Consider the following 56,853-nt stretch of genomic DNA (forward strand, 5'->3'; position numbering starts at 1 on the left):
CTTGCCGGCGAGCTGAACCAGCTCGTGCTTCATGTTGATGATCTGGTCCAGCCTGGCCCGGAACAGATCGCCCGATCCCGTCGCTTTGGGCTTCTTCGGTCGCATCGCCACCTCCGATGCGAGGACGGAATCATGACTGGCGATTCGATGGAATCCTCAAAACGAAATTGCAGGGTTCCGATGCCCGAAGCATCAAAACCCTGCAATCCCAAAACAGGCCACAACGAACAATGCGATCCCAGCTCAATCGCTTAGCCGCTCTTCACGGACGACTATGGAGAAGCTGCGGCGTACTGGATGCCCCGGTCAAGCCGGGGCATGACAGCGGAGATTTGCGGCGCGGGGTGTGCTCTCCTGACGTCTCAAATCTTCTGATTGTACTCGCCGACTTCGGGATGCGTGCGCAGCACGCTGTTCACCATCTCGAACATGTCGTGCATGCGCTGCTCGGAGACCGGGCTCTCGACCACGACGACGAGCTCGGGCTTGTTGGAGGAGGCGCGCACCAGGCCCCAGCTGCCGTCCTCGACGGTGACACGCACGCCATTGACGGTGACGAGATCGCGGATCGCCTGGCCGCCGATCTTCGCATCCTTCGCCTGCAAGCCCTCGAAGTGCTTCACCACCTTGTCGATGACGCCGTATTTGACCTCGTCGGCGCAGTGCGGCGACATCGTCGGCGACGACCAGGTTTTTGGCAGCGCGTTCTTCAGGTCGGCCATCGACTTGCCCGGCGCGCGGTCGAGCATGTCGCAGATCGCGATCGCCGACACCAGCCCGTCGTCATAGCCGCGGCCGAACGGCTTGTTGAAGAAGAAGTGGCCGGACTTTTCGAACCCCGCGAGAGCGGCCATCTCGTTGGTGCGGCGCTTCATGTAGGAGTGGCCGGTCTTCCAATAGGCTACCTTGGCGCCCTGCTTCTGCAGCACAGGATCGGTGACGAACAGGCCGGTGGACTTCACGTCAACGACGAACTGCGCGTCCTTGTGGATCGCCGACATGTCACGCGCCAGCATCACGCCGACCTTGTCGGCGAAGATCTCCTCGCCGGTGTTGTCGACGACGCCGCAGCGGTCGCCGTCACCGTCGAAGCCGAGGCCGACATCGGCCTCGTGATGCAGCACGGCGTCGCGGATCGCGTGCAGCATCTCCATGTCTTCCGGGTTCGGATTGTATTTCGGGAAGGTGTGGTCGAGCTCGGTGTCGAGCGGGATCACCTCGCAGCCGATCGCCTCCAGCACCTGCGGCGCGAAGGCGCCGGCTGTGCCGTTGCCGCAGGCCGCGACGACCTTGAGCTTGCGCTTAAGCTTCGGACGGGAGGTGAGATCGGCGATGTAGCGCGCCGGGTAATTTTCGTGGAATTGGTAGGAGCCACCCGCCTTGTTCTTGAACTCGGCATTGAGCACGATCTGCTTCAGCCGCGTCATCTCGTCGGGGCCGAAGGTCAACGGACGGTTGGCGCCCATCTTCACGCCGGTCCAGCCATTGTCGTTGTGCGAGGCCGTGACCATGGCGACGCAGGGCACATCTAAATCGAACTGCGCGAAATAGGCCATCGGCGTCACCGCAAGGCCGATGTCGTGCACCTTGCAACCCGCCGCCATCAGACCGGAGATCAGCGCATATTTGATCGAGGCCGAATAGCCGCGAAAATCATGACCGGTGACGATCTCTTGGCGGACACCGAGCTCGGCGATCAGCGCGCCCAACCCCATGCCGAGCGCCTGCACACCCATCAGGTTGATTTCCTTCTGGAACAACCAGCGCGCGTCGTATTCGCGAAAGCCCGTCGGCTTCACCATCGGCTCGGATTCGAAGGCGTAGGTGTTGGGCAACAATACGGATTTCGGCTTCGGGAACATTGAGACGGTCTCGTGAAAAGGGGGCAGGATTGCTGCAGCCTTAGCGAATGCCGGGCCGCAACGAAAGGCGGGAATGAAGGCTTATGGCCGATAATTGCGGCAGTTTGGTAACGAAGAAACGTTACCGCGAGGGCGGCAGAGCAAACATATCTTTTTGAAACTGACCGCGCGATCGCGCGGGGCGCCTCTACTCCTCAAGCACCAGCTGACCGTTGGAATATTCGAACCGCTTCAGGCGCGACAGGAAGGAAAGGCCGAGCAGGTTCTCGGACAGCGCCTCGTCCGGCAGCACCATGGCATCGACATCGCGCACGATAAGACCGCCGACCTCGAGCATGGCGATGCGCGTGCGCGCGGCCTTGATGGTGCCGTTGGCGGTGGAGACGGTGGCGTTGTACTCGCCGCGCGACGGACGCAGGCCGAAGCGTGCGGCCGAGGTCTCGTTCAACGCCACGACGGAGGCGCCGGTATCGATCATGAAGGCGACGCGCTGACCGTCGATCCGGCCCTCGGTCTGGAAATGACCACGGCCGTCGCGGGAGATGGCGAAGCTGCGGCCGCCGGCCGAAGCTGTGGCCGCAATCGCGACTGTCGTGCGCGGCGCCGATGTAGCGGAGGCCGAGCTCATCTTGTCCGCCATCTGCGCCATGAAGGTGCCGAGGCCGATCATGACGACCGCGATGATCATAATGTTACGCATCACACCATTTCCGAGCCGAAAGCTCGATTTCATCACGCGGCACGCCCGCCCGCGAGCAACGCCGCGGTCAGCACGATGCTATTTTGACGAAAAGGATGAGCGGACGGTTAATACGCCAGTTTAAACCTCTCCCCGCTTGCGGGGAGACGTCGGATTGCGAAGCAATCCGGGTGAGGGGGTACAGGTCTATCGATGGAGAAGCGCCTGAAGAGAGAGCCCCTCACCCCGACCCTCTCCCCGCAAGAGCGGGGCGACGGAGAGGACGTCTCATGTCCCGCGCGGCTTCGCCCGCCTTGTCGGCACTGCGCTCGCGGGATCATCGGGCCAGGGATGGCGCGGGTAGCGGCCGCGCAGGTCGGAGCGCACGGCCGCGTAGCTGCCGCGCCAGAAGCCGGGCAGATCGCGCGTCACCTGCACCGGACGCTGCGCCGGCGACAGCAATTCCAGCACCAAGGGGACCTTGCCGGCCGCGATCGAGGGATGGGTGTTGAGGCCGAACAATTCCTGCAGCCGCACCGCGATCGTCGGCCCCTGCTCGGCCTCGTAGTCGATCGCAAGCGCGCTTCCGGTCGGCGCCTCGAAATGCGTCGGCGCCTCGCGGTCGAGCCGTGCGCGCATCTCCCACGGCAGCAGCGCCATCAGCGCGTCGGAGAGATCGCCCGCGGAGATATCCTTGAGCGCGACCTTGTCGTAGAGCGCCGGCACCAGCCAATCGTCACGTCGTGCGACCAACCCGTCGTCGGACAGATCGGGCCAGCTGTCGCCCTCGGCCTTGCGCAGGAACATCACACGGTCACGCCACTGCTTGGCGGCCTTCGACCAGGGCAGCCGGTCGAGGCCGGCGGCGATCAATCCATCGGCGAGAATGCGCGCGGTTTCCTCGGAAGGCGACAGTGCGAGGGTGGCTTCGGACAGCGTGATCGCGTGCAGCACGCGCTTGCGCCGCGCGCGTAGCGCCATCGCGCCGCGGTCGAAGGAGATCTCGTCGGCGGTCTCGATGTGCTCGGCGAAATGCCGTTCGATCTCGTCCTGGGTGATTTGCGCCGCGAGCAGGATGCGTCCGCTCGCCGCCGTCCCCGTCATCTCGCCGATCGCGATGTAGGGCGCGCGGGCGAGCGAGGCGGTCTGCTCGACGGCAGCGCCACGGCCGTTGGCCAGTACGAAGCTGCCATTGCCGCGGTTGCGCGCGACGCGATCCGGAAACGCATAGGCGAGCATCAGGCCGGTCGAAATATCCTCCTGCTGCCCTGCTTTCTCCGACGCCGCGACTTGCGAGGCCCAGCGGCGCGCCAGATCGCGCGCGCTCGCTGCGCGCGGCGAGCGGTCTCGGCGGAACTGGTCGCGCCGGTGCTCGAGATCGACGCTGTCGCCCCCTAACCCGCGCTCGGTGATGATGGCGGCGATCTCGGCGGCGGCCTCGCCGCTGCCTGCACGGTGCGAATCCACGATCATGCGCGCCAGCCGCGGTGGCAGTGCCAGCGCACGCAGGCTCTTGCCCTCTGCGGTAATGCGGCCGTCGCCATCGAGCGCGTTCAGCTCGGTCAGCAAGCTCTTCGCTTCCTTCCAGGCCGGCTGCGGCGGCGGGTCGAGGAACGACAGCGTGGCGGGATCGCTGACACCCCATTGCGCGAGATCGAGCACCAGCGAAGACAGATCGGCGCTGAGGATTTCCGGCTGGGTGTAGGGCGCGAGCGAGGCGGTCTGCGGCTCGTCCCAGAGCCGGTAGCAGACACCGGGCTCGGTGCGGCCGGCGCGGCCGCGGCGCTGGTCCACCGCCGCGCGCGAGGCGCGCACCGTTTCGAGCCGGGTCAGGCCGATGTCGGGCTCATAGCGCGGCACGCGGGCAAGACCGCAATCGACGACGATGCGCACGCCTTCGATGGTGAGCGAGGTCTCGGCGATCGATGTCGCCAGCACGACCTTGCGCATGCCCTTCGGCGCCGGCGCGATGGCGCGGTCCTGCACGGCGGCATCGAGCGCGCCGAACAGCGGCACGATCTCGATGGAGGCGTCCTGCACGCGCTCTGAGAGAAAATTCTGGGTGCGGCGGATTTCGGCGGCGCCCGGCAGGAACGCCAGCACCGAGCCGCTGTCGGCGCGCAGCGCGGACGCAATCGCATCCGCCATCTGCCGCTCGATCGGCGCATCCGCCTTGCGGCCGAGATAGCGCGTCTCGACCGGAAAGGCGCGGCCCTCGCTTTCGACGACCGGGGCATCGCCGAGCAGTTTTGCCACGCGCGCACCGTCGAGCGTGGCCGACATCACCAGGATGCGCAGATCCTCGCGCAGGCCGGTTTGCGCATCACGCGCCAGAGCGAGGCCGAGATCGGCGTCGAGCGAGCGCTCGTGGAATTCGTCGAACAGGATGGCGGCGACACCGGAGAGTTCGGGATCGTCGAGGATCTGGCGGGTGAAGATTCCCTCCGTCACCACCTCGATGCGCGTCGCGCGCGAGATCTTCGAGCCAAAGCGGACGCGGTAGCCGACAGTTTCGCCAGTGCGCTCGCCAAGCGATTTGGCCATGCGGTCAGCGCTGGCGCGCGCGGCGATGCGGCGCGGCTCCAATACGATGATCTTCTTATCCTTCGCCCAGGGTGCGTCGAGCAGCGCCAGCGGCACCCGCGTGGTCTTGCCGGCGCCCGGCGGCGCCACCAGCACGGCGGCGTTGTTGGCCTCCAGCGTGCGCGACAAATCGTCGAGCACGGCATCGATCGGGAGGGGCGTGTCGAAGCTGCGGGGCAAGGAAGCATCCGGTCGTCATGCCCGGCCTTGTCCCGCCTGCGCGACCGAAGCCGCTTCGGCGGGGCGAAGGCCCGGGCATCCACGTTCTTTCAGGCGAGAGTGAACAAGACGTGGATGGCCGGGACAAGCCCGGCCGTGACGGTTTCGTTCAACAAGGATGTGCGATCAGCCCTGCACAGCGGGCCGGCCGACGCTCTCATAGGTGAAGCCGGCGGCCTCCATCTCCTCGGGCCGGTAGATGTTGCGGAGGTCGACGACGACCGGCTGCGCCATGGTCGCCCTCAACCGGTCGAGATCGAGCGCGCGGAACTGCACCCATTCGGTGACGATGACGAGCGCATCGGCGCCTTGCGCGCAGGAATAAGCGTCCTCGCAATAGGTGATATCGGGCAATTCGCCCTTGGCCTGCTCCATGCCGACGGGATCGAACGCCTTGACCTTCGCGCCCATGTCGATCAGGCCGGTGACCAGCGGGATCGACGGAGCATCGCGCATGTCGTCGGTGTCGGGCTTGAAGGTGAGGCCGAGCACGGCGATGGTCTTGCCGCGCAAGGAGCCGCCGAGCGCCTGGCTCACTTTCCGCGCCATCGCGCGCTTGCGGTTCTCGTTGACCGCCAGCACGGATTCGACGATGCGCAGGTTCACGTCGTAGTCCTGCGCGATCTTGATCAAGGCTTTGGTGTCCTTCGGGAAGCACGAGCCGCCGAAGCCGGGACCGGCATGGAGGAACTTGGTGCCGATGCGGTTGTCGAGGCCAATGCCGCGCGCGACCTCCTGGACATTGGCGCCGGCCTTTTCGGACAGATCGGCGATCTCGTTGATGAAGGTGATCTTGGTCGCCAGGAACGCGTTGGCGGCGTATTTGATCATCTCCGCGGTGCGGCGCTCCGTGAACATCAGCGGCGCCTGGTTCAACGACAGCGGGCGGTAGATGTCGCCCATCACCTTGCGGCCGCGCTCGTCGGAGGTGCCGACCACGATGCGGTCGGGGAATTTGAAATCGCGGATCGCCGCGCCCTCGCGCAGGAATTCGGGATTGGAGGCGACCACCACATCGGCCGCAGGGTTGGCTTCGCGGATGATGCGCTCGACCTCGTCGCCGGTGCCGACCGGCACGGTCGATTTCGTCACCACCACGGTGAAGCCTTGAAGCGACTGCGCGATCTCGCGGGCGGCGGCGTAGACATAGGAGAGGTCAGCGTGCCCATCGCCGCGGCGGGAAGGGGTGCCGACCGCGATGAACACGGCATCGGCATCGGCAACCGGCTTGGTCAGGTCGGTGGTAAAATCGAGCCGCTTGGCTTTCACGTTGTTCGCGACCAGCTCGTCGAGCCCAGGCTCGTAGATCGGGATCTCGCCGCGATGGAGTGCCGCGATCTTCTTCTCGTCCTTGTCGACGCAGGTGACGTCGTGGCCGAAATCCGCAAAGCAGGCGCCGGACACCAATCCCACATAGCCCGTGCCGATCATCGCAATTCGCATGAAAAATCCTGTTCCAGCTTGGTTAACGGAAGCCCAATTCGGGGCGGTTTAGCATTTTCCAGAGGTCATGGAACAGTCCGCATGCAAAAACCGGCCCGCGATTTGAACCGGTAAAGAAGTCGGAAACCACTGCGCTCCAAACTGCCCCACACCCGCACAGGGGCGGGCGGAAGCGCCTCGAAAAGGGACATCATGGCACGATCGGGCACAATCGCGGCGGCCGGGCTTTCCAAGGTCCCTTCGGCCGCGCGCATCGACTGGGTCGACTACGCCAAGGGCATCTGCATCATCATGGTCGTGATGATGCATTCGGTGCTGGGGGTCGAGCTCGCCGCCGGCCAGACCGGTTTCATGCATGTCGCCGTGGCCTTCGCAAAGCCGTTCCGGATGCCGGATTTCTTCCTGATCTCGGGCTTGTTCCTGTCTCTGGTGATTGATCGGGACTGGCGAACCTATCTCGACCGCAAGGTGGTGCATTTCGCCTATTTTTATGTCGTCTGGGTGACAATCCAGTTCGGCTTCAAGGCGCCGGCCTTTGCCGCAGAGACCGGCTGGCGCGCGGTCGGCCTGCTGTACCTCGAGTCCTTCATCGAGCCGTTCGGCACGCTGTGGTTCATCTATCTGTTGCCGATCTTCTTCGTCGTCACGAAACTGACACGCAAAGTCCCGCCGCTCGCGATCTGGCTCGTCGCCGCCGCGCTGGAGACGGCACGGATCACGACCGGCTGGACCGTCATCGACGAGTTCTGCGCGCGCTTCGTCTATTTCTATTCGGGCTACCTGTTCGCGCCTTACGTGTTCGCCCTGTCGGATCGCGCGCGGACACGTCCCGTGCTTGCGCTCGCGGCGCTCGCGACCTGGGCGCTGGTCAATGCCGGCCTGGTCGCATGGGGCGCCAGTGAATGGGCGCTCGTCTCGCTCGTGCTCGGCTTTGCCGGCGCCTGCGCCATCATTACGACGGGCACGCTGCTCGCGCGCGCGCAGTGGCTCAATTTCCTTCGCTTCTGCGGCGAGCATTCGATCGTGATCTACCTCGCCTTCTTCCTGCCGATGGCGGCGACGCGGACGCTGCTGCTCCGCACGGGCATCATAGCCGACATCGGCACGGTATCGCTGCTCGTCACCATCGCCGGCGTGCTCGGAGCGCTGGCGATCTGGCAGGTGGCGCTGCGCCTCAATGCGCGCTTCCTGTTCGAGCGGCCCGATGCGTTCTGGATCGCGCCGAGGAAGGCGGGAGCGGTGTTGCAGGCGGCGGAGTAGCTGTATTCTCGCTGTCGTCGCCCGGCTTGCCGTCTTCGCTAAAGCTTCGCCGGCCCAACACCGAAGAGCCCGACGAAGCCTTCGCGTAGCCGGGACCGGGCGACCCAGTATTCCAGAGACAGCGATTGTTGATCGATAAGCCGCGGCGTACTGGATTCCCCGGTCAAGCCGGGGAATGACAGTGGGGATAGCGGCGGCAGCAAGCCAAAAATCCGCCTCCCAAGGCTGTCAAAGCCCGCAAAAATTCATACATTGCAGCCATGCCCAAGACATCGCCGAAGACCACCGCCAAAGCTGACACCAAGGCCGCGCCAAAAGCTGCCGAGACCAAGCCCGCTGCTGCGACAGCTGCTGCCAAACCGGTCGCGGCAAAGGCGGCCGGCAAGGGCGACCACATCTTCCTGGTCGACGGTTCCTCCTACATCTTCCGCGCCTATCACGCGCTGCCGCCGCTGAACCGCAAGTCCGATGGGCTCCAGGTCAATGCCGTGCTCGGCTTCTGCAACATGCTGTGGAAGCTCTTGCGCGAGATGCCGGAAGACAACCGGCCGACGCATCTGGCCATCGTCTTCGACAAGTCGGAGATCACCTTCCGCAACAAGATCTATCCGGACTACAAGGCGCACCGGCCGCCGGCCCCTGACGATCTGATTCCGCAATTCGCGCTGATCCGCGAGGCCGTCCGCGCTTTCGACCTGCCCTGCCTGGAACAGACCGGCTTCGAGGCCGACGATCTCATCGCGACCTATGTGCGGCAGGCTTGCGAGCGCGGCGCCAGCGCCACCATCGTGTCGTCCGACAAGGACCTGATGCAGCTCGTCACCGATTGCGTCACCATGTACGACACCATGAAGGACCGCCGCATCGGCATCCCCGAGGTGATCGAGAAGTTCGGCGTGCCGCCGCACAAGGTGGTCGAGGTGCAGGCTTTGGCCGGCGATTCCACCGACAACGTGCCCGGCGTCCCCGGCATCGGCGTCAAGACCGCGGCGCAGCTGATCACCGAATATGGCGATCTCGACCAGTTGTTGTTCCGCGCCGGCGAGATCAAGCAGCCCAAGCGGCGCGAGGCGCTGCTCGAGAACGCGGAGAAGGCGCGGATCTCGCGGCAGCTCGTGCTGCTCGACGACAAGGTCGATCTCGAGGTGCCGCTGGACGACCTCGCCGTCCACGAGCCCGACGCGCGCAAGCTGATCGCCTTCCTGAAGGCGATGGAGTTCACGACGCTGACGCGACGTGTCGCCGAATATTCGCAGATCGATCCTGCCAACGTCGATGCCGATCCCGGCTACGCAAAGGGTGCGAGCGTATTCTCGCCGCTGCCGCCCTCGGACGTCGTGCCCGCACCAGGGACCGGCACACCGGCGCAGACCGCGCCGATCGAGCGCAACAAGTCGGCGGGCAAGGAGGACAAGGCTGCGAGCCCGAAGGGTGCGCCGATCTCGCTCGCCGCCGCGCGCGAAGAGGCGCTGCGCAAGCTTCCGGTCGATCGCAGCAAATACCAGACCATCAAGACGCTCAACGAGCTCGAGGCCTTCATCGCGCGCATCCATGATGCCGGCCATGTCGCGATCGAGATGAGAGCCAACTCGATCGATCCGATGCAGGCCGATCTTTGCGGCATCGCGCTGGCACTGGCGCCGAACGAGGCCTGCTACGTGCCGCTGGCGCACAAGCAGTCCGGCGGCGGCGCCGGCCTGTTCGATGCCGGCCTCGCGCCGGACCAGGTCAAGCATGACGACGCGCTGCAAGCGCTGCGGGCGGTGCTGGAATCAGCCGGCATTCTCAAGATCGGCTTCGACGTCAAGTTCACCGCTGTGATGCTGGCGCAGCACGGCATCACGCTGCGCAACATCGACGATGCGCTCCTGATCTCCTACGTGCTCGATGCCGGCCGCGGCTCGCATGCGCTGGAATCGCTGTCCGAGCGCTGGTTCGGCCATGCCATGCTGAAGGAAAACGAGCTGCTCGGCAGCGGCAAGGGCAAGATCACCTTCGACCAGGTGCCGATCGACAAGGCCGCACCGCTGTCGGCGGAAGCCGCCGACGTCGCCCTGCGCGTCTGGCGCGTGCTGAAGCCGCGCCTCGTCGCCGAGCACATGAGCGCGGTCTATGAGACCCTGGAACGGCCGCTGGTGTCGGTGCTCGCCCGCATGGAGCGGCGCGGCATTTCGATCGACCGCCAGGTGCTGTCGCGCCTCTCCGGCGACTTTGCCCAGACCGCAGCGCGGGTCGAGGCCGAGATCCAGGAGATCGCGGGCGAGCCGGTCAATGTCGGCAGCCCCAAGCAGATCGGCGACATCCTGTTCGGCAAGATGGGACTATCAGGCGGCACCAAGACCAAGACCGGCGCATGGTCGACCACCGCCCAGGTACTGGACGAGCTCGCCGAGCAAGGCCACGCCTTCCCGAAGAAGATTTTGGAGTGGCGCCAGGTCTCCAAGCTGAAATCGACCTACACCGACGCGTTGCCGACCTATGTCAATCCGCAGACCCATCGCGTGCACACCACCTACGCGCTGGCCGCGACCACGACGGGCCGGCTGTCGTCCAACGAGCCGAACCTTCAGAACATTCCGGTGCGCACCGAGGATGGCCGCAAGATCCGCCGCGCCTTCGTCGCGACACCCGGGCACAAGCTGGTGTCAGCCGATTATTCACAGATCGAGCTGCGGCTGCTCGCCGAGATCGCCGACATCCCCGTGCTGAAGCAGGCGTTCCGCGACGGGCTCGACATTCACGCCATGACCGCGTCGGAAATGTTCGGCGTGCCGATCAAGGGCATGCCGAGCGAGATCCGCCGCCGCGCCAAAGCGATCAATTTCGGCATCATCTACGGCATCTCGGCGTTCGGCCTCGCCAATCAGCTCGGCATCGCGCGCGAGGAGGCCTCCGCTTACATCAAGAAATATTTCGAGCGCTTCCCCGGCATCCGCGCCTACATGGACGAGACGCGCGACTTCTGCCGCAACCACGGCTACGTCACCACGCTGTTCGGCCGCAAGTGCCACTACCCCGACATCAAGGCCTCCAACGCCTCGGTGCGCGCCTTCAACGAGCGCGCCGCGATCAACGCCCGGCTGCAGGGCACCGCCGCCGATATCATCCGCCGCGCCATGACGCGCGTGGAGGATGCGCTGGCCGCGAAGAAGCTGTCGGCGCAGATGCTGCTCCAGGTGCATGACGAACTGATCTTCGAGGTGCCGGACGACGAGGTCGAGGCGACGCTCCCCGTCGTGCAGCACGTGATGCAGGACGCGCCGTTCCCGGCCGTGCTGCTGTCAGTGCCGCTGCATGTCGATGCGCGCGCCGCGACCAATTGGGACGAGGCGCATTGAGGCTGCTTTCCCCGGATGCTGCGCAACGCGCCGCCCTTCGCGGCGTGGTGCGCTGCTGATCCGGGCTCCACGCCGCACCAGCTGGGTCCCGGCTCTGCGGCGCACCGTTTCACGCTGCGCCGCGTCCGGGACACAGGATCTGAATTGTCCTCCGAGCAATTGCGCAATGGCTCGGTGAGGCAGCGCATATTAGAACCGTGCCGTCTCCCGCACCGGTTCACCTATGCCCCACACCTCCGCCCTGCTCGGCTTTGCCCTCGTCTGCCTCGGTCTCGTGCTCACGCCGGGACCGAACATGATCTATCTGATCTCGCGCTCGATCACGCAGGGCGCTGCGGCCGGCATCGTCTCGCTCGGGGGCGTCGCGCTCGGTTTCGTGTTCTACATGCTGTGTGCAGCGTTCGGCATCACGGCGCTGCTGCTCGCCATTCCCTTCGCTTATGACGCGCTGCGCTTTGCCGGCGCCGGATACTTGCTGTGGCTCGCCTGGCAGGCGGTGAAGCCGGGCGGGCGTTCGCCGTTCCAGGTGAGAAAGCTCGCGATCGACAGCCCGCGCAAATTGTTCGCGATGGGCTTCGTCACCAACCTGCTCAACCCGAAGATCGCGATGCTGTATCTGGCATTGCTGCCGCAGTTCATCGATCCCGCCGCCGGCAGCGTGCTGGCGCAGTCGGTGGTGCTCGGGTCGATCCAGATCGCGATCAGCGTCAGCGTCAATGCGATGATCGCGCTCGCGGCCGGCTCGATCGCGCTGTTTCTGGCGAACCGGCCGAGTTGGATGCTGGTGCAGCGCTGGCTGATGGGGACGGTGCTGGCCGGGCTCGCGGTGCGGATGGCGGTGGAAGCGAAGAAGGTGTGAGGCACACTGTCATGCCCCGGCTTGACCGGGGCATCCAGTACGCCGCGGCCTCTCGGCTCAATCACTGCCGTCTCTGGAATACTGGGTCGCCCGGTCGAGCCGGGCGACGACAGCGTCTAGCTAATCCAGCTTCGCCTCCATCCCGCGCTTCACCGCCGGACGGGCCATCAGGGTCTCGTACCAGCGCTTGACGTTGGGAAAGTCGGCCAGATCAACCTTGTGGCGAGGATGACGCCAGGCCCAGCCCAGGATGGCAAAATCGGCAACCGAGAGCTCGCCGGCGACGAAGTCGCGCCCCTCCAGGCGGCGATCCAGCACGCCGTAAAGCCGGCGCGTCTCAGCCATGAAGCGCTTCAGGCCGTAGGCCCGGTCCTGCTCGTTCTCGAGTGCGATGAAATGGTGCACCTGGCCGGGCATCGGCCCGAAGCCGCCCATCTGCCACATCAGCCATTCGTAGACCGGGATGCGCTGGCTAAGCGATTTCGGCAGGAATTTGCCGGTCTTTTCGCCGAGATAGAGCAGGATCGCACCGGATTCGAAGATGCTGACCGGCTTGCCGTCGGGCCCCTCGGGGTCGACGATCGCGGGGATCTTGTTATTCGGAGAGAGCTTGAGGAACTCGGGCGCCATCTGCTCGCCCTTGGTGATGTTCACCGGGATCACCTTGTAGCGCAGCCCCATCTCCTCCAGCGCGACCGAGATCTTGCGTCCGTTCGGCGTGTTCCAGGTGTAGAGCTCGATCGTCATTCCGGTTTCCTTCCCAAGGGGCTTGCCCCCTCAACTACTCCAGAAGGTTGCGCCCTCACAACCGGCGGACCGGGATGGCCGATCCCTGTTGACGGGAGACGCCCCCTCTGGAATGTCGCGGCCGTCGCGGATAAATTCCGCCTCCACCAAAAACGCTGTTCGAGGGACCGCCGTGTCGAAATCTGCCTCCCGCGCCCGCCTGTTCGAAATCATCCGCCGGCGCTCATTCGGCCGCGGCGAGGTGACGCTCGCGTCGGGCCGCAAGAGCGATTTCTACTTCAACCTCAAGCCGACCATGCTCGACCCCGAGGGCGCGACGCTGCTCGCCGAGCTGACTTACGAGGCGCTCAAGGACGACCAGCTCGATTTCATCGGCGGGCTCGAGATGGGCGCGGTGCCGCTCGCCGGCGCGCTGGCGCAGATCTCCTGGATCAAGGGCCATCCGATTGCAGCGTTCTTCGTGCGCAAGAAGCCGAAGGAGCACGGCGCCAAGCTCGCGATCGAAGGCCTGCCCAAGGGCGAGACGCTGGCGGGCAAGCGCGTCGTGATCGTCGAGGACGTCACCACCACGGGCGGCTCGGCGATGAAGGCGGTGGAATCGGTGCGCGAGACCGGCGCCAATGTGGTGCTGGTGCTGACCATGGTCGACCGCGAGGAAGGCGCCACCGACACGTTCGGTGCGGCCGGCCTGCCGTTCCGCTCGCTGTACAAAGCGTCGGAGTTTTTGAAGGCCTAACGGCTTTGGTGTCCCGGGCGCGGCGCAACGCGTAGCGATGCGACGCTGAACCGGGACCCACCTTTTTCGCTATCGACATGGGCCCCGGCTCTGCAGCGCATCACGCCGCGAAGGGCGGCGCGCAGCGCTGCGTCCGGGGCATGAGAAGCCGCGGAAATCGCCTCCGTTCAACCGCTCATTTACCATCCGGTCTTATGGTGAATCATGTGCTGAGACCCGAAGGGTTCCAGCCGGTTCAGTAGCGTCGGGTGGAGTAGGCGTTTGCGTACAATCTCGTCCCATGCGCGCCGGCGGCGTCGCGCGATGCTTGTGGCCGCCATGCTTGCAGCCCCGTTGCTTGCGGCCCCGGCCCCGGTTTCGGCCGAAGGCCTGTTCGATTTTCTCTTCGGCGGCATGCAGCAGCAGCGGCCGCAGCGGGAGGTGCCGCAGCAGGCGAGCTCCTACGCCGATCCCTTCACCGGGCAGCAGAATGCGGCAACCCCGCAATATGTGCCGCCGACCCGCTCGGCGGCAGCCGGCGGTTCGGGCCCGGCCTTCTGCGTGCGCAGTTGCGACGGGAAGTACTTTCCGCTGATGCGCGGCGTCGCCTCGCCCGCACAGATGTGTCAGGCGTTCTGTCCTGCCAGCGCGACCAAGGTCTATTTCGGCTCGTCGATCGACGGCGCCTATTCGCAGACCGGCGAGCGCTACGCCGACAGCGAGAACGCGTTCGCCTATCGCAAGGCGCTGCGCGCCGACTGCACCTGCAATGGCCGTGAGCCGGCTGGTCTTGCTCCGGTCGATCTCGCGCTGGATTCCTCGCTGAAAGCCGGCGACGTGATCGCCACCACCGACGGCCTTGTCGCCTATACCGGCATCCGCGTCGGCAACGACCAGGCTGCGGAATTCACCCCGGTTGCCTCCTATCCCGGCCTCACCGCCCAGGTCCGCGCGCGGCTTGGCGAGATGAAGGTGGCGCCGGTGCGGGCCGAGACGGTGTCGGCAGATGCCCCGGCGTCAACAGAGATCGTGCGTGAGGCGCTGCCGGATGTTTCAGTGCCGAAGGCGACGGCGCAGAAGCCGGCGAAGCGGGCGGGATTGGATTAGGAGAATGAGGCGTCATTCCGGGGCGATGCGTCAGCATCGAACCCGGAATTTCGAGATTCCGGGTTCATCGCTCCGCGATGCCCCGGAATGACCGCGTGTAAGGCGTTACCTCCCGATGATCACCCCGATCACGTTCGGCGCTGCCAGATATTTCTCCTCGATCGCTGCGCGTGCAGCGGCGCGGTTTTCCGGCGTCAGGAGGCCGCGCTTCTCGGCCAAGATCATCCAGCAAAAGCCCCACCAGTCGGTGAGCATGCCCTGATCGCCAACGAGGTCATAACCCTGCTCGGCCGCGAAGATGCGCGCATGCGCCTCGTCCAGCGTGTCGAGAAACAGATGGTCCTCGGTCGAGAACAGATCGTCGCTGACGTCGTCGATGGTGTAGCCCCAGATCGACTGGCACACCGCGTTGAACTCGCGATCGAACTGGTCGTCATCGACGGCATAGCGCCGTGCCGCCTGATGCAGTCGTGACAGCGAGCGCGCGAAATCGGCGATCCGGGTGAGGGCAAACTGGTCGAAGGCAATGGTGGACATGTAGTCCTCGCAAAGTCGGACAGACGCTAGATATTGTGTCGGCGATGCGCCGAATCACAATGATATATCAAAGACTTGCTAAAGTGTTCTTAATTTGTTCCAAGCCGCAGCCCATGCCTCAATAGCAGCGCGAGGCCGCAATGGCGTGGACGCGGCGGTCGCCGAGGAGATGGGCGACAAAGCCGTTCTTCGGAAAGATCTTGGCGAAGGCAGCGTCACGGATGCTGAGGCCGCCGGCATAGGCGCCGAAGGCCGGCATCACGGCACGCATCCCGTCACTGGCGAAGCAGCGGCGCTCCATCGAGCGGCCGCGCGCGGAGACGCGCGCCTTGGGATGCAGATGGCCGGCGATCTCGCCGCGCGCGCCGGTCGGCTCGTGGCGGAAGGTGATCGGGCCAATCGCGACTTCGTCCGCGATGGTGCCGCCGAGATCGCGCGGCAGCATGGGATCATGATTGCCGGAGATCCAGATCCAGTCGCGGCCGGTCTGGAGCGCGGCCACAGCGTCGCGGTCCTCGGCCGACAGGCGCTCATGCGCGGTGCGATCGTGAAAGCTATCGCCGAGGGCGATGACAATTCGCGGATCATGGCGGGAGATAACAGCAGCGAGCCGGCCGAGCGTCGCGATGGTATCGTAAGGCGGCAACAGCACGCCGCGCGTGGCGAAGCTGGACCCCTTTTCCAGATGCAGGTCCGAGACGACCAGCAGGCGCTGCTCTTCCCAGAACAGCGCGCCGGAGAGATCAGCCGCGAAGGTCACGTCGCTGATGGTGACTGTGGAAACGCGCATGTCCTCGCCATCCCCTGAAACCAGCGCGCCTGCCGTCACGTCCTACCCGCTTCTATCCATCGCCTCTTTGACCAGCTCGTCGGCGGCTTCCGCCAACAGCTCGTCTGCAGCTTCGCCATAAACTGACTCGCGGCCGATTTCCAGCATCACGGGCACCGCGAGCGGGGAGACGCGGTCGAGTTCCCGGTGGGTGATGCGGCCTTTGATACGAATCAGCATGTCGCCGAGGCGGCGCAGGTCGAGCAGGCCGGTGGCGGCATCGGCGCGCGCGGCGCGGAGCAGGATGTGATCGGCCTGGTGCTTGCGCAGGACGTCGTAGACGAGGTCGGTCGAGAACAGCACCTGGCGGCGGCTCTTCTCCTCCCCGGTGTGGCGGCGCGCGATCAGGCCGGAGATGATCGCGCAGTTGCGGAAGGTGCGCTTCATCAGCGCGGATTCGGCGAGCCAGGCTTCGAGATCATCGCCGAGCATGTCTGGATCGAACAGCGCATTGAGGTCGATCCGACCGTCGCGGATCATGAAGGAGAGGTCGCCGAGCCCCCAGATTGCCACCGCATATTCATTGGCGACGAAGCCGAGCGGCCGCGCGCGGGCGCGCTCGAGGCGGCGCGTCAGCAGCATGCCGAGGGTCTGATGTGCGAGACGTCCCTCGAAGGGATAGCAGACGAGATAATGCTTATTGGCACGCGGAAAGCTCTCAACGAGAAGCTCGCGGACCGCCGGCACGCGCGAGACGTCCTTTTGCAACGACAGCCAGTCGCGCACCTGCTCCGGCAAGCCGCCCCAGGCGCGCCCGTCGTCGAGCAGCCGGCGCACGCGCTCGGCGAGATAGGTCGAGAGCGGAAACTTGCCGCCCATATAGGACGGCACCTTCGGGTCCCTGTCATGCGCGCGCGAGACATAGACCTGATCCTCGACCAGGGTTTCGTAGCGCACCACCTCACCTGAGAACACGAACGTGTCGCCTGGGCTGAGGCCTTCGATGAAGGCTTCCTCGATCTCGCCGAGCAAGCGGCCGCCCCGCGCGATCACTCCGGTCGAGCCCGTACCGCCGCCGCGCGATCGCACCAGGCGCACCTTGAGCATGTCGTCCTCGACGATGGTGCCGACATTCAGCCGATAGCTCTGCCGCACCTTGGGATTGGCGACGCGCCAGCGGCCTTCCTTGTCCTGCTTGATGCGGGCGAAGCGCTCATAGGTTTTCAGCGCGTAGCCGCCGGAGGCGACGAAATCGACGACGTCGTCGAAATCCTGCCGCGACAGGTTTGCATAGGGCGCGGCGGTGCGGACTTCGCCATAGAGCTCGTCCGAGAAGAAGGGTTCGGCGCAGGCGCAGCCGAGCATGTGCTGGGCCAGCACGTCGAGCGCACCGAGGCGCAAGGGCGGCGTGTCCTGCGCATTCTCGGCGATCGCATCGATGGCGACGCGGCACTCCAGCACCTCGAAGCGGTTGGCCGGCACCAGCACCGCGCGCGAGGCCTCGTCGAGACGGTGGTTGGCGCGGCCGATGCGCTGCATCAGGCGCGAGGAGCCCTTGGGCGCGCCGATATTGACGACGAGATCGACGTCGCCCCAGTCGACGCCGAGGTCGAGCGAGGAGGTGCAGACCACGCCGCGCAGTCTGCCCGCCGACATCGCGTCCTCGACCTTGCGGCGCTGGGCGACGTCGAGCGAACCGTGATGCAGCGCGATGGCAAGGCCGTCGTCGTTCATGCTCCACAGATTCTGGAACAGCATCTCGGCCTGGCTGCGGGTGTTGACGAAGACCAGCGTGGTCTTGTTGGCCTTGATTAGCTCGTAGATCTCGGGGAGCGCGTGGCGCGCGCTGTGGCCGGCCCAGGGCAGCTGCTCGCGCGTATCGAGCATCTCGACCACGGGCGGCGCGGCACCGCCGGCGACGACGATGTCGGCAGCCGCTTCCCTGCCGTCGGGCTGCGGCACCAGGAAGCGCGCGAGCTGATCCGGCTCGGCTACGGTCGCCGACAGGCCGATCGCACGCATCTGCGGCGCGAGGCGCCAGAGCCGCGCCAGCCCGAGCGAGAGCAGATCGCCGCGCTTGGACGTCACCAGCGCATGCAGCTCGTCGAGCACGATGCGCTTCAGGGAGGAAAACAGGAACGGTGCGTCGTCGGAGGAGAGCAGCAGCGCGAGCTGCTCGGGCGTCGTCAGCAACACGTCGGGCGGATAGCGCCGCTGCCGCTGGCGCCGCGACACCGGCGTGTCACCGGTGCGGGTCTCGACCTTGATCGGCAGCGCCATCTCCGCGATCGGCCGCTCCAGATTGCGCGCGATGTCGACGGCGAGCGCCTTGAGCGGCGAGATGTAGAGGGTGTGCAGGCCGCCGCTGCGTTGCACGCTGCGGCCGGTGGAGACGAGGTTCTTCTTCGCGCGCGCGTCTCGTATGAGCGACGGCGCCGAAAGCTCCACCAGCGTCGGCAGAAATCCCGCGAGCGTCTTGCCGGCGCCGGTCGGCGCGATCAAGAGCGCGCTAGCGTCCTCGCGGGCCTTCTCCAGCAGCGCCAATTGATGCGCGCGCGGCGACCAGCCGCGGGCTGCGAACCAGGCCTGGAAGCGATCCGGCAGCAGCGCGGCAGGCTCGGCCGATGTTTGGAGGATACGGGGCGGCACGGCATGACAGGTAAGCCGTGAGGGCGGCTTCGTCGAGGGGTGGCCCTCCCCGCCTGCGGCGAGAAGGGCTATCACTTAGGCATTTTGCACGACCTGAGCGCGCGCCTCGTGCTTCGAGACGACCGCTTCGCGGTCTCCTCAGGATGAGGCTAAGCAGCATCGCGCTCGCTGAAACTGCTGCCACGCATTCCGCCCTCATCCTGAGGGCCCGCCAATGGCGGGCGTCTCGAAGGATGGCCACAGCGGAGGTCCCTCCCACAGACGACGGCCAGCGCTCTCACGCCCCGGCCGGCACCTGATCGAGAAACCCGGTCACGCTTCTGATCCGGCCGTCCTTTAGCACGGCGAAATCCGTGCCCTTGATCGGGCTGTCGGCGCCGTCAGGACCAAGTCCCCACGAAAAGCGGATGTGATCGCCGTAGCCATTGGGCTCGCCGATCAGCTTGAATTTGAAATCGGGAAAGCGCTGCTGCACGCCGGCGATCAGCGCCTCGATGCCGTCCTGCCCGTCGCCCTTCATCACGGGATCGACATAGCTCGCATCCGTCGTCCAGCTTTCGCTGAGCAGCTCGCGGCGCCGCTCGGCCGTGCGCTCGTTCCAGAGCTCGATGTAGCGGCGGGCGATGGTGACGGGATCGGTCATGATGTTCTCCTTCGATGGCGCCGTGTGGTCCGGCTGACCTGACTATCGAAGGTTCACGCGCGTTGATCGATTACCTCGAAGGTCATCAACGCGCGTGAAGTTCTCGCGAAATTACTTCGCCGCCGTCACCATGATCTCGACGGTATATTGCGGGGCCGCCAGCTTGGCTTCGACGGTGGCGCGCGCCGGGGTGTTGCCGGGCGAGACCCAGGCGTCCCACACTGCATTCATCTCGCCGAAAGTCTTCATGTCGGTGATGTAGATCGTGGCCGAGAGCAGCTTCGACTTGTCGGTGCCGGCCTTGGCGAGGTGGCCGTCGATGGTCGCCAGGATGTCCTGGGTCTGCTTCGTCACGCTTTCGCCGGCAGCCTTGTTCGCAACGACGCCGGCGAGATAGACGGTGTTGCCGTGCACGACGACCTGGCTCATGCGCGGGCCGGTTTCAAAACGCTGGATGCTCATCTGGGATCTCCTGGTGGAATGGCGGCCCTGTCTAGCCCAGCGATTTGCGGTGTGCCACCCCTGGCACGCATGCGTTGCCTGGCACGCATGCGTTGCCCAGCAATGCATGCGTTGTTCACTCAAACTGACTGAAAAACGTCCAGATCGTTTCGGCGCCGTCGATGTCGCCGTTTTGCGATCCAAGCATGCTCCTGGCAACCTTCGGGAAGCGGGCATCCGGAGCGAAGCCGGGCATGCGGTGGCCGCCATGGTTGATGCGATAGAGCACGACGTCGTGCCCAGTCGGACAGCGCGAGCTGATCCGTGTCACTGTGGACTGGTCTGCGGGCGCCCTGTCGGGCATGTCGGTCACCCCGGCGTCATCGGTCTCGCAGCCATTGAGCCTGCGCCAGAACGCCAGCGTCTCGTCGGTCGACCAGAATCCGTCTGCGGCGAAATAGCTCGATCCGCGCCCGCCCTCGTAGGGGACCAGCGGGTCGGCGGTACCGTTCATGAGCAGCATCGGCACCGGCCGCGATGGATGACAGGTGACGGCGGCCTCGTCGGTGAGATTCATGATCACGCTCGCACCGGCGGCAAACAGATCGGCGCGGGCGCAGAGGAGTGTCATCGCCATGGCGCCGCCATTGGAGATCCCGGCGACATAGACGCGGCGAGGGTCGGCCGTGCCGTTCGCCACCAGTTTCTCGACCAGCTTGCCGATGAAGGCGACGTCGTCGGTGCCCGGCGGCGGGCCTCGCAGCGCGGGTCCCGCCTTGGTCCTCGCATCGGCCCAGGCGTGGTTGAGGCCATCAGGAAAGACAACGGCCAGACCCTCGCGCCTGGCAAGCTGCGGCCACGCCGTCCGCGCGACCATGTCGGCGCCACGTTGCGTCTTGCCATGCAGCACGATCACCAGCGGTGCGGGCTTTTTCGCCGGCAATTGCGCGATGTAGGAGCGCTTCACGCCGTTAACATCGACAGTGTCGGCCCATGCAGGAGAGAAGCAGCAGATCACCGCCAACCAGAACAGGGCAACGTGCAAGGCGGGTCGCATCATCCAGGCCATGATCGGTATCATCGATGGCGTTTAGCCGGGTTCGACGCACGTAACCAAGTTCAAGATCTCGGCGCGACCTTCGACCGCATGTATATACCGTCTGATGGCACAAATATTCTGCAGCAATCGAGCGAAGTGAGATAGACTGCAATTAATAGTTGAGACCTAATTTTCACGACGGGGGGCTGAATTGCGCCACCTGGAAAACTACCTCGACCCTTCGGAGATACTTCGTCTTTTTGAAGAAAAATTTGGGGCGGGCGTCTGGCGCTGCGATGCTGAAGGCCGGATGCAGTGGTCGCGTGGCTTCTACGGCCTGCTGGGCCTCGATCCCAATGCCGTCGCGCCCAGCTATGCGGAAATCGAGAGACGAATTCATCCGGAGGATCGCCGCCCGCAGCGCGATCCACGCGGATTCGCGTTCGACCGGTCTTTGCTCGACGGCGAGTTTCGCATCATCCGGCCGAACCGTGCACTGCGCTGGCTCCGTATCCAGTCCGAGACTTTTCTGAACTCCGCCGGCGAGCCGGAATGCGTGGTCGGCGTCGTCGTCGACATCACCGAACAACGCAGATCGCTGCAGCCTCTCAAGACAGATGCGGGTCGCTACGCGGCGCTCACGCAAGTCGCAGGCGGACTGCTGTGGGTCGGCAGCCAGGACGGCCGGATTACCTCGCTCTTGAACGCGGAGAACAAGCCGGACGCGCACCGGTTCTTCGGCAAAGGCTGGCTCGATCTGCTTCCCGAAGAGGAGCGCGAAACGGCCTTGCGGATCTGGGCGGCTGCCGCCGAAACGGGACAGCCCTACGATGTCGAGCATCGACTGCGCCAGTCCGACGGCTCCTACCGCTGGTACCATTGCAGGGCTGTGCCGGTCCCGGACGCGGATGGCAGTATTCGGGAGTGGTTGGGAATCTCCACGGACGTGCACGAGGAGCGGCTCTCGACCGAACAGGTCTCGACGTCGAGGTTGACGGGCGCGCAATTGCGCGCGGCCCGCGGCATGCTGAACTGGTCGGTGAAACAGCTCGCCGCACGCACCGGGATTTCTGCTGCCGTGATTCGCCGGCTTGAGGAGCAGAATGGTCTCCTGCGCCTGCCCGACGAGACATTGAGGACTCTTTGCGCCACACTCTCGTCTGCGGGCATCGAGTTCATCTTCGGAGCCGGAAAACCCGGCGTGAGGCCAAGATAATCGTCAAGCAGCAAATCGCGACCGCCATCGATTTTTGCGGAGATCGAGGTGAGATCGAGCCCGCTTTTCACCAGTTTTGGTGTTGGCGCAGCGCTCTGCCGATTGAGAGACAAAAAATCGTGACAGGCGTCGCCTCTGATTCCGGCAGCACCAAGCAGCGCTCAATTTTTGCGCGTTGAGCGACCCTCGCGAACAAATTTTTCTTAATGTCGCGATAAGCAATTTTGGTCACCTTGACCGCACACGTCAAAGTCAGGGTCGGAGGGACGTAAAACTGGCGGTAGTAGCAGGGTACGGGCGCTGCATCGTCCTCGGGATTGCTCAAACGGCTCACGCCTCGATCTGTCTGGGATCATTTGCCAGCCGGGTGCGCCAATGCTGCCGCGATCGGAATAGTGGGGTATCGCCCGATCTGGTCATGTCAAACGATCGTATCGGTCTGCGGCATCGTCCACGCGGGGATTTTCATGCGACGTCTTAGGCCAAAGCGGCCATAGCTGCGGAGTATTTGCCAATGTCTTCCTATTTCAATTTTCGTATCGGTGGCCGGTTGATCGCAGGATTTGCTGCAGTTTGCGCCATCATCGCGCTTTCCGTCGGGTACACGATGCTCGAGGTCGGGCGCATTTCAACGACGGTCAATCGCATGACGAACCTGCGCACGCCAGTCGCGCTGGCGAGCACCGAGCTGATCGGTAATCTCTATTCCACGCTCGCCACCTTACGCGGCTATTTGCTGAGTGGGAATCCGCAAGGCAAGCTCGATCGCGCGTCGATGTGGAAGGAGATGGATAGGACAGTAGCCGCATTCGACGAGCAAGCGGCGCAGTTCACCAATCCCGAGAACAGGCAGAAGTGGGAGCAAGCCAAGCTGTTGCTCGCCGAATTTCGCGCGGCGCAGGACAAGGCCGAAGCGATCGCTTTCACTCCTGATGCCTACCCCGCGACCAAGCTCATGGTCAGCGAGGCCGGCCCGCGCGCAGACGTGATCTTCTCCGAGATCACGAAGATGATCGATCAGGAGGAGGCACAGGAAGCGACGCCGGAACGGAAGAAATTGCTCAAGGCTATGGCCGATACGCGGGGCAATTTTGCCGCTGCCACGGCCCAGCTCCGGATGTATCTGCTCTCGGGCGAAAAGACCGACAAGGAAAAATTCGTGAGGCCATGGGAGGCCTTTGAGAAAGGCTATGCCGGAGTCAATGCACGAAAGGACCTGCTCATTGCCTCGCAACAGGCGTCCTTCGATAAGATCGCGAAGGCAAAAAGCGAGTTCGCGCCCCTCTATGAAAGGATCTTCGCGCTTCGCGAGTCCCCGGACTGGAACGCGCCGGTTCATCTGCTGGTGACCGAAGCCGCCCCGCGCGCCGCAAGGATTCTCGACCTGCTCGACGGACCCAAGGGCGTCGACGGCACCCGCTCGGGAGGCATCAAGTCCAATCAGAAGCGGATGCTCGCCATGGAGACGCTGGGCGTGCAGGAGAGCATCTCGCTGCTGAAGCTCATCTTGTGGACGCTGTTGGCAGCGGGAGTCGGCCTTGGCGGGACAATCGCATTGTTCACGTCCCGCTCGATCGCCGCGCCGATCCGGGGGATGACCCTTGCCATGGGCAAGCTCGCCGGCGGCGACACCTCCACGAACGTTCCCTGCGTGGGCCGCACCGACGAGGTCGGCGAGATGGCCAATGCGGTCCAGGTGTTCAAGGACAACATGATCGAGGCCGACCGTCTGCGTGCCGAGCAGGCACAAATGGAGGCTCGCGCGGCCGCTCAGCGCAAGGCCGACATGCACAGGCTCGCGGGTCAGTTCGAGGACGCGGTCGGCGACATCGTGAAGACGCTGTCGTCCTCGGCGACGGAGCTCGAAGCGGCGGCCCGGACCCTGAGCAAGACAGCGGAAAACACCCAGGAGCTGTCGAGCGTCGTCTCTGCCGCTTCCGAGGAAGCCTCGACCAACGTTCAATCGGTTGCCTCCGCCACCGAAGAGATGAGCTCGTCAGTGACCGAAATCAGCCGCCAGGTGCAGGACGCCGCCAGAATTGCCGGCGCCGCGGTGGAGCAGGCGCAGAGGACCAATGATCGGGTCAACAAGCTGTCGCAGGCGGCCACCCGCATCGGCGACGTCGTCGAACTCATCAACACGATCGCGGGGCAGACCAATCTGCTCGCTCTGAACGCCACGATCGAAGCGGCGCGAGCCGGCGAAGCGGGGCGCGGCTTTGCTGTGGTTGCATCGGAGGTCAAGGCGCTGGCCGAACAGACAGCGAAGGCGACCGGAGAGATCGGCCATCAGATCGCCGACATTCAAGCCGCCACCCAGGAGTCGGTGGTCGCGATCAAGGAGATCAGCGGAACAATCGGCAGGATCTCCGAGATTTCTTCGGCCATCGCATCGGCAGTCGAAGAGCAGGGAGCGGCGACGCAGGAGATTGCCCGCAATATCCAGCAGGCGGCGCAAGGCACCGACCAGGTCGCAGCCAACATCAGCGATGTGAAGCACGGGGCAGCGGAGACTGGTTCGGCTTCGACCCAGGTGCTTGCCTCTGCGCAAATGCTGTCGAGGGACAGCGCGCGATTGCACTCCGAGGTCGAGCAGTTCCTGACCACGGTTCGCGCCGCCTGACCCGAAGAGACGAGTACCCTGCCATGATGCATGAGGGAACGCGATGGCCGATCGAAACACGCAAGAAGCGCTAGCGGGCGCGCTCGATAACGTCATCGCGTTGCCGCTTCGCCAAACCAGCCTGGTCGCCAGCACCATGAGAGACTGCGACTCGCTGCGGCAAGGCATCGTGACGATGCAGCAATGTCTCAGGGCGCTCGGCGACCTTTTCCGAAATCTCGATGACAGACCGGTCGAGGCCGAGCGACTTCGAGCCCACATGGCCGAGCTGAACGAGCTCTTGTCTCTGCGGCTCGATCAGCTCTCGCTGACCGAACGCCTGTTGCAGGAGATGCTTCGCCGCGGCTGAGGCCGGTGCGCGCCGTGCACCGACCAGCCTCGTCGGTCACCCCACCGCCTTCGCTGCGGAGCGGCCGGCATTGCGCCCGGAGAACAGGCAGCCGCCAAGAAAGGTGCCCTCCAGCGAGCGATAGCCATGCACGCCGCCGCCACCAAAGCCGGCCGCTTCGCCGACGGCGTAGAGACCAGGAATGACGCTGCCCTCTTCCCCAAACACGCGGGAGTCGAGATCGGTCTCGAAGCCGCCCAGCGTCTTGCGGGTGAGGATGTTGAGCTTCACCGCGATCAGCGGCCCATGCGCGGGATCCAGGATGCGGTGCGGAGAGGCAGTGCGGATCAGTCTGTCGCCGATGTAGCGGCGCGCATTGTGGATGTTCATGACCTGCGCATCCTTGACGTAAGGATTGGCGATCTCGCGGTCGCGCGCCTCGATCTGCATTTTGATGTGCTCGAGCTTGAGCAGATCGCTGCCGGCGAGCTTGTTCATGGCCGCAACAAGGTCCTCGAGCTTGTCCCGTACGATGAAGTCGACACCATGGCTTTTGAACGCCTCCACCGGCGCTGGCGCGCCCTTGTTGGTGGCGCGGCGCAAGGTCATGCGCCAGCTCTTGCCGGTCAGGTCGGGGTTCTGCTCCGAGCCCGACAGCGCAAATTCCTTCTTGATGATGCTCTGGGTCAGGATGAACCAGGAATAATCATAGCCCGTCGACATGATGTATTTGAGCTGGCCGAGCGTGTCGGAGCCCGGGAACAGCGGCGCCGGCAATCTTGTACCGGTCGCGTCGAACCACATCGACGAGGGACCCGGCAGGATGCGGATGCCGTGGAGCGGCCAGATCGGCGACCAGTTCTGAATGCCTTCGACATAATGCCACATGCGGTCGCGGTTGATCAGCCGCGCGCCCGTCTTTTCAGTGATGCCGATCATGCGGCCGTCGACGTGCTCGGGCACGCCCGAGATCATGAATTTCGGCGGCTCACCTAACCGCTCCGGCCAGTTCTGCCGCACCAGCTCGTGGTTGCCGCCGATACCGCCGGAGGCGACGATCACGGCCTGCGCCTTCAGCGCGAACTCGCCGACGACGTTGCGCGAGGAACTCTTGCCGCGCTCGATCGTGTCAGGGGCGAGGATCGCGCCGCTGACGCCATCCACGGAGCCATTGGTCACGGAGAGCGCATCGACGCGATGGCGGAACTTGAAGATCAATCGGCCAGTCTTCATCGCCTCGCGCGCGCGGCGCTCGAACGGCTCGACGATGCCCGGCCCGGTTCCCCAGGTGACGTGAAAGCGCGGTACCGAATTGCCGTGGCCCATCGCGTCGTAGCCGCCGCGCTCGGCCCAGCCGACCACCGGGAAGATGCGGTGGCCCATCGCGCGCAGCCAGCCACGCTTCTCGCCCGCCGCGAACGCCACATAGGCCTCGGCCCATTGGCGCGGCCAGAAATCCTCGTCGCGGTCGAAGCCGGCGGTGCCGAGCCAGTCCTGCATCGCGAGCTCGTGGGAGTCCTTGATGCCGAGCCGGCGCTGCTCCGGCGAATCGACCAGGAACAATCCGCCGAACGACCAGAACGCCTGGCCGCCGAGCGACTGCTCGCCTTCCTGGTCCACGACGATCACGCGCTTGCCCGCGTCGGCGATCTCGGTGGCGGCAACAAGGCCCGAGAGTCCCGCGCCGACCACAATGACGTCCGTTTCTTCAGCCATGCGTCTCCCCCTCCATGAGTTCCCCCCTGTAATTGCCCGGATTGAAGCCAGCGGTTGTAACTGAGATCAAGGGTATGGGGCGTAAGACCTCATTAACTTGTTCCACTTTGAGATAGAGACAGGCGGAGTGCAGCGCGGACGCAACACTGGACTTGATTTTGTTTCGTGCCAGCCGGTCTGCCTAGACAAAACCTTGGTTACGACAGACGCTAGTCGCGCATCACCACCTGACACGCAGATTCGAATTCGACTGGGGCGGGGGACAATGAAGTTTCTGACGGGGTTGCTTGCGGCGGTTCTCTTGATCGCGGGCATGGGGGCTTCTCACGCGGTGGTTCGGATCGCCGATGACCGCGGCGGCCGGATTGGAACCTACGTCGACAGATACCAGGACCTCAGGCAATCGGGCGAGACCGTCATCATCGACGGCCTTTGTGCCTCGGCCTGCACCATCGTCCTCGGCGCCATCCCACACGATCGGATCTGCGTGACCTCGCATGCGACGCTCGGCTTCCACGCCGCCTGGGATTTCGGCGCCAACGGCCGCGCCGTCACCAATCCTGAAGCAACCCAGATGCTCTATGCGATGTATCCCTCGCAGGTGAGGCGCTGGATCGGCCAGCGGGGCGGGCTTACCCCGCGCATGCTCTTCCTGAGGGGCAAGCAGCTCGAGGCCATGTACAAGCCCTGCTACCTGGACGCGCAGGCCTCGACGGCCAGGCCGTCGCGCCGATCGCTCCCGCAAGCGGAGCAACTCGAATCCGCTCGGGGCCAGCTTCTCCACTGATATTCTCAGCCCTGACGGCGTCTTTTGCGCCGCCGGCGGCGTCTTGCCCGCAGGCGGCGCAAGGCCTATCTGAGAGTCAGGGAACCGGGGCCTTCGTCCCGGTCGTTGTCATGGCTCAACCACTGCATCCAGCGCATCGGCTATCGGACAATTCGCCCACTGCCGGCCGGATGTCATCCGTGCTGCTCTGGGCTGGCGCGACAACCGCCAGTCTCGTCGTGATCGGCGCGCTGGCGCTCTGGTTCCACTATGGCAGCCAGGTGTTCTTCGAAATGATCAGGACCGGCTTTGCCGCCTGCTTCTGATCTGCGACAGGAAGTTTCCGCCCATGAGCCCCGCCGCCCGTCCGCTGGTGATCGCGACTGCCTTCGCTGCAAGCCTCATTGTCGGGCTCCTGATCATGTTCTGGGCCATGGGTGGGGTCAGCAAGGTGGCGCAGCCGGCCGCGATCGGCGGCCCGTTCCAGCTGACCGACCAGAACGGCAAAGCCGTCACGGACAAGAGCCTCAAGGGCAAGCCGACCCTGATATTCTTCGGCTACACCCATTGCCCCGACGTCTGCCCAACCTCGCTGTTCGAGATCTCGGAAGTGCTGCGCGCGATGGGCAAGGATGCCGACAGGGTCAATGCCGTCTTCATCTCGGTCGATCCCGAGCGCGATACGCCGGCAGCGATGAAGGACTACCTGTCGAGCTTCGATCCGCACCTCGAAGGCCTGTCCGGCGATCCTGCCGAGACCGCCAAGGTCATCACCTCCTACCGGGTCTATGCCAAGAAGGTCCCGACGAAGGACGGCGACTACACCATGGACCACACCGCGCTGGTCTATCTGATGGATCGCGAGGGAAGATTCGTCTCGCCGTTCAACCTGAAGCGCACGCCTGAAGAGGCGGCGGCTGAGCTGAAGCGGTATCTCTGAGGTCTCGATTCTCGGGCGCACTGCATACCACACCGTCATGGCCGGGCTTGTCCCGGCCATCTACGTTCTTAGGCTGGGCGAGAAAGTCCGTGGATGCCCGGGACAAGCCCGGGCATGACGACCGTGAGCCCACATTCCGCGCTCGCGTTCCCGGCCGGATGGTCTATAACGCCGTCCGATCCCAACGAAATTCATTCATTTCCGGCCGATGGCTTCATCGCAACAGGCGAAATCGTTCAAATCTGCCCGTGGCTTGCTGATGGGGTTGGCCGCGGCCGCGTACCTGCTCGCGAGCCCCTCCGCCGAGGCCCAGACGCCCGCCAAGCGGCCTCCGGCAGCGCCACAGACCACGCCTCAGGCCGCACCCCAGGCCGCCCCGCAAGCCGTGCCCGGCTTCTGGGACCCGCGCCGGCGACCGGAGCGGCCGGACCTGTCGCGCCTGACCGTGATCCGCTTCCTGACCGAGACCGACTATCCGCCGTTCAACTTCACCGGCGCGGACGGCAATCCGGCCGGCTTCAACGTCGATCTTGCACGCAGCCTGTGCGAGGAGATCAAGGTCACCTGCACGGTGCAGATGCGCCGCTTCGAGACGCTGGTCGACGCGCTCACCTCCAACCGGGGCGATGCCATCATCGCCTCGATGGCGGTGAGCCCGCAGCTGCGCGCCCGCGTCGATTTCACCGATCCCTATTACCGGGTGCCGGCGCGTTTCGTCTCGCGCAAGGATGCAGTGATGCCGGAGATCCGGCCCGAATATCTCGAGGGCAAGAAGGTCGGCGTCATCGCCGGCTCCGCGCATGAGGCCTATCTCAAGGCGATGTTCACCGACGCCGAGCTGCATGCCTATCCCAGTGACGATGCGATGCGCGCAGCTTTGCGCAGGGGCGAGGTCGACTTCATCTTCGGCGACGCCATCTCGCTGGCGTTCTGGATCAACGGCACTGATTCCGGCGATTGCTGCGCTTTCTCCGGCGGTCCCTTCGTCGAGAGCCGCTTCTTCGGCGAAGGCATCGGCATCGCCGTGCGCAAGGGCAACGACGTGCTGCGCCAGGCCCTGAACTGGGCAATGTTCCGCGTCTGGGAGAAAGGCCGCTATACCGATCTGTGGCTGCGGTATTTCTCGGTGAGTCCGTTTTAGTTTCTTCGCAGATCTCTCCGCCGTCATTGCGAGGAGCCCTTGCGACGAAGCAATCCAGACTGTTTCCGCGGAAAGATTCTGGATTGCTTCGCTCCGCTCGCAATGACGGTGCGAGAGGCTACACCGCCCACAAAATTGCATTCTGCCCGGAAATCGCTATTTTCCGCGGCCCGGAGGCCCCTGATGTCCGTTATCGATCTTGCCGCGAACCCGAGCGACCTGCGTGCGCTCGCCGAACAATCCAACGCCTGGCCGTTCGAGCAGGCGAAGGCCATTGTCGCGCGGCTGAAGAAAAGCCCGAAGGACGAGGTGCTGTTCGAGACCGGGTACGGGCCGTCAGGCCTGCCGCATATCGGCACGTTCGGCGAGGTCGCGCGCACCTCGATGGTGCGCCATGCCTTCCGCGTGCTGACCGAGGACAAGATCAAGACGCGCCTGCTCGCTTTCTCCGATGACATGGACGGGTTTCGGAAAGTGCCCGATAACGTCCCCAACAAGGAGATGCTGGCGGAGCATCTCGGCAAGCCGCTGACGCGGGTGCCGGATCCGTTCTCCAACGAGTACCCGTCGTTCGGCCACCACAACAATGCGCGGCTGCGCGCCTTTCTCGATCATTTCGGCTTCGACTACGAGTTCGCGAGCTCGACCGACTACTACACGTCCGGCCGCTTCGATGCGACGCTGCTCAAGATGCTCGCCGCCTACGACAAGATCATGGCGATCATCCTGCCGACGCTCGGCCCCGATCGTCGCGCCACCTACTCGCCGTTCCTCCCTATCAGCAAGACCACGGGTGTCGTGCTGCAGGTGCCGATGATCCGCCGCGATGTCGCTGCGGGCACGGTGACCTATGTCGATCCCGATACCAACCAGGAAGTCGAGACATCAGTCACCGGCGGGAACGTCAAGTGCCAGTGGAAGGCCGATTGGGCGATGCGCTGGGTCGCGCTCGGCGTCGATTACGAGATGGCTGGCAAGGATCTGATCGATTCGGTGAAGCTCTCCGGCGCCATCGCGAAGGCGCTCGGCGGCACGCCGCCCGAGGGCTTCAATTACGAGCTCTTCCTCGACGAGAAGGGCCAGAAGATTTCGAAGTCGAAGGGCAACGGCCTGACCATCGACGAATGGCTGCGCTACGCCTCGCCGGAATCGCTGTCGCTGTTCATGTATCGCGAGCCGAAGGCGGCGAAGCGGCTGTATTTCGACGTCATCCCGCGCAACGTCGACGACTACCAGCAATTCATCGATGGCTTTCCGAAGCAGGATGGCAAGCAGCAGCTCGGCAATCCGGTCTGGCACATCCACAACGGCAAGCCGCCGCAGGGCGACATGCCGGTCACGTTCCAGCTGCTGCTGACGCTGGTGTCGTCGTCGAACGCGGAAAACGCCGAGACGCTGTGGGGTTTCATCGGCCGCTATCGCCCCGGCGTGAGCCCGCAGACGCATCCGAAGCTGGATGCGATGGTCGGCTACGCCATCAACTACTACCGCGACTTCGTCGCGCCGACGAAGCAGTTCCGCGTGCCGACAGACAGCGAGCGTGCGGCGCTCCAGGATCTGCGCGATGCGCTGTCGCAGCTTCCGCAGGACGCCTCGGCCGAGGACATCCAGAACGTCGTCTACGAGATCGGCCGCCGCGAGCCGTTCCTCGACCAGGTCAAGAAGGGCAAGGACGGCCGCCCCGGCGTGACGCTGGACTGGTTCAACATGCTCTACCAGGTCCTGCTCGGCCAGGAGAAGGGCCCGCGCTTCGGCTCCTTCGTCGCGGTCTACGGCGTGCAGAACGCGGTCAACATGATCGACGGCGCGCTGGCGCGATCAGCGTAACCCCGCAAAGACATATAGCCCGGATGGAGCGGAAGCGAAATCCGGGGTCTTCGCGAGAGGCACGACCGGTCCCGGATTACGCTTCGCTCCATCCGGGCTACGATCGTTTGCTCCCGCTCAGATCGACCGCAGCACGTAACGCCTGTTGTCCTTCTGCACCGGGCGCGCGTTCATCGGATAGAGCTTTGCGAACGCGGCGATATCGGTGGCCGACACCTGGATCGGGGTGGTGAGCAGCAGCCATTCGACCGTTTCCGAGCAGGGCGGCGTCGTCAGCGAGCCGGGGTAGCGGTAATAGCTGAGCTTCGTTGGCAGCATGGCGAGCGGATCGATGCTCGGATCGGCCTTCACCGCGGGGCCTTCCGCTGCCGGCATGGTCTTGACGATCTTGCCGAAGGCCGCGTTCGGCCTGCCCTCGGTCATCAGCACGCCGACCACGGCGAGCCCGCCGGCCTCGTTGCGATGGACGAAATGCGCCTCCATCGGAAAATTCTTGCCGCCGATCATGTGCTCGCTCGGCCGATGGAAATGCACCTGAAGCAGCTTGTACTTGACGTCGCCGAGCGTGAGCGTGCTGCCTTCGGCAAAGTTGAGCTGGATCGTATGCCCGTTGTTGACGATGGTGTCGGCGCTCTTGCCCCAGTTCAGCTTCAGAACCGGCAATTGCGACTTGATCGTCGCCTCGATGTCGATCGGCGATTGTTGCAGGCCGACCGTGCAGGCCCTGTTGGCCGCGTCGAGATCGCCCCATTTGGCCGGGCCGCCGGCGCCCTCGTAACTCCAATGCGTGCCTTCGGCGGCGAAGGCCGGCTTGCAGAGCGGACAAAGCGCGAGACCCGCGAGGGCCTTCAATGCGTGACGGCGATTCATCGTATTCCCCTAAGATAAAGCTGGACCGGGAGTATCGGCCGCAACCTATGTGAGAGGGGCGGTGAGTCGCAATGGCGATCGGAATGAAAGACGGCCCGCAGGAATGCGGCCTCGCCAAATCACGACATCCAGTCGCAAGGTCGGTCGGGGGCGGTCACTGACTCGTCCACACGATCCGCGCAATCCACGCCACCTCACCTGCCGCCATCATGTGCCCGGCCTGCGATGCATCGAGCGACTGCAGCTCCAGTGCCTTCGCAGTACGGCGCTTCAGTGTTGCGACCGTCATCTCGCCCGCTTTGCTCCTGACCACCACGCGATCGCCCTTGCGGATCGGCGCGCCGGGTGAGACCAGGACGATGTCGCCGTCACGATAGATAGGCGCAAGCGCGTCGCCGGAAATCTCCAGCGCAAACGTGTGGCGGTCCTCAGAGGTGGGAAGCGCGATTTCGGTCCAGCCCCTGCCGGATGGAAGGCCGGCCTCGTCGAAAGCGCCGCTCGTTCCGGCCTGCGCGAAGCCGAGCAGCGGCACCGAACGGCCGTCGCGCACGCCGTCGTCGTCAATCAACTTCGCAAAGCTGTCGATCGAGGTGTCGGCCGCGGCCAGCGCCTTTGCGATCGATTCGGTCGAGGGCCAGCGCTCGCGGCCGTCGGCGGTGACGCGCTTGGACCTGTTGAAGGTGGTGGGATCGAGCCCGGCACGCTTGGCGAGGCCGGATGGCGACAATCCGGCGCGCGCCGCCAGCCGATCCAGCGCGGCCCAGATCTGGCAGTGAGTCAGCATCCTCTGCGCTTTGGCCTGTCTGACCATGGAAGGTCCAGCCCGTCGCAACTCAGGAAAACTGTCCTCAAATCAACCGGTTTTCCGTTTTTTGCGCAAGGGGCGGCGGCGCAAAGCGTTTTCAAGCGAAGTGAGTATCGGTTCGCGGTCAGAAAACGCGTCAAAACAGGAATCTGGAGCCTCGTTCCGATTTCATCGGAACGGAAAAGGCTCTAGGTCTTGAGTTCGGAAGGGACGGCCTTTACGGTCGCGCCCGGGTTTTGAGGACCCGCGAGAGACGAAAAAACCCAAAAGACTCAAAGAACAAACAAGGCTGCGTAAGCGGTGGTCAAGATCTACAAAATCTGTCCGGCCTCGGCCTGGCGCGAGGCGGAACGGCAGGGTGTCTACCGCGGCAGCGCGGACGATGCGCGCGACGGTTTCATCCATTTCTCGACCGCCGCCCAGGTTCCCGAGACCTTGCGCAAGCACTATGTCGGGCAGCGGGCGCTATTCCTGGTCGAGGTCGATGGCGACGTGCTCGGCAGCGAATTGCGCTGGGAACGCTCGCGCAATGACGAGCTGTTTCCGCATCTCTACGGCGAGCTCGATCTCGGCGCGGTGATCGCGGTGATCAACCTCAACATGCGCGCCGACGGTAGTCACGAGGTTCCGGAGCTGTTGCCGTGATCCGCGCGTTCGACACCTTTTCGCTGCCGGTGCTGCGCTGGCTCGATCCCGAAGACGCGCATCGCCTCGCGATCCAGGGCCTGCGCTTCCTGCCGCCGGTCAAGCCGCGTGCCGATGATCCCAAGCTCGCGGTGCGCGCCTTCGGGCTGAACTTTCCCAATCCGATCGGCATGGCCGCAGGCTTCGACAAGAGCGCCGAGGTGCCGGACGCGCTGCTGCGGCTCGGATTCGGCTTTGTCGAGATCGGCTCGGTGACGCCGAAGCCGCAAGAAGGCAATCCGCGGCCGCGATTGTTCCGGCTCGAGCGCGACGAGGCCATCATCAACCGCATGGGCTTCAACAATGACGGCGCGGAGGCAGCTCTGCGCCGGCTTGCCGCGCGCGCGCAGCACGGCGGCATCGTCGGGGTCAATGTCGGCGCCAACAAGGATTCGCCGGACCGCGTCGCCGACTACGTCAAGCTGATCGAGACCTTTGCGCCTGTGGCGAGCTATTTCACTGTCAACGTCTCCTCGCCGAACACGCCGGGCCTGCGCAATTTGCAGGAAGGCGCGCTGCTCGACGATCTCCTCGCACGCGTGATCGACGCCCGCGAGCGGATGCGTCAGAAGGCCGGCGACACGCCGGTGCTGCTCAAGATCGCGCCGGATTTGAGCCTCGCCCAGCTCGACGACGTCGTGCAGGTCGCGCGCTCGCGCCGCGTCGACGGCATGATCGTGTCGAACACCACGATCGCGCGGCCGAGCACGTTGCGTGAGCAGATGCGGGCGAAGGAGCAAGGTGGCCTGTCCGGCCGGCCGCTGTTCCGTCTGTCGACGCGCATGGTCGCGGAAACCTATGTGCGCGTCGAGGGTGCGTTCCCGCTGATCGGCGTCGGCGGCGTCGACTCGGGCGGCGCCGCACTGACGAAGATCCGCGCCGGCGCCAGCCTGATCCAGCTCTATTCGTCGCTGGTGTACAAGGGTCTCGGCCTCGTCGACGAGATCAAGCGCGACCTCACCTCGACGCTGCTGCGAACGGGCCGGGATTCGCTGTCCGAGATCGTCGGCGCGGATGCGGCGGCGCTCACGGCGGAAGACTGGCCCGGGATGTAGCTAAGTCTCGTGCCCCGGGCGCAGCGCGGCGCGCCACTTCGGCGTGATGCGCTGCTGAACCGGGGCCCGTGCGCCTGCTGCTGGGTCCCGGCTCTGCGTCGCATCACTGCCGTGCTGCGCCGCGTCCGGGACACGTTCGTCATTGGAGAGACTTCGTAGCCCGGATGGAGCGCGGCGCAATCCGGGAAACTATCGGCGTGCACGAAGGCCCCGGATTACGCTGCGCTCCATCCGGGCTACGGTTCGTCTACGGTTTCGAAAACGTCGTCCGGTACAGCGCCGGATACCTTGCCCCCTGCAAGCCGCCGCGCGCCAGGTAGAACGCGATCAGCGCGCACCACAGTCCGGCATTGCCGAACGATTGCAGCCCCAGCCAAATGCCGAAAAAGATTGCCAGCGATAACAGCATCAGATTGCGCATCTCGCGCGCCCAGGTCGCACCGACATAGATGCCGTCGAAGCCGAAGGCGAACACGCCGGGGATCGGCGCGAGCACGATGAACGGCAGGAAGTCGCGCGCGGCGCGGCGAACGTCCTCACTGGCCGTCATGACATTGATCAGGTTGGGGCCGAACAGCGCGAACAGCACGGCGACGACCAGCGCGAAGCCGAGACCCCAGAGCAGCACCAGCTTGGTCGAATCCGCAAATCCCTTGGCGTCGCGTGCGCCAAAGGTGCGGCCGCAGAGCTGCTGGGCCGCGTTGGCGAGGCCGTCGAGGAAGAAAGCGCTGACCAGGAGGAAATTGTTGAGCACGGAGTTCGCCGCCAGTGTGACGTCGCCGGCGCGCGCCCCCTTGGCGGTGAAGAACAGGAACACGGCGATCAGCGCCGCGGTACGGATCATGATGTCGGAATTCACCGCCAAGAGCCGCATCAGCTTGGCGCGATCGAACAGCGTCGCGCGGGGCACCTTGAAGCCGCCGGCCGCATAGCGGCGGCAGACGATCACGCCCAGCACGAAGCCTGTCACCTCCGACAGCAGCGCGGCGATGGCCGCGCCGGCGATGCCGGTGTCGTAGACCAGCACCAGCAGGATCGTTGCCACCATGTTGATGAGGTTGATGACAACCTGGAGCGCGAGCGCCGGATTGGCGCGGGCCTGCCCGACCAGCCAGCCGAGCACGACGTAATTGGCGAAGGCGAATGGCGATGACCAGATCCGGATCATGAAGTAAGCCTTCGCCGCACGCGTCACGCCTTCGCTGCCGCCCATCAGATCGAACAGCACGCCAGTCAGCGGCAGTTGTAGCGCGATCAGCGCGGTGCCGATCAAGCCGGCAACGATGAAGCCGCGCACCAGGATCGCGGTCTGCTCGCGCGTCTCGCCGGCGCCTAGCGCCTGTGCGGTGAAGGCGAGCGTGCTCATGCGCAGGAAACCGAACAGCCAGAACAGGCAGTCGAAGATGACGGAGGCCATCGCGACGCCGCCGAGCAGCGCGGCATCGTCGAGCCGTCCGATCGCGGTGGTCGAGACCACGCCGATCAGCGGCGTGGTCAGATTCGCGACCATCGCCGGTCCCGCGATGGCGAACACCTGGCGGGAGCCGATCCTGGGATGAACCGGTGCGTGCATGTCAGAATACGAGCACCATGCCGTCTTCGGCGGCGAGGTGCTCGATGTCATCCAGACGCGACAGCATGTCATCGCTCATATGGGTGAGGACGAGCCGCTTGGCGCCGATCGCGGGCAAATGCTGTTCCAAGGTCTTCAGGCTGAGATGGTTCTTGACCAGCTTCTCGTACATATAAGCTTCCGCGATGAAAAGGTCCGCGCCATGCGCCAGCGGAATGAGCGTCTCCGTCCATTCGGTGTCGGCGCTGTAGGCGAGCGTGCGGCCCTCGGCCTCGACGCGATAGGCCAGGAAAGGCCCGCCGGATTCGCCGTGCACGACAGGGTAAGATGTCACCGTCACGGCGCCGAAGCTTTGGCTTTGCTCGGGTGCGAGTTCGACCACGTTCAGTTCGAAGCGCTGTTCGGTCTTCGAGGAGTGCTCGAACAGGGCCTCCATCACTTGGGCAAGCCGCGCCGCGATGCCTTTCGGACCCGCGATCGTCAGCGGCCGCGTCCGCCGTGAGAATTGCGAGTCGAGCACGACAAACGGCAGCCCGGCAAAATGATCGCCGTGGAAATGCGTGATCAGGATCAGGTCGATGTCGTTGCGCTCGATCTCGAGCCGCTTCAGCGCCGGCAGCGCCGACGCGCCGCAATCGATCAGGAAGTTGGCTTTACGCCCCGAGACATGGAAGCAGGTGTTGAGCCTGCCGCCGGAGCCGAAGGCGTCACCGCAGCCGACGAAACGCAGTTGCATCGGCTGCGCACTCCCCTAGAGCATGATCCGGAAAAGTGTGAAGCGGTTTTCCGACAAGATCATGCTCAAAAAAATAACGTCTCACCGGCCGCGCGGCGCGCCGAAGACGCGCGAGAGCAGCCAGATCGGGATCACGATCACAGCACCGAGCAGGAAGTAGCGCCACAGCCAGTTCACGGCATCGAAGCCGAGATCCCACAGCCGCTGGAACAGGAGGCGAATGCTGTGGATGATATTCCAGGGGTCGAAGCCGATCGCGGCGAGCACGACGCCGACAAGGATCGAGAGCAGGACCAGCCGGAACGCGACCGCCAGCGGGGAGCCGCCGAGAAAGCGGTGCAGACCGTCGCTGCGGCCGGCCGGCAAATCTCTGACGTCTTGGACCATCGCAAACTCCTCGGGGGATTCGTCCCCATTATAGGCACGGCGAGGCACATGGGGAACCCGCGACGGAGCGTCAATCGGGTTACCGGAGTTTAATTCAGCGAGCACACGCCGCGGGCTGGCTGCAACCTCTCCCGCTTGCGGGAGAGGTCGGCGCGCAGCGCCGGGTGAGGGCTTTCTCCTCTAGGGGATTCTCTTGATAATCCCACTGCGGAGACACCCTCTCCCCAACCCTCTCCCGCAAGCGGGAGAGGGGGCGCGCCGTCTTCTTGGCGGCATCAAGCCTCACACTTCAATCTCCGCCGCCTCCGCCTTCAGCATCTTCTCCAGCGTCTCCAGCCGGTCGGCCTCCCGCGGCGGCTTGTCCCAGCGCAGGCGGCTGATGCGGGGAAAGCGCATGGCGACGCCGGATTTGTGCCGCGGCGAGCGCTGCAGGCCCTCGAACGCCACTTCCAGCACCAGCCCCTTGTCGCTCTCGTGCACGACATGACGCACGGGGCCGAATTTTTCGGTGGTGTTACGGCGGACGAAGCGATCGATCTGCAGCAATTCCTCGTCGGTGAAGCCAAAATAGGCTTTGCCGACCGGCACCAGCTCGTCGCCCGTCTCACCCTCGGTCCAGACGCCAAACGTGTAGTCGGAGTAATAGGACGAGCGCTTGCCATGACCGCGCTGCGCATACATCAACACGGCATCGATGATGTGCGGATCGCGCTTCCACTTCCACCATTGGCCCTTCGGCCGCCCCGGCAGATAAAGCGCATCGCGCCGCTTCAGCATGACTCCCTCGACGGCATCCGCGTCGTCGCCAGCGCCGGCACTCGCAGGGTCAGCGCGCGCGGCAGTCAGCGCCTCCCAGCTTGTGAAGGGGACGGTGGGCGACAGATCGATGCGGGAATCGTCGAGCTTCTTGACAAATGTTTCCAGCCGTTCGCGCCGCTCGGCAAAAGGCAGCTCACGCAGATCGTTCTCGTCGTCGCCGAGCAGATCATAGGCGCGCAAGTGAATCGGAAATTCCTTGATCAGTTTTGGCGAGACGACCTTGCGGTTGAGCCGCTGCTGCAAAACGTTGAAGCTCTGCACGCGGCCTTCGCGCAGGATCAGCAGCTCGCCATCGATGGCGCCGGGCAGGCGTAGCGACGGCATGAGATCCGGAAAGCTGCCGGTGATGTCCTCGCCGGTGCGCGAGTAGAGCCGCGCCGTGATGTGGCCGCGATCGTCGCGGCCAGCCACCGCCTGCACGCGGATGCCGTCCCATTTCCATTCGGCGATGTAGTCGGAGGGATCGAGCGCGGCGAAATCGCTGTCCTCGATCGCATGTGCCAGCATCACCGGCCGGAACGGTGCGGGATCGCGATTAACAGGTTTCTCGCCGCGACCTTCCAGCCAGGCGAACAGGTCGAGATAGGGCGGCGCCAGGCCCGGCCAGATCAGCTCGACCTCGTGCGGGTCCTTGTCGCCGAGCGCCGCAGCCGCTGTCTTGGCGAGGCGCGCGGAGATGCCGATGCGAAGCGCGCCGGTGACGAGTTTCAGGAGGGCCCAGCGGCCGGTCTCGTCCAGCTCGTCGAGCCAGCGCTCGAGCTGCTTTGGCAGCTCGGTCTTGCCGAGCGTGCGTAGCGTGGTGACGACCTCGGTAAGGGATGGGGGCGGCGGGTTGTTGTGGGCGGCCATCGCTGCCTTCGGCCACATCAGCGCCACCGTCTCCGAGAGATCGCCGACATAGTCGTAGCTCAACCCGAACAGCACCTCATCCGTGCGCGCCGCGATGAGTTCGCGGACCAGCGCGGGCTTGGCATGCTTGAAGCTCAGTGCGCCGGTCAGCGCCGCCAGCGCGTAGCCGCGGTCGGGATCGCCGACCTCGCGAAAATAGCCGGTGATCAGTCGCAGCTTGTTATTGCGGCCGGGCTCGTAGGCGAGGCGGTCGAGCAGTTCGGCGAAGCGGTTCATGCCTCGGCCTCGTCTTGAATGGGCGTCTCGCTCTCCTCCTCGTCGCCATAGCCGACGAGGTCGAGCGGCTGCGCTTTCAGGCCTTTGCTCCGGCACCAATGCACCAGCGCATCTTCCTGGCCGTGCGTGACCCAGATCTCGCCGGCGCCGGTTGCGTCGATGGTGGCAGTGAGGCCGTCCCAATCGGCGTGGTCGGAGATCACCAGCGGCAGCTCGACGCCGCGCTGCCGCGCCCGGGCGCGCACCCGCATCCAGCCCGAGGCGAAGGCGGTGACGGGATCAGGAAAGCGTCGCGTCCACAGATCAGATGTTGCCGACGGCGGCGCCAGCGTGATGGTGCCGGCGAGCGCCGCCTTCTTCACGCCTTTCGCGGGCCTGAGCTCGCCAAGTTCGATGCCGCGGCTCTGATAGTAATGCGTGATCGTCTCCATCGCGCCATGAAGGTAGATCGCCGCGTCATAGCCGGCCGCACGGAGCAGCGCGATCACCCGCTGGGCCTTGCCGAGCGAATAGGCGCCGACGAGATGCGCGCGTTCCGGAAACAATGCGACCGAGGAGAGCAGCTTCTTCACCTCGTCGCTCGCATCGCCATGCCGGAATACCGGCAGCCCAAAGGTGGCCTCGGTGATGAAGACGTCGCATGGCACCAGCTCGAACGGCGCGCAGGTCGGATCGGGCGCGTCCTTGTAGTCGCCGGAGGCGACGATGCAGGTGTCCTTGCAGCTCACTGCGATCTGTGCGGAGCCCAGCACATGGCCGGCCGGGTGAAACTTGACGGTGACGTCGCCGAGCCGGATCTCCTCGCCATAGCGGATGGCTTGCGTCGATCCGGCAAAATTCTCGCCGTAGCGCAGCCGCATCATGTCGAGCGTTTCCTGCGTCGCCAGTACCGCGCCATGGCCGGCGCGGGCATGGTCGGAATGCCCGTGGGTGATCACGGCCCGCTCCACCGGGCGGACAGGGTCGATATGGAAGCCGCCGGGCTTGCAGCACAGGCCGGCAGCAGTTGGCAACAGGATGTCTTGCGGACGCATGCCTGATATATAAGCCCTGCCACCGCATCTTCGAGTCACCCGCATTTCGCTCCTGGTTCCTCAATGCCCCTGCGCCTGTTCCTGACCTCCGGCGATCTCATGGCCGACCGCCGTTTCGAGTTCGCGCGCGACCTGCAGCTCAAGGGCGACCTGCCCGCCGCCGCTGACCTCCTGGAGCAGGCGATCGAGCTTGCGCCTGATTTCACCTCGGCCTGGTTCACGCTTGGCGAAATCCATCAGCAGCTCGGCGAGCGCGACAAGGCCATCGCGGCGTTCCGTGAGGCGCGCCGAATCGATCCCGAAGACCAGCACGGCGCCGGCCTGCATCTGGTGCGGCTCGGCGACGCAGAGATGGCGGAGATGCCCAAGGCCTATGTGCAGGCGCTGTTCGATCAATACGCGCCGCGGTTCGAGCACGCGCTGATCAACGATCTCGGCTATCGCGCCCCCGCGCTGATCTTCAAGGCGGTGCTGGCCGCGCGGGTCGCCGCCAAGAAACCCGCCTACTTCAAGCGCACCATCGATCTCGGTTGCGGCACTGGTCTTGCCGCCGCCGCGTTCGTCAAGCAGGTCGATCATTTCATCGGCATCGACCTTTCTCCCGGAATGATCAAGGAGGCGCGCGCCACCGGGCTTTATGCCGAGCTCGAAGTTGCCGACATGATCGAGGGCCTGCGTACGAAGAGTGACGCGAGCGCGAACCTCGTGGTGGCCGCGGATGCGTTCGTCTATCTCTCCGATCTCGCACCGGTGCTGAGCGAAGCCAGGCGCGTGCTCGTATCAGGCGGCGTGCTCGCCTTCACGCTGGAGACGCATGACGGCAGTGGCATCGTGCTCGGCGACGGCCTGCGCTATGCCCATTCCGCGGAATATGTCCGTGGCGCGATCGCCAAGGCGGGCCTCAAGCTGCTGACATTGGAGCCGGCTTTCCCGCGCAACGAGAACAACGAGCCGGTGCGCGGCCTCGTCATCGTCGCCGAGAAAACTTGAGTCTAGGCGCTAACGCCCCCGCGATTTGAGCGTCATTGCGTCGCAAAGCTGCGACTTCCCACTTGCGAGCCGAGCTGCGTTCCCACCACAATGCGCGCATTAGGGAGAAAACAACAATGACCAAGAATCCATCGCGGCGCGATTTCAGCGCCGGCGCGCTCGCCACCATCGCGGCATCCACTTTGCCCGCGCCTTACGTCTGGGCGGCGGAGAAGAAATACGATGCGGGCGCCAGCGACACCGAGATCAAGATCGGGCAGACCGTGCCGCATTCCGGCCCCGGCTCGCTCTACGGCGTGCTCGGCCGCATCGGCGAAGCCTATTTCCAGATGCTGAACGAGAAGGGCGGCATCAACGGACGCAAGATCAAATTCCTCACCATGGACGATGCCTACAGCGCGCCGAAATGCGTCGAGGCGACGCGGCGGCTGGTCGAGCAGGAAGAAGTGCTGGCGCTCTACGGCTCGCTCGGCACCGCACCGCAGACCGCTGTGCACAAGTACCTGAACTCCAAGGGCGTGCCGCAGCTTCTGCTCAACACCGGCGCATCGAAGTGGAACAACCCGAAAGAGTTCAAATGGACAATGGCGGGCCTGCCGCTCTATCCGACCGAGGCGCGCATCCTGGCCCGGCACGTCGTTGCCGTGAAGCCCAACGCCAAGATCGGCATCCTCTACCAGAACGATGACTTCGGCCGCGACTTCTTAGGGCCGTTCAAGAAGGTGCTGGCGGATGCCGGCGGCACCGCGCAGGTGATCATGGAGCAGACCTACGATCTCACCGAGCCGACCGTCGATTCCCAGCTCATCAACCTCTCCAAGTCGGGCGCCGACGTCTTCTACAACATCTCGACCGGCAAGGCGTCGTCGCAGTCGATCCGCAAAGTCGCCGAGCTCGGCTGGAAGCCGCTGCAGCTCTTGTCCGCAGGCTCCACGGGCCGCTCGATCCTCAATGCCGCAGGCCTCGAGAACGCCACCGGCATCGTCGCGATCCGCTACAACAAGGAGGTCGGCCTGCCCAAATGGGAGAAGGATCCCGACGTGATGGCGTTCGAGGAACTGCGCAAGAAGTACACACCGGCCATCGACCCCGACAACACCATCGCCTTCGCCGGCTACGGTCAGGCCGTCACCATGGGCGAGATCCTGCGCCGCTGTGGCGACGACCTCACCCGCGCCAACGTGCTGAAGCAGGCGTCGACGCTGGCGGGCTTCCACTCGCCCTATTTCCTCGACGGCGTCACCTACAGCTACACGCCCGAGAACTACACGCCGATGAAGACGCTGTTCATCTCCACCTTCTCCGGCAAGGACTGGGACATCTCCGACAAGCCGATGTCGGAGTAGGGCTCCGCCGTTGCTTCCCCTCTCCTGCTCTGCCAGGAGAGGCAGGAGTATGCCGGCGCTTCGCGCTAACCTGCGATAGCCAGCCGATACGCCCGCGCCGCATTCACACCAAAAGCCTTGTCCCGCACCTGCGGGCCAAGCCTCGCCAGGCAGGCTTCCAGCGCGCGCTTGATCTCGCCGTAGCTTCCCGCAAGCAGGCACACTGGCCAGTCCGAGCCGAAGATCAGCCTGTCCTCGCCGAAACAGCTTGCGGCATGCGCGACGAACGGAAACAGCCGTTCCGCATCCCAGTCATTCCAGACCGCCTCGGTCGCGACCCCTGAGATCTTGCACCAGACATTGCCGCAAGCAGCTAGTGCGGCGATGCGGTCAGCCCATTCGTCGCTTCCACCGGCGGCGATTGGCGGCTTGGCGGCGTGGTCGAGCACGAAGCGCGCTTGCGGAAAGGCCTGCGCGGTTGCGATCGCCGCCGGCAGCTCGCGGGCACGAACAAGCAAATCGTAAGCGAGCTCGCGGGCGAATACAGCCGTGAGGCCGCGCTGGACGTCCTCGCGCAGCAGCCAATCGGGATCGGCCTCGTCGTGGACCTGGTGGCGGATGCCGACCAGCTTGCCGCCGCCCGGCAAGGCGCGCAGCCGATCGAGTGTTTCGCCGAGGTCGCCGTCGGTCAGATCGGCCCAGCCGACGACGCCAATCACCGAGGGCGTCGCATGCGCGATGCGCAAGAATTCCTCTGTCTCCTCCAGCGCGGAGCGGCACTGCACCACGATGCTGGCATCGACGCCGTTTGCTTTCAGCAATGGCGCGAGATCGGCAGGACCGAAGGCGCGACGGATCGGCGCGAGCTCGTCCGCCGCCATCCAGGGATAATCGGCGCGCGCCGGATCCCAGAAATGCTGGTGGCTGTCGATGATCATGCCCTTACGCTCCGCCGGGAAGTGGCGCCCGCGCATCGACGAGCTTTCGTGCACGCAACTCCTGCCAGAACGCGGCGGGCACCGCCTTCTCCGACATCGCGATGTTGTCGGCGACTTCCGCGGCATTGCGCGCCCCAAGCACGGCGACCGTCACCGCCGGATGCGCCATGCAGAACTGCAGCGCGGCGGCTTTCAGCTCCGTGTCGTGGCTGCGGCAGAGTTCATCGAGCTCCAGCGCACGCGCAACGAGCGCCGCATCGGCATCCTGATAGTTGAATTTTGCCCCAGTTCGCGGATTGGCCAGGATGCCGCTATTGTAGATGCCGCCGAGCAGGATGCCGATGTTCCTGGCCTGGCAGAGTGGAAACAGCACCTCCAGCGCGCCCTGGTCGAGCAGCGTGTAGCGCCCGGCGAGCAGGAAGCCGTCGACCGGCACGGCTTCGGCAAAGCGAACCATCATCTCCGATTGGTTCATGCCGGCGCCGATTGCCTTGACCGTGCCGCCCTCACGCAACCGCTGGAGCGCGCGGAAGGCGCCGGCGACGGCATCGTCATAATGGTCATCGGGATCATGCACGAGCAGGACGTCGACGCGGTCGAGCCCAAGGCGCTCCAGGCTCTCCTCGACCGATCGCATCACGCCGTCATAGCTGAAATCGAACACCGGCCGCTCGCGCGGTGTGCCCTTGTAGTGCTCATCCTCGGCAGCAGCGCCGTCCGGTGCGCGCAGCAGACGGCCGACCTTGGTCGAGATGGCGTAGGAGTCCCGCTTCTGTTGCCGCAGGAATGCACCAACCCGCCGCTCCGCGAGGCCAAAGCCGTAGAGCGGCGCGGTATCGAAGAAGCGGATTCCGGCCGACCAGGCACGTGCGAGCGTCGCTTCTGCATCGGCATCGCTGACGGGGGTGAACAATCCGCCGAGTGGAGCGGAGCCGAGGCCGATTGAGGTGACGTCGAGAGGGCCGAGCCGCGAGCGTTTCATTCCCATTGCCTTACAACATTCTTCATTCCGACAGTCCAAAGATCATCTCCCCCGCTCGCGGAAACCGCAAGCGGGGGAGGCACGCAGGAGCACGGGGCTGGCGGCGCTCCTACTTCAGCATCTGCGCGACGTTGTCCTTGGTGACGAGATCGAGGCCGGTGTAGACGATCTCCGGAACCTTCTCGCCCTTCTTGATGGCGAGCAGCGTATCCATCGCCTTCTCACCCATCTCGAACGGACGCTGGCCGACCAGCGCATTGGCATAGCCGTCACGCAGCAATTCCAGCTGCATCTTCAGCGTATCGGCGACAACCAGCGTGAACTTTCCGGAATCGATGTCCTTCTTGTTCCTGCTCGCGAAGGCCTTGAAGCCTTCCGGCGCGAACATTGGCCAGCCGCCGATGGGAACGATGGCGGCGAGGTCGGGCGTTGCCGTGCGCATGTCCGTCATCTGCTGGACCGCCAGCGCAGGATCGTCGTTGCAGAACGTCGGCGAGCCCGCGACCTCGGTCCATTTCGAGCCTTTCAGCGCCTCGCGCACGCCGTCGACGCGCTCGGCGAGGTTCTTGGCACCGGGGCCGCCCGAAACCATCGCGTATTTGCCGCCGTCGGGCCGCATTTTCAGCAATTGCTTGCCGAGGGCCAGGCCGAACTCCTTGTTGTTGGTGCCGATATAGGCGATGCGCTTGGAGCCCGGGGCATCGGCATCGAAGGTGATGACGGGGATGCCGGCCGCGGTTGCCGCCTCGATCGACTTGGTCATGGCCGCGACGTCGGCGACCGAGATCGCGAGGCCGTCGACCTTCTGGGTGATGAAGTCCTGGATGATCTGGGCCTGCGTCGCCGGCTCATGCTCCACCGGTCCCTTGTAGATGCACTCGATGTTGCCGAGCTCCTTGGCGCGCTTCTGGCAGCCGTCGCGCGCGAAGTCGAAGAACGGATTGTTCATCGCCTTGGGCACGATGACGAAGCGGTAGTTCGCCGCGAACGCCGGTGTCGCCATCATTGCGACGGCTAGACCGGCAAGAAGAAGTTTCCTCATTGTCTCCTCCACCTTCTCTTGCGCCTATCCTCTCTGAGATTGGTCCGGGAAGCGGACAGGCGGCATGTTCGTTGCCTTCCCGAAAACGACGTCACGTCAGGTCATCCGCGAGCGGATGCGATCGACCAGCACGGCCAGGATGATGATCACGCCCACCAGCGTCTGCTGCCAGTAGGAGGAGACCTGCGCCAGCACGAGACCGTTGCGGATCACCTCAAGCAGCACGCAGCCGACGATGGCGCCTAACGGGCCGCCGATGCCGCCGGCGAGATTGGCACCGCCGATCACGGCCGCTGCGATCACGTTGAGCTCGTAGGACGTCGCCATGTTCGCCGGCGCCGATCCCAGCCAGCCGGAGATGATGATGCCCTGCAAGCCCGCGGCGAGCGCGCAGATCACATAGACCTCGATCTTCACCCGCACCACAGGAATGCCGGTCAGCTCCGCCGCCTTCTCGTTGCCGCCGAGCGCGAAGACATGACGGCCGAAGGACGTGTGGTGCAGCACCACCGCCATCGTCAATGCAAGGATCATGAGATAGATGAACGGCACGGGCACGCCCAGCACGTCGCCCGAGGTGAGCGCATAGAAATAATCGGCATCCGGGCCGCCCGGAAAACTGCCGCGACCATTGGAGACGACATAGCCGAGCCCGCGCACGATCGAGAGCATGCCGAGCGTGGTGACGAAGGGGGACAGGCCGAGCACGGCGATGCAGAAGCCGTTGACGAGGCCGGCGATCAGCGCGACGCCGAGGCCGGCGAGGATCGAGACCAGCAGGATCAGGCCGGGCACATTGGCCAGCACCGTCTTGCCGTCGGCGGCCATATGCACGAACAACGAGGCGCCGAGCCCGCCCGGCGTCGACAGCTCGGTCATAACCATCGAGGTGATCATGGCGGAGAAGCACATCATCGAGCCGACCGAGAGGTCGATGCCGCCGGTGATGATGACGAAAGTGACGCCGAGCGTGGCGATGGCGATGAAGGAGAAATTCTTCGCCACGTTCTGCATGTTGCCTTCGGTGAAGAAGTACGGGCTGGCGAAATGCATGATCACCAGCAGCACCGCCAGCGCCAGCAGGACGTAGCCGGTCTGCGAGGCGAAGATGCCGCGCTGCCACCATCTGATCTTGCCGACGTTGGAGAACGTGATCGGGGATTCCATGGGCATAGCCATCACGCCGCCTCCTTCGCGCCGGTGATGAGGGCGGTGACTTCCTCCGGCGAGGTCTCGTGGATCGGCTTGTCGGCCCGCTTCTCGCCGCGCCGCATGACGACGACGCGGTCGCACACCGCGAACACGTCCGGCATGCGGTGCGAGATCAGCATGACCGCGACGCCCTGCTCCTTCAGCCGGTGGATCAAACCGAGCACCTGCTCGACCTGGCGCACCGAGATCGCCGCGGTCGGCTCGTCCATCATCACCAGCCGCGCATTGGAGAGCCGGGTCCGCGCGATCGCGACCGCCTGTCGCTGGCCGCCCGACATCTGCTTGACGAGATCGTCGGGGCGCGTCTCCGAACGCAGCTCGCCGAACAGCTCCAGCGCACGCGCCGCCATCGATTTGTGGTCGAGCAATGCGATGGGTCCAAACCTGCGCTTCAGCTCGCGGCCAAGGAAGACGTTGGCGGCCGCCGTCAGATTGTCCGATAGCGCGAGGTCCTGGTAGACGACCTCGATGCCGACGGCGCGGGCATCGACCGGGCGGTTGAAGTGGACCGCGCTGCCGGCAAAGCGGATCTCGCCATGGCTGGGGCGAAAATTGCCGGCGATGATCTTGACCAGCGTCGACTTGCCCGCGCCGTTGTCGCCCATCAGGCCGACCACCTCGCCAGGGAAGACCTGCAAGTCGACGTCATGCAGCGCACGGATCGCGCCGAACTCCTTGCCGATCCCGGTGAGCTCGAGGACCGGTGTCGCGTCAGCCTTTGTCATCAGCGCGCTTCCTCAGACATAGCGGTTGACCAGGGATTCCAGATATTCCTGCCGGCCCGAGCGCGGCTGCGGGTCGAAGCCGGGGGCAAGCGCACGGTCGGCGAGATCGGCGAGCGAACGCTGGCCGGCGAGAATAGCCCTGCCCTCAGGCCCGGCCCAGCCCTCGTAACGCTTGGTAAGCGGTGTGGTGAGCACGCCGGCGTCGAGCATGTCGGCGGCGGCGAGGAAGGCACGCGCGCAGGCATCCATCGAGCCGACATGGGCGTGGATGAGATCATCGGGGTCGATCGACTGGCGGCGGATCTTGGCATCGAAATTGAGCCCGCCCGTGGTGAAGCCGCCGCGGTTCAGGATCTCGTGGAACACCAAGGCGAGTTCCGGCACATTCATCGCGAACTGGTCGGTGTCCCAGCCAAGCAGATCGTCGCCGCGGTTGATGTCGAGCGAGCCGAAGACACCGAGCGCCTCAGCCAGCGCGACCTCGTGATGGAAGGAGTGGCCGGCGAGGATGGCGTGGTTCTGCTCGATGTTGAGCTTGACGTCGTTGAGGAGATCGTAGCGCTTGAGGAAGCCGTAGCAGGTGGCTACGTCGAAATCATATTGATGCTTGGTCGGCTCCTTCGGCTTGGGCTCGATCAGGATCGGGCCCTTGAAACCGATCTTGTGCTTGTGCTCGACGACGAGCGAGACAAAGCGGCCGACCTGGTCGAGCTCGCGCTTGAGATCGGTGTTGAGCAGCGTCTCGTAGCCCTCGCGGCCGCCCCATAGCACATAGTTCTGGCCGCCGAGCCGGTGCGTCACCTCCAGCGCGGCGCGGACCTGGCCGGCAGCATAGGTGAAGATGTCGGGGTCCGGATTGGTCGCCGCGCCCGCCATGTAGCGGCGATGCGTGAACAGGTTCGCGGTGCCCCAGAGCAGGCGGACCTTTGCCGAGGCCATCTTCGCTTCGAAGACATCGGCGATCGCGTTGAGGTTGGCGACAGACTCGCTGAGCGAATCCCCTTCCGGCGCCGCATCGACGTCGTGGAAGGTGAAGAAGGGCACGTCCAGCAGGCGAAACAGCTCGAAGGCGACATCGGCCTTGGCCCGCGCCATCGCCATCGCGTCAGTGCCGTGGTGCCACGGCCGCAAAAAGGTCTCACCGCCGAAGGGATCGCCGCCGGGCCAGCAGAACGAATGCCAATAGCACACCGCAAAGCGCAGATGCTCCTCGAGCCGGCGGCCATGCACGAGGCGGTCCTTGTCGTACCAGCGAAAAGCGGGCGCGTTTTCCGCGTCCTTGCCAGCGAAGGCTATGGGTGCGCTTGCATAGAAGAATTTGGCTGACACGTTCACCTAAACAGACTCCTTCAATGCTGGATAAAGCGCGCGCCATCGCCGATAGGCCTCGTCATAGGCCGAAGCGACGGACGGGCGGGGTGTGAAACTGGCGAGCCGCCGCGGGCGCGTGCAGACATCCGCGGGATCTTCGCCGGTCGCGGCGAGCCGGCCGAGACGCGCAGCGCCGAGCGCGGCGCCCACCTCGCCTTCCTCGACGCGGTGGACGGGCATGCCGAGCACGTCGGCGCAGATCTGCGCCCACAGCGGCGATCGCGAGCCGCCGCCGACGAGAGCGACCTCGGCAATCGGCCCACTCGCTACGCTCAGCGCCGCCAGATTGTCGCGCGCGGCAAAGGCGACGCCTTCGAGCACGGCCTGCACGATCTCGCCGCGCCCGGTCGCACCGCGCAGGTCGACGAAGGCGCCGCTCGCGGCCGCATCGTTGTGCGGCGTGCGCTCGCCGTCGAGGTAGGGCAGGAATTTGACCGGGCTTGGTCCATCGACGCGCTCGCCAAGCGGCGTCAAGAGCGCTGCGGCTGGCGTCTCCATCACGCCAGACAGCCAGGCCAGTGAGGCCGCGGCCGACAGCATCACACCCATCTGGTGCCAGAGGCCGGGCAGCGCGTGACAGAAGGCATGCACGGCTGATGCGGGCGCGGGGGCGAAGCGATCGGTGACGCGGAACAGGACACCCGAGGTTCCCAGCGACAGGAAGGCATCGCCCGGCGCGATGGCGCCGAGCCCGATTGCGCTGGCCGCATTGTCGCCGGCGCCGCCCGCGACCACGACATCTTTCGCCATGCCCCAGCGCTGCGCGTAATCAGGCGCGAGCACCGCGCTCACCGCACTGCCCTCGACGAGGCGCGGCATGTGGTGCAGATCGAGCCCGGTGGCATGCAGTAGCAGGGCCGACCAGCGACGCAGACCGACATCCAGCCACATCGTGCCGGCCGCGTCCGACATGTCCTCGACCATCTCGCCGGTGAGACGATAGCGGACATAGGCTTTCGGCAGCAGCACCTTTGCCACGCGGTCGAAGTTCTTTGGCTCATGCCGCGCCACCCAGAGCAGCTTCGGCGCGGTGAAGCCGGGCATCGCGAGATTGCCGGCGATCGCGTGCAGCGAGGGACAGCGCCGCTCCAGCGCTGCGCATTCGGACTGCGAGCGACCGTCATTCCAGAGGATGGCCGGACGCAGCGGCCGGCCGTCCTCGCCGAGCAGCGTCGCGCCATGCATCTGACCTGACAGCCCGATGCCACGCACCTGCGCGACTTCGCGCGGATGACGGGCGGCGAGATCGTCGATTGCGCCGATCGTCGCATCGACCCAGGCATCGGGGTCCTGCTCGGACCACAGCGGCGCGGGATGCGACAGCGCAAGCTCGCGCGCCGCGGTCGCGACGACCGCGCCGGCTTCGCTCACGAGCACCGCTTTCACACCGGATGTGCCGATGTCGATTCCGAGATACACGTCACCCTCCCTTTTGCCTGCTGCAGTGCGCGATCTTGCGTCGCCTTGCCCCGCAGCGGGCCTTTTCGAAATCCACCTGCCGCTAAGGCAGATTGTCCCGCATCACGATGTCGATCCTGATCTTCTCCTGTTCGCGCAGGATCGGCTCGCCGCGGGCGAGCGCCAGCAGCACGCGCACGGCGGCGCGCGCTTCATGTCCGGGGTTCTGCGAGATCGCGGCGTCCATCACGCCCTGCAGCAGCAATCGGCGCGTCAAAGCGGTGACGTCGTGCCCGACGAACACCAGCTTGTCGCGGCCAGTCTCGTTCAACGCCCTGTCATTCAGCGCTTTGGCAACGCCCTGCGTGCCGGCGCCGACGTTATAAAGGCCGACGATGTCGGCATGCCTGCCGAGCAGCTGTGCCAGCAGCTGTTCCGAGCGGTCGTCCTCGTCGCGCCCTTCCAGCACCGGCAGCACGTTGAGGTCAGGGAATTCAGACGCCATCACCTGGTTGAAGCCGAAGATGCGCTCAGCATGGTCGCGCAGGCCCTGCGAGCCCGCGACGATCGCGACCTTGCCGGACCGCCCGCCGACCAGGCGCCCGATCAGCGCGCCGGCGGTGCGGCCCGCAGCGATGTTGTCGATCCCGACATAATGGTGGCGGCGCGAGGACGGCACGTCGGAAACCAGCGTCACCACCTTGGCACCGGCATCGACGAGGTCGTTGATCGCGGCGCGGACACCGGGATGGTCCAGCGCCACCACGGCAACGCCGTCATATGCGTCCGACAGCGCCTCCAGCGAAGCGGCGAGCACGGAAGGATCGAACACGTCGGTCGGGACCATCTCGACGCTAAGACGGCGGGCCGAGAGCCAAGCAGCCATCTCGCCGAGATAGGCCTCGATCTGCTGCATGAACGGGTTCGGCCCGGACGGCATCACGAAGGCGAAACGGCGGGCGCGGCCGCGGGCGAGCTCGGCGGCGGCCACATGCGGCTGGAACGAATTGCGCTCGATGGCTGCCTTGACGCGGCGGACCGTGTCCGGGCGTACCCCCGGCCTGTTGTGCAGGACGCGGTCAACCGTCGCGAGGCTGACGCCGGCCTCGCGGGCGATGTCCTTCAGCGTCAGTGCAGTCGGGGTGAGCGTCTCGGTCATTGGCTGAAGGCTAGCAGAGGTGTTTTGAGGTGCGCAACTCATTTTGAGGGAGCGGCAGCGATTTGCCCGCCTCCGGAAGGAACGGCCCTTCCACTCGCCCGTTGCCGCCGGATGCGTAACGACATCACCCATGATCCGGGCGAGGGGCTGAGCCCGACGCTCGAGCGCAACATCCGGGCGCTGGTCGAGCGCCGTCAGCACGAGCAGCGGACGGCGACGACCCAGGAAAAGCTCGCCGACGCGATCACGGCCTTCACCGGCAGCATGACGTTCGTCTACCTGCACCTCGCCGTGTTCGGGTTCTGGATCATTGCCAACCTGCATTGGCTGCCGGGGATTCCGGCCTGGGATGACAGCTTCGTCGTGCTGGCGATGGTTGCCTCCGTGGAAGCGATCTTCCTCTCCACGTTCGTCCTGATCTCACAGAACCGCATGACCGCGGCAGCCGACAAGCGCGCCGACCTCGACCTCCAGATCAGCCTGCTCGCCGAGCACGAGCTAACCAAGGTTGCCCGCCTGCTCACCCAGGTCGCGGAGCGGCTCGACGTCAAGCCCGACTCCGAGCGCGATCTTGAGGAAGCGGCCCGGGACATCGCCCCCGAACGCGTGCTCGACAAGATCGAGGAGACGCGCTCCTGAGCTACCGGCGCGCCGGAGTCGACAGGTCGAGCGTCAGGAACAGGCTGTTGGGATCCTCGACATAGCCTTCGAACGGGCTGCAAGCGACGAAACCGTGCGCCTGATAGAGCGCGTGCGCCGGCTTGAAATAGTCCCAAGAGCCGGTCTCGAGGCTGAGACGCATCATGCCGCGTGCACGAGCCTCAGTAATGATGTGGCGGAGCATCTGGCCGCCGAAGCCGCGCCGCCGCGTGGTCTGAAGCGTGTGCATCGACTTCACCTCGCCGTGGTCAGCCGAGTGCGTCTTCAACGCACCGGTGGCGACCAGCATCTCGCCATCCCAGCCGGTCCAGAACGCGACATCGCTGGCGCGCAGGCCCGACAGATCGAGCGCATGGGCGCTGCCCAGCGCGGTATGCGCCCGCGCGACTGCGACGTGATGATCGAGCAGCGCGATGACGCGGGGATCGTAGGTGTCGCCGGTGCGGATCTGCATCGTCATGGTCTCCATGGTCTCACATCTTGCCGTAGGAGGCGCCGCGTGATGATGATGTAGCGCGCGTCCTGCTTCGTTTCGTTCTCGAAGATCACGGCGCGCATCACGTCGAAATCCAGGCAATCGCCCTCGCGCAGCCGCACCGCCTTGGCATCGATATGCACCGCGATCGCGCCCTCCAGCATCAGCAGCTGCTGGGTGAAGGCGTTGCGGCCCCAGGGGCTGTACGGCACCCGCGCGCCAGCCGGCAGGTCGACGACGATGATCTCGATGCCGCTCGCCGCATCGGTCGGCGAGGCATGTCGCCTGCGATAACCGCTCTCGGGATCGCGCCAGTGCGGCTGGTCGACAAGCCGCACCAGCCGCTCCGGCGGCTTCTCGGCGAGCGCGACGACATCGCTCAACGACACGTCGAGCGCGGCGCAGAGCTTTCCGAGCAGCGCCGCCGTCGCACTGCTCTGCGCCCGCTCCACCCGCCCGATCATGGCCCGACTGACACCGGAGCGGCCTGCAAGCTCGTTCAACGTCATCCCCGCCTGCGTCCGCAGCGTCTTCAGGCGCCGGCCGATCGCGCGGTCGAGTTTCTGCTGGTCCATGGGTTTCATCAAAATATTGCCCGGCGCAAGTACGCCATCCACCAGGCGACGGTGAGCTTAGGGTCGACGAGGCAGACGTGCCGAGAACCAGAGGCTAACATATTAGAATCTTTGCCGGCAGTCGCACCTCTTCCGGCGGCTAAATGACCGGAAGCCTATGCTTCATGTCGTGAGTTCTTTTCGCGAAGAAACTCTTCCATGTTCAGAGCCCCGCCCTTGCCTGCATCGAGCGAATGGATGCCGCGGTCTATTTCAGACCGAAGGGCGCTGAGCTTTTCGACATGCGAGAGCAATTTCCGGCCAATCTCTTCCTGATCGGCGACCGGCAGTCTGGAGATTTGCGCAATGGCTTGTTCGAGCGTCCTGACCACGGCTTCAGCCTACCACATTCCGCATAGCGGCCGGGTCGAAAACTTGGAGCGGGCGAAGGGAATCGAACCCTCGTATGCAGCTTGGGAAGCTGCCGTTCTACCATTGAACTACGCCCGCGGATGCGCAGCTTACGCCCCTCCTGATTAGCCGAGACGGCGCCGCGCGCCAAGCGGTTTGGCGCGCCCGGCCGGACGGTTGTTAACGTCTTGATAAGATTCCAGGTGCGCCGGATTGTGGCGGTGTTATGATTGATCTGTCGGGGGAGAAAACGTGCACTGAGTGGGGCGTGTGCATGGTGGGGCGCGCGTACGCGATATTCGACACGGCGCTGGGGCGCTGCGGCATCATCTGGAGCAGCACCGGCGTGGTTGCCGTGCAATTGCCGGAGGCGCGGGAGATCGACACCCGCCGCCGGATTTTCCAGGTCCATCCCGAGGCACGCGAGCAGCGCCCGTCCGAGAACGCCGAGCTTGCCATCGAGGGCATCAAAGGCCTGCTGCAAGGCAGTGATCCTGATTTCTCCGACGTCAGCCTCGACGCCGGCGGGGTGCCCGGCTTCAACCGGCGCGTCTACGAGTTCGCCTGCACCATTCCACGCGGAGAGACGCGTACCTATCACGAGGTAGCCAAGGCGCTGGGCGCCTCCGGCGCGGCGTATTCGGTGGCGCAGGCGATCGCGAAAAATCCCTTCATGTTGATCGTGCCTTGCCACCGGGTGCTGGAGGCCGGCAATGACACCGGCCGGCTCTCGCCCTATGGCGGCGTGATCTCCAAGCGACGGCTGCTGGCGCTCGAAGGCGCCCATCCCGTCGCCAGCAAGACGCTGTTCGAGGTGCTGCTGCCGGTTGCCCCGCCGCGCGCTCCTAGCTGAGGCGCGAACTTGATCGCACCTCAGCTTTGTTTTTTGGCATGATCTCGTCGGAAAACCGCTAACACTTTTCCGGATCCTACCTAGATAGGCGGCATGGACGCGATCACGCTGCTAACGACGCCATCGATGACAGTTTCCGAGTTTCGCTGCGATGCGGGGCCGGATGACACGCCGTTTGCGGAATGCCGCACCGGCCATTCCATCGCCTATGTCCGCTCTGGCAGCTTCGGCTGCCATTGCCGCGCCGGCTTCTTCGAGCTGGTGGCGGGCTCGATGCTGATCGGCGCGCCCGGCGAGGAATACACCTGCACGCATGAGCATGTCAGCGGCGACGTCTGCCTCGGCTTCTTCTTCAGCGAGAATCTGGTCGAGGCCCTCGGGGGACGGCGCGAGATCTGGCAGGTCGGCGCGACGCCGCCGCTGCCCGAGCTGATGGTGCTGGGCGAGCTGGCCCAGACGGCAGCAGATGGCAACAGCGACATAGGTCTCGACGAGATCGGTCAAATCCTTGCGGGCCGTTTCATTGATGCGGTTTCGGGCAAGGCGCGCAAACCGGCGACGCCAACCGCGCGCGACCGCCGCCGTGCCGTCGAAGCCGCGCTGTGGATCGACGACAACTCGCATACCGAACTCGACCTCGAGCAGGCGGCAAAGCAGGCCGGCCTCAGCCCGTTTCATTTTTTGCGGCTGTTCTCAGCCGTGCTCGGCGTCACCCCGCATCAATATCTGGTGCGCTCGCGGCTGCGGCACGCTGCGCGCAAGCTTGCCGACGACGACATCGCGGTGACCGACATCGCCTATGACGTCGGCTTCGGCGATCTCTCCAACTTCGTCCGCACCTTCCATCGCGCCGCCGGCGTGTCGCCGACCAAGTTCCGCCAGGCGTCGAAGGGGGAGCGCAAGATTCTCCAAGAGCAGCTTGCGCTCAACTGACTAGGGTCGTCTCCGGCGCGTGCCATTTGCGGCACGCTTCTGCAATGGAGACGATCATGTACGACCATATCGGATTGCGCGTTGCCGACCTCGACGCCGCCACGCGCTTCTACACCGCAGTGCTGGCGCCGCTCGGCTATAGCCTGTGCTCCAGTGGCGACGGCTATGCCGGCTTCGGGCCGAAGGGCGAGCCGGCGCTGTGGCTGCACCTGAACAAGGGCCGGAAGGCCGATGGTGCACATATCGCGTTTCGCGCCGGGGATCACGACGCGGTCAAGGCGTTTCACAGCGAAGGACTGAAGAGCGGCGGCCGCGACAATGGTGGCGCCGGGCCGCGGAGGGATTACAGCCCGACCTACTATGCGGCGTTTTTGATCGATCCCGATGGCAACAATGTCGAGGCGGTATGTGTGTGAGACGCCAAGGCGCTCACCACTCATTCGCTGTCATGCCCCGGCTTGACCGGGGCATCCAGTACGCTGCGGCCCCTCGATTCAATCACAGCGGCCTCTGGAATACTGGATCGCCCGATCAAGTCGGGCGATGACACCTGTGATGACGGCTCGACCACTCGCCTTTCCACATCGTAAGGATCGACCATGGCCTCCATCCACAACGACATTCCCCTCCCCGTCCCCGCGCGCGTCGTCTGGGACGCGGTGCGCGATTTCGGCGCGCTGCATCAGCGGCTGGTGCCGGGCTTCGTCACGGCGTGCACGCTCGACGGCGATGCGCGCATCGTCACCTTCGCCAATGGTTCGGTGGCGCGCGAGGTGCTGGTCGATTGCGACGATGCGCGACGGCGCCTCGTCTATGCGATCGACAACGAGCGGCTGAAGCATTACAGCGCCTCGGTGCAGGTCATTGCCGAGGGCGAGACGAGGTGTCGCCTCGTCTGGATCATCGACATGCTGCCGAACGAGCTCGCGCCTTACGTTGAGGGGCAAACCAAGGAGGCTGTGGCCGCCATGCACAAGGCGTTTCCAGCTGCGGCGGCCTAGCACCCATCGTCGCCACAAGCACCGCTAGTCGGCAGCCGAAAGCGCCGGCCTGATCGCAGCTTTCGTCTTGCGCGGCCCCCAGCGTGTCAGCACCACGCTGGAGCACGACAGCAGGCCGAGCACGACCATCGAGCTTGCGGCCAGCCAGAAGAAGCTCTGCGCGCTGGCGTCGTGGGTCGACAGCCACCAGCCGACGCCTGCGATGTAGATCAGCCGCGCGGTCTGTGCCAGCACCGGCCCGATCACCTTGGCCGCGCCTTGCGAGGAGAAGTACATCGTCGTGGCAAGG

At 65.0% G+C, this 56,853-nt stretch carries 54 protein-coding genes and 1 tRNA gene (1 of these 55 only partly in view); 22 read left to right on the top strand and 33 right to left on the bottom strand.

Features of this window, described 5'->3' with window-relative positions:
• Positions 1-362: 362 nt before the first annotated feature.
• The 4 genes from YU9_RS0124270 to YU9_RS0124285 form a co-directional block, all read right to left on the bottom strand.
• Positions 363-1,862: a phosphomannomutase/phosphoglucomutase gene (locus YU9_RS0124270; protein WP_027575134.1), complete on the bottom strand. Its 1,500-nt coding sequence runs from the start codon at positions 1,860-1,862 to the stop codon at positions 363-365.
• A 187-nt stretch (positions 1,863-2,049) separates the two neighbouring features.
• Positions 2,050-2,562, bottom strand: a complete 513-nt coding sequence (locus YU9_RS0124275; protein WP_027575135.1) for a TIGR02281 family clan AA aspartic protease — start codon at positions 2,560-2,562, stop codon at positions 2,050-2,052.
• 267 nt (positions 2,563-2,829) lie between these two features.
• Positions 2,830-5,304, bottom strand: a complete 2,475-nt coding sequence (gene hrpB, locus YU9_RS0124280) for an ATP-dependent helicase HrpB (RefSeq protein ID WP_027575136.1) — start codon at positions 5,302-5,304, stop codon at positions 2,830-2,832.
• Between the two features lie 165 nt (positions 5,305-5,469).
• A complete protein-coding gene (locus YU9_RS0124285) occupies positions 5,470-6,786 on the bottom strand; it encodes a UDP-glucose/GDP-mannose dehydrogenase family protein (protein WP_027575137.1) in 1,317 nt (438 codons plus the stop codon).
• 192 nt (positions 6,787-6,978) lie between these two features.
• On the opposite strand from YU9_RS0124285, the gene YU9_RS0124290 reads away from it, so the two are divergent.
• The 3 genes from YU9_RS0124290 to YU9_RS0124300 all read left to right on the top strand — a co-directional run bounded on the left by YU9_RS0124290 (position 6,979) and on the right by YU9_RS0124300 (position 12,243).
• Complete coding sequence (locus YU9_RS0124290) at positions 6,979-8,046, top strand: acyltransferase family protein (RefSeq protein WP_027575138.1); 1,068 nt, start codon at positions 6,979-6,981, stop codon at positions 8,044-8,046.
• Positions 8,047-8,306: 260 nt separating this feature from the next.
• Positions 8,307-11,384 (top strand): DNA polymerase I, encoded by a 3,078-nt coding sequence (polA, locus tag YU9_RS0124295; protein WP_027575139.1) that lies wholly within the window; start codon positions 8,307-8,309, stop codon positions 11,382-11,384.
• 223 nt (positions 11,385-11,607) lie between these two features.
• Positions 11,608-12,243 (top strand): LysE family translocator, encoded by a 636-nt coding sequence (locus YU9_RS0124300; RefSeq protein ID WP_027575140.1) that lies wholly within the window; start codon positions 11,608-11,610, stop codon positions 12,241-12,243.
• Positions 12,244-12,363: 120 nt separating this feature from the next.
• On the opposite strand, the gene YU9_RS0124305 is transcribed toward YU9_RS0124300, so the two are convergent.
• On the bottom strand, positions 12,364-12,990 hold the full coding sequence (locus YU9_RS0124305) for a glutathione S-transferase family protein (RefSeq protein WP_027575141.1): 627 nt from the start codon (positions 12,988-12,990) through the stop codon (positions 12,364-12,366).
• Positions 12,991-13,162: 172 nt separating this feature from the next.
• On the opposite strand from YU9_RS0124305, the gene pyrE reads away from it, so the two are divergent.
• Positions 13,163-13,726 (top strand): orotate phosphoribosyltransferase, encoded by a 564-nt coding sequence (pyrE, locus tag YU9_RS0124310; protein ID WP_027575142.1) that lies wholly within the window; start codon positions 13,163-13,165, stop codon positions 13,724-13,726.
• Positions 13,727-14,029: 303 nt separating this feature from the next.
• Positions 14,030-14,812 (top strand): DUF2865 domain-containing protein, encoded by a 783-nt coding sequence (locus tag YU9_RS0124315; RefSeq protein WP_027575143.1) that lies wholly within the window; start codon positions 14,030-14,032, stop codon positions 14,810-14,812.
• Positions 14,813-14,917: 105 nt separating this feature from the next.
• On the opposite strand, the gene YU9_RS0124320 is transcribed toward YU9_RS0124315, so the two are convergent.
• The 6 genes from YU9_RS0124320 to YU9_RS0124345 form a co-directional block, all read right to left on the bottom strand.
• A complete protein-coding gene (locus tag YU9_RS0124320; protein WP_027575144.1) occupies positions 14,918-15,349 on the bottom strand; it encodes a hypothetical protein in 432 nt (143 codons plus the stop codon).
• A gap of 118 nt (positions 15,350-15,467) precedes the next feature.
• Positions 15,468-16,139, bottom strand: a complete 672-nt coding sequence (gene pdeM / locus YU9_RS0124325) for a ligase-associated DNA damage response endonuclease PdeM (protein WP_051380499.1) — start codon at positions 16,137-16,139, stop codon at positions 15,468-15,470.
• Positions 16,140-16,181: 42 nt separating this feature from the next.
• Positions 16,182-18,767 (bottom strand): ligase-associated DNA damage response DEXH box helicase, encoded by a 2,586-nt coding sequence (locus YU9_RS0124330; RefSeq protein ID WP_027575146.1) that lies wholly within the window; start codon positions 18,765-18,767, stop codon positions 16,182-16,184.
• 277 nt (positions 18,768-19,044) lie between these two features.
• Positions 19,045-19,410: a nuclear transport factor 2 family protein gene (locus YU9_RS0124335; RefSeq protein WP_027575147.1), complete on the bottom strand. Its 366-nt coding sequence runs from the start codon at positions 19,408-19,410 to the stop codon at positions 19,045-19,047.
• A 111-nt stretch (positions 19,411-19,521) separates the two neighbouring features.
• On the bottom strand, positions 19,522-19,872 hold the full coding sequence (locus tag YU9_RS0124340) for a RidA family protein (protein ID WP_027575148.1): 351 nt from the start codon (positions 19,870-19,872) through the stop codon (positions 19,522-19,524).
• Positions 19,873-19,987: 115 nt separating this feature from the next.
• Positions 19,988-20,908 carry a PHB depolymerase family esterase gene (locus tag YU9_RS0124345; RefSeq protein WP_371259193.1) on the bottom strand — a complete coding sequence of 307 codons (921 nt, stop codon included), beginning with the start codon at positions 20,906-20,908 and terminating at the stop codon, positions 19,988-19,990.
• A 193-nt stretch (positions 20,909-21,101) separates the two neighbouring features.
• On the opposite strand from YU9_RS0124345, the gene YU9_RS0124350 reads away from it, so the two are divergent.
• The 3 genes from YU9_RS0124350 (at position 21,102) to YU9_RS0124360 (ending at position 25,078) form a co-directional block, all read left to right on the top strand.
• Positions 21,102-22,106 (top strand): PAS domain-containing protein, encoded by a 1,005-nt coding sequence (locus tag YU9_RS0124350; protein ID WP_027575150.1) that lies wholly within the window; start codon positions 21,102-21,104, stop codon positions 22,104-22,106.
• Positions 22,107-22,620: 514 nt separating this feature from the next.
• Positions 22,621-24,729, top strand: a complete 2,109-nt coding sequence (locus YU9_RS0124355) for a methyl-accepting chemotaxis protein (RefSeq protein WP_027575151.1) — start codon at positions 22,621-22,623, stop codon at positions 24,727-24,729.
• Between the two features lie 43 nt (positions 24,730-24,772).
• Positions 24,773-25,078, top strand: a complete 306-nt coding sequence (locus YU9_RS0124360; protein ID WP_027575152.1) for a hypothetical protein — start codon at positions 24,773-24,775, stop codon at positions 25,076-25,078.
• Positions 25,079-25,114: 36 nt separating this feature from the next.
• Here YU9_RS0124360 and YU9_RS0124365 read toward each other — a convergent pair whose 3' ends face one another.
• Complete coding sequence (locus YU9_RS0124365; protein WP_027575153.1) at positions 25,115-26,773, bottom strand: FAD-binding dehydrogenase; 1,659 nt, start codon at positions 26,771-26,773, stop codon at positions 25,115-25,117.
• Positions 26,774-27,038: 265 nt separating this feature from the next.
• On the opposite strand from YU9_RS0124365, the gene YU9_RS0124370 reads away from it, so the two are divergent.
• The 5 genes from YU9_RS0124370 (at position 27,039) to YU9_RS0124390 (ending at position 31,447) form a co-directional block, all read left to right on the top strand.
• A complete protein-coding gene (locus YU9_RS0124370) occupies positions 27,039-27,560 on the top strand; it encodes a hypothetical protein (protein ID WP_027575154.1) in 522 nt (173 codons plus the stop codon).
• A 179-nt stretch (positions 27,561-27,739) separates the two neighbouring features.
• A complete protein-coding gene (locus YU9_RS50810) occupies positions 27,740-27,865 on the top strand; it encodes a hypothetical protein (RefSeq protein ID WP_256375920.1) in 126 nt (41 codons plus the stop codon).
• Positions 27,866-27,888: 23 nt separating this feature from the next.
• Positions 27,889-28,479, top strand: coding sequence for an SCO family protein (locus YU9_RS0124380; protein ID WP_027575156.1), 591 nt, complete (start codon positions 27,889-27,891; stop codon positions 28,477-28,479).
• A gap of 208 nt (positions 28,480-28,687) precedes the next feature.
• The gene (locus tag YU9_RS0124385) at positions 28,688-29,620 is read left to right on the top strand and encodes a transporter substrate-binding domain-containing protein (protein WP_027575157.1); all 933 of its coding nucleotides are present in this window, start codon (positions 28,688-28,690) and stop codon (positions 29,618-29,620) included.
• Between the two features lie 183 nt (positions 29,621-29,803).
• A complete protein-coding gene (locus YU9_RS0124390) occupies positions 29,804-31,447 on the top strand; it encodes a lysine--tRNA ligase (RefSeq protein ID WP_027575158.1) in 1,644 nt (547 codons plus the stop codon).
• Positions 31,448-31,564: 117 nt separating this feature from the next.
• On the opposite strand, the gene YU9_RS0124395 is transcribed toward YU9_RS0124390, so the two are convergent.
• Together YU9_RS0124395 and YU9_RS0124400 are read right to left on the bottom strand one after the other, a co-directional pair.
• Positions 31,565-32,317, bottom strand: a complete 753-nt coding sequence (locus YU9_RS0124395; protein WP_027575159.1) for a carbonic anhydrase — start codon at positions 32,315-32,317, stop codon at positions 31,565-31,567.
• Between the two features lie 154 nt (positions 32,318-32,471).
• The gene (locus YU9_RS0124400; protein ID WP_027575160.1) at positions 32,472-33,128 is read right to left on the bottom strand and encodes a helix-turn-helix transcriptional regulator; all 657 of its coding nucleotides are present in this window, start codon (positions 33,126-33,128) and stop codon (positions 32,472-32,474) included.
• 294 nt (positions 33,129-33,422) lie between these two features.
• Here YU9_RS0124400 and YU9_RS0124405 point away from each other — a divergent pair, with 294 nt between their 5' ends.
• Together YU9_RS0124405 and YU9_RS0124410 are read left to right on the top strand one after the other, a co-directional pair.
• On the top strand, positions 33,423-33,767 hold the full coding sequence (locus YU9_RS0124405) for a DUF952 domain-containing protein (RefSeq protein WP_027575161.1): 345 nt from the start codon (positions 33,423-33,425) through the stop codon (positions 33,765-33,767).
• Positions 33,764-34,861 carry a quinone-dependent dihydroorotate dehydrogenase gene (locus YU9_RS0124410; protein WP_027575162.1) on the top strand — a complete coding sequence of 366 codons (1,098 nt, stop codon included), beginning with the start codon at positions 33,764-33,766 and terminating at the stop codon, positions 34,859-34,861. The genes YU9_RS0124405 and YU9_RS0124410 overlap by 4 nt, the downstream gene beginning before the upstream one ends.
• Positions 34,862-35,108: 247 nt before the next feature.
• On the opposite strand, the gene YU9_RS0124415 is transcribed toward YU9_RS0124410, so the two are convergent.
• The 5 genes from YU9_RS0124415 to YU9_RS0124435 form a co-directional block, all read right to left on the bottom strand.
• Positions 35,109-36,434 carry an MATE family efflux transporter gene (locus tag YU9_RS0124415; protein ID WP_027575163.1) on the bottom strand — a complete coding sequence of 442 codons (1,326 nt, stop codon included), beginning with the start codon at positions 36,432-36,434 and terminating at the stop codon, positions 35,109-35,111.
• 1 nt (position 36,435) lies between these two features.
• Positions 36,436-37,170 (bottom strand): MBL fold metallo-hydrolase, encoded by a 735-nt coding sequence (locus tag YU9_RS0124420; protein ID WP_027575164.1) that lies wholly within the window; start codon positions 37,168-37,170, stop codon positions 36,436-36,438.
• 81 nt (positions 37,171-37,251) lie between these two features.
• Complete coding sequence (locus YU9_RS0124425) at positions 37,252-37,557, bottom strand: DUF6460 domain-containing protein (protein WP_027575165.1); 306 nt, start codon at positions 37,555-37,557, stop codon at positions 37,252-37,254.
• A 282-nt stretch (positions 37,558-37,839) separates the two neighbouring features.
• Positions 37,840-39,501 (bottom strand): cisplatin damage response ATP-dependent DNA ligase, encoded by a 1,662-nt coding sequence (locus YU9_RS0124430; RefSeq protein ID WP_027575166.1) that lies wholly within the window; start codon positions 39,499-39,501, stop codon positions 37,840-37,842.
• Complete coding sequence (locus tag YU9_RS0124435) at positions 39,498-40,535, bottom strand: ligase-associated DNA damage response exonuclease (RefSeq protein WP_036018005.1); 1,038 nt, start codon at positions 40,533-40,535, stop codon at positions 39,498-39,500. Before YU9_RS0124435 ends, YU9_RS0124430 begins: the two co-directional genes overlap by 4 nt.
• A gap of 63 nt (positions 40,536-40,598) precedes the next feature.
• Here YU9_RS0124435 and YU9_RS0124440 point away from each other — a divergent pair, with 63 nt between their 5' ends.
• Positions 40,599-41,525, top strand: coding sequence for a class I SAM-dependent methyltransferase (locus YU9_RS0124440; protein ID WP_027575168.1), 927 nt, complete (start codon positions 40,599-40,601; stop codon positions 41,523-41,525).
• A 116-nt stretch (positions 41,526-41,641) separates the two neighbouring features.
• Positions 41,642-42,871: an ABC transporter substrate-binding protein gene (locus YU9_RS0124445; RefSeq protein WP_027575169.1), complete on the top strand. Its 1,230-nt coding sequence runs from the start codon at positions 41,642-41,644 to the stop codon at positions 42,869-42,871.
• A 65-nt stretch (positions 42,872-42,936) separates the two neighbouring features.
• On the opposite strand, the gene YU9_RS0124450 is transcribed toward YU9_RS0124445, so the two are convergent.
• The 8 genes from YU9_RS0124450 to YU9_RS0124485 form a co-directional block, all read right to left on the bottom strand.
• A complete protein-coding gene (locus YU9_RS0124450) occupies positions 42,937-43,788 on the bottom strand; it encodes an amidohydrolase (protein WP_027575170.1) in 852 nt (283 codons plus the stop codon).
• A gap of 4 nt (positions 43,789-43,792) precedes the next feature.
• Positions 43,793-44,770, bottom strand: coding sequence for an aldo/keto reductase (locus YU9_RS0124455; RefSeq protein ID WP_027575171.1), 978 nt, complete (start codon positions 44,768-44,770; stop codon positions 43,793-43,795).
• 109 nt (positions 44,771-44,879) lie between these two features.
• On the bottom strand, positions 44,880-45,812 hold the full coding sequence (locus tag YU9_RS0124460) for a sugar-binding protein (protein WP_027575172.1): 933 nt from the start codon (positions 45,810-45,812) through the stop codon (positions 44,880-44,882).
• Positions 45,813-45,908: 96 nt separating this feature from the next.
• Positions 45,909-46,991, bottom strand: coding sequence for an ABC transporter permease (locus YU9_RS0124465; RefSeq protein WP_027575173.1), 1,083 nt, complete (start codon positions 46,989-46,991; stop codon positions 45,909-45,911).
• A complete protein-coding gene (locus YU9_RS0124470) occupies positions 46,991-47,749 on the bottom strand; it encodes an ATP-binding cassette domain-containing protein (protein ID WP_027575174.1) in 759 nt (252 codons plus the stop codon). Before YU9_RS0124470 ends, YU9_RS0124465 begins: the two co-directional genes overlap by 1 nt.
• Positions 47,750-47,761: 12 nt before the next feature.
• Positions 47,762-49,084 (bottom strand): xylose isomerase, encoded by a 1,323-nt coding sequence (gene xylA, locus YU9_RS0124475; protein WP_027575175.1) that lies wholly within the window; start codon positions 49,082-49,084, stop codon positions 47,762-47,764.
• Positions 49,085-50,539: a xylulokinase gene (xylB, locus tag YU9_RS0124480; RefSeq protein WP_027575176.1), complete on the bottom strand. Its 1,455-nt coding sequence runs from the start codon at positions 50,537-50,539 to the stop codon at positions 49,085-49,087.
• Between the two features lie 82 nt (positions 50,540-50,621).
• The gene (locus tag YU9_RS0124485) at positions 50,622-51,677 is read right to left on the bottom strand and encodes a LacI family DNA-binding transcriptional regulator (protein ID WP_027575177.1); all 1,056 of its coding nucleotides are present in this window, start codon (positions 51,675-51,677) and stop codon (positions 50,622-50,624) included.
• 111 nt (positions 51,678-51,788) lie between these two features.
• Here YU9_RS0124485 and YU9_RS0124490 point away from each other — a divergent pair, with 111 nt between their 5' ends.
• Positions 51,789-52,316 carry a DUF1003 domain-containing protein gene (locus YU9_RS0124490; RefSeq protein WP_027575178.1) on the top strand — a complete coding sequence of 176 codons (528 nt, stop codon included), beginning with the start codon at positions 51,789-51,791 and terminating at the stop codon, positions 52,314-52,316.
• Between the two features lies 1 nt (position 52,317).
• Here the strand turns inward: YU9_RS0124490 and YU9_RS0124495 are convergent, their stop codons facing one another.
• The 4 genes from YU9_RS0124495 to YU9_RS0124510 all read right to left on the bottom strand — a co-directional run bounded on the left by YU9_RS0124495 (position 52,318) and on the right by YU9_RS0124510 (position 53,876).
• Complete coding sequence (locus YU9_RS0124495) at positions 52,318-52,791, bottom strand: GNAT family N-acetyltransferase (RefSeq protein WP_027575179.1); 474 nt, start codon at positions 52,789-52,791, stop codon at positions 52,318-52,320.
• A gap of 2 nt (positions 52,792-52,793) precedes the next feature.
• Positions 52,794-53,387 (bottom strand): helix-turn-helix domain-containing protein, encoded by a 594-nt coding sequence (locus tag YU9_RS42395; protein WP_063623747.1) that lies wholly within the window; start codon positions 53,385-53,387, stop codon positions 52,794-52,796.
• 155 nt (positions 53,388-53,542) lie between these two features.
• Positions 53,543-53,758 carry a hypothetical protein gene (locus YU9_RS46130; RefSeq protein WP_084299049.1) on the bottom strand — a complete coding sequence of 72 codons (216 nt, stop codon included), beginning with the start codon at positions 53,756-53,758 and terminating at the stop codon, positions 53,543-53,545.
• A 44-nt stretch (positions 53,759-53,802) separates the two neighbouring features.
• Positions 53,803-53,876: transfer RNA gene (locus tag YU9_RS0124510), tRNA-Gly, on the bottom strand.
• Between the two features lie 175 nt (positions 53,877-54,051).
• Between YU9_RS0124510 and YU9_RS0124515 the strand changes: the two genes are divergently transcribed.
• From YU9_RS0124515 to YU9_RS0124525, 3 genes are all read left to right on the top strand, one after another.
• The gene (locus YU9_RS0124515) at positions 54,052-54,630 is read left to right on the top strand and encodes a methylated-DNA--[protein]-cysteine S-methyltransferase (RefSeq protein WP_027575180.1); all 579 of its coding nucleotides are present in this window, start codon (positions 54,052-54,054) and stop codon (positions 54,628-54,630) included.
• 93 nt (positions 54,631-54,723) lie between these two features.
• On the top strand, positions 54,724-55,563 hold the full coding sequence (locus YU9_RS0124520; protein WP_027575181.1) for a helix-turn-helix domain-containing protein: 840 nt from the start codon (positions 54,724-54,726) through the stop codon (positions 55,561-55,563).
• Between the two features lie 56 nt (positions 55,564-55,619).
• Complete coding sequence (locus YU9_RS0124525) at positions 55,620-55,979, top strand: VOC family protein (protein WP_027575182.1); 360 nt, start codon at positions 55,620-55,622, stop codon at positions 55,977-55,979.
• 20 nt (positions 55,980-55,999) lie between these two features.
• Here the strand turns inward: YU9_RS0124525 and YU9_RS48080 are convergent, their stop codons facing one another.
• A complete protein-coding gene (locus YU9_RS48080) occupies positions 56,000-56,164 on the bottom strand; it encodes a hypothetical protein (RefSeq protein ID WP_156952090.1) in 165 nt (54 codons plus the stop codon).
• Here YU9_RS48080 and YU9_RS0124530 point away from each other — a divergent pair.
• Complete coding sequence (locus YU9_RS0124530) at positions 56,163-56,564, top strand: SRPBCC family protein (protein ID WP_027575183.1); 402 nt, start codon at positions 56,163-56,165, stop codon at positions 56,562-56,564. The genes YU9_RS48080 and YU9_RS0124530 overlap by 2 nt on opposite strands.
• A gap of 24 nt (positions 56,565-56,588) precedes the next feature.
• Here YU9_RS0124530 and YU9_RS0124535 read toward each other — a convergent pair whose 3' ends face one another.
• Positions 56,589-56,853, bottom strand: the end of a protein-coding gene (locus YU9_RS0124535; RefSeq protein WP_027575184.1) for an MATE family efflux transporter. The gene runs 1,178 nt beyond the window's last position; the window shows 265 of its 1,443 coding nt (coding positions 1,179-1,443); its start codon lies off the right edge, out of view; the stop codon is at positions 56,589-56,591.

The organism is Bradyrhizobium sp. WSM1743, assembly GCF_000473065.1.
In the GTDB taxonomy this organism is placed as follows: domain Bacteria; phylum Pseudomonadota; class Alphaproteobacteria; order Rhizobiales; family Xanthobacteraceae; genus Bradyrhizobium.

Coding starts and splice junctions, on each gene's coding strand:
- YU9_RS0124360 (WP_027575152.1), top strand. CDS start 24,773: ATGGCCGATCGAAACACGCAAGAAGCGCTAGCGGGCGCGCTCGATAAC.
- YU9_RS0124430 (WP_027575166.1), bottom strand. CDS start 39,501: ATGAACCGCTTCGCCGAACTGCTCGACCGCCTCGCCTACGAGCCCGGC.
- YU9_RS0124385 (WP_027575157.1), top strand. CDS start 28,688: ATGGCTTCATCGCAACAGGCGAAATCGTTCAAATCTGCCCGTGGCTTG.
- YU9_RS0124365 (WP_027575153.1), bottom strand. CDS start 26,773: ATGGCTGAAGAAACGGACGTCATTGTGGTCGGCGCGGGACTCTCGGGC.
- YU9_RS0124495 (WP_027575179.1), bottom strand. CDS start 52,791: ATGCAGATCCGCACCGGCGACACCTACGATCCCCGCGTCATCGCGCTG.
- YU9_RS0124290 (WP_027575138.1), top strand. CDS start 6,979: ATGGCACGATCGGGCACAATCGCGGCGGCCGGGCTTTCCAAGGTCCCT.
- YU9_RS0124520 (WP_027575181.1), top strand. CDS start 54,724: ATGGACGCGATCACGCTGCTAACGACGCCATCGATGACAGTTTCCGAG.
- YU9_RS0124300 (WP_027575140.1), top strand. CDS start 11,608: ATGCCCCACACCTCCGCCCTGCTCGGCTTTGCCCTCGTCTGCCTCGGT.
- YU9_RS0124340 (WP_027575148.1), bottom strand. CDS start 19,872: ATGAGCATCCAGCGTTTTGAAACCGGCCCGCGCATGAGCCAGGTCGTC.
- YU9_RS0124435 (WP_036018005.1), bottom strand. CDS start 40,535: ATGCGTCCGCAAGACATCCTGTTGCCAACTGCTGCCGGCCTGTGCTGC.
- YU9_RS0124415 (WP_027575163.1), bottom strand. CDS start 36,434: ATGCACGCACCGGTTCATCCCAGGATCGGCTCCCGCCAGGTGTTCGCC.
- YU9_RS0124515 (WP_027575180.1), top strand. CDS start 54,052: ATGGTGGGGCGCGCGTACGCGATATTCGACACGGCGCTGGGGCGCTGC.
- YU9_RS0124425 (WP_027575165.1), bottom strand. CDS start 37,557: ATGGTCCAAGACGTCAGAGATTTGCCGGCCGGCCGCAGCGACGGTCTG.
- YU9_RS0124380 (WP_027575156.1), top strand. CDS start 27,889: ATGAGCCCCGCCGCCCGTCCGCTGGTGATCGCGACTGCCTTCGCTGCA.
- YU9_RS0124530 (WP_027575183.1), top strand. CDS start 56,163: ATGGCCTCCATCCACAACGACATTCCCCTCCCCGTCCCCGCGCGCGTC.
- pdeM (WP_051380499.1), bottom strand. CDS start 16,139: ATGCGCGTTTCCACAGTCACCATCAGCGACGTGACCTTCGCGGCTGAT.
- YU9_RS0124370 (WP_027575154.1), top strand. CDS start 27,039: ATGAAGTTTCTGACGGGGTTGCTTGCGGCGGTTCTCTTGATCGCGGGC.
- YU9_RS0124355 (WP_027575151.1), top strand. CDS start 22,621: ATGTCTTCCTATTTCAATTTTCGTATCGGTGGCCGGTTGATCGCAGGA.
- polA (WP_027575139.1), top strand. CDS start 8,307: ATGCCCAAGACATCGCCGAAGACCACCGCCAAAGCTGACACCAAGGCC.
- YU9_RS0124485 (WP_027575177.1), bottom strand. CDS start 51,677: ATGACCGAGACGCTCACCCCGACTGCACTGACGCTGAAGGACATCGCC.
- YU9_RS0124335 (WP_027575147.1), bottom strand. CDS start 19,410: ATGACCGATCCCGTCACCATCGCCCGCCGCTACATCGAGCTCTGGAAC.
- YU9_RS0124420 (WP_027575164.1), bottom strand. CDS start 37,170: ATGCAACTGCGTTTCGTCGGCTGCGGTGACGCCTTCGGCTCCGGCGGC.
- YU9_RS48080 (WP_156952090.1), bottom strand. CDS start 56,164: ATGGTCGATCCTTACGATGTGGAAAGGCGAGTGGTCGAGCCGTCATCA.
- YU9_RS0124315 (WP_027575143.1), top strand. CDS start 14,030: ATGCTTGTGGCCGCCATGCTTGCAGCCCCGTTGCTTGCGGCCCCGGCC.
- YU9_RS0124440 (WP_027575168.1), top strand. CDS start 40,599: ATGCCCCTGCGCCTGTTCCTGACCTCCGGCGATCTCATGGCCGACCGC.
- YU9_RS0124285 (WP_027575137.1), bottom strand. CDS start 6,786: ATGCGAATTGCGATGATCGGCACGGGCTATGTGGGATTGGTGTCCGGC.
- YU9_RS0124445 (WP_027575169.1), top strand. CDS start 41,642: ATGACCAAGAATCCATCGCGGCGCGATTTCAGCGCCGGCGCGCTCGCC.
- YU9_RS0124470 (WP_027575174.1), bottom strand. CDS start 47,749: ATGACAAAGGCTGACGCGACACCGGTCCTCGAGCTCACCGGGATCGGC.
- YU9_RS0124450 (WP_027575170.1), bottom strand. CDS start 43,788: ATGATCATCGACAGCCACCAGCATTTCTGGGATCCGGCGCGCGCCGAT.
- YU9_RS0124460 (WP_027575172.1), bottom strand. CDS start 45,812: ATGAGGAAACTTCTTCTTGCCGGTCTAGCCGTCGCAATGATGGCGACA.
- YU9_RS0124490 (WP_027575178.1), top strand. CDS start 51,789: ATGCGTAACGACATCACCCATGATCCGGGCGAGGGGCTGAGCCCGACG.
- YU9_RS0124465 (WP_027575173.1), bottom strand. CDS start 46,991: ATGGCTATGCCCATGGAATCCCCGATCACGTTCTCCAACGTCGGCAAG.
- YU9_RS0124305 (WP_027575141.1), bottom strand. CDS start 12,990: ATGACGATCGAGCTCTACACCTGGAACACGCCGAACGGACGCAAGATC.
- YU9_RS0124275 (WP_027575135.1), bottom strand. CDS start 2,562: ATGCGTAACATTATGATCATCGCGGTCGTCATGATCGGCCTCGGCACC.
- YU9_RS0124270 (WP_027575134.1), bottom strand. CDS start 1,862: ATGTTCCCGAAGCCGAAATCCGTATTGTTGCCCAACACCTACGCCTTC.
- YU9_RS0124345 (WP_371259193.1), bottom strand. CDS start 20,908: ATGCGACCCGCCTTGCACGTTGCCCTGTTCTGGTTGGCGGTGATCTGC.
- YU9_RS0124525 (WP_027575182.1), top strand. CDS start 55,620: ATGTACGACCATATCGGATTGCGCGTTGCCGACCTCGACGCCGCCACG.
- YU9_RS0124455 (WP_027575171.1), bottom strand. CDS start 44,770: ATGAAACGCTCGCGGCTCGGCCCTCTCGACGTCACCTCAATCGGCCTC.
- YU9_RS0124400 (WP_027575160.1), bottom strand. CDS start 33,128: ATGGTCAGACAGGCCAAAGCGCAGAGGATGCTGACTCACTGCCAGATC.
- YU9_RS42395 (WP_063623747.1), bottom strand. CDS start 53,387: ATGGACCAGCAGAAACTCGACCGCGCGATCGGCCGGCGCCTGAAGACG.
- YU9_RS0124395 (WP_027575159.1), bottom strand. CDS start 32,317: ATGAATCGCCGTCACGCATTGAAGGCCCTCGCGGGTCTCGCGCTTTGT.
- YU9_RS0124320 (WP_027575144.1), bottom strand. CDS start 15,349: ATGTCCACCATTGCCTTCGACCAGTTTGCCCTCACCCGGATCGCCGAT.
- YU9_RS0124390 (WP_027575158.1), top strand. CDS start 29,804: ATGTCCGTTATCGATCTTGCCGCGAACCCGAGCGACCTGCGTGCGCTC.